Below are 57,671 nucleotides of genomic sequence, written 5' to 3'. Positions count from 1 at the left end.
TCCCGTGTCTTAGAAACTCATAATCAATATTTTTGAAACTTATTTTTGAGTAGAAATAGTAACTTTTAAGATTAAAGCCAACAGGCCAAATTGAATCATAACCAATAGAATATACTATACTTTGCATTAACAAGGTTTTACCCTTATTATTATCATCACTAAAGATTATATTTGTTTTATTCTGAAAACGCTTTTCAATGAAAGCTTCAGAACTATTTCCAATTGCAACTTCTTTAATTATCATTCTAAACCTTCTATTATTAAAGCTATTAAATATTTTATTGTTATTTCGTCAAGATATTTATATTTGGGGATATAAGTACTAAAAATTGATGTAAAAATTATATCTATATCAGTCACAGAGTTGCTTTCTAAATAGTTTATAATGGATTCGCAAATCTTCCAAAACTCTTTATTACTAATTTTATTAAAAAAACATCTGGAAAGATTAGAATTACAATTCAAAAGAATATCTTTCATATCCTCCTTATCCAATTTCTTAACTAACTCAAAAAAGTATAAGGGAATACTACTGTATTGAAAAATTTCACAACCAATAATTCTGCATATAAGTAATGTATCAATATCCAATATTTTAAGATGCCTTCTAAAATTAATTACATCCATTATTTCTTTGATACTTTCATTTTCTATATAAGAATTTTTTTTTGAAGATTGTATATCCCTAAGTTCCTTAAATACAGTAAGGTAAAAATCGTCGGTTTTTAAGTTTTTATTTTTGAACTTCGTTATGAATTTAAGATATTCGTGTTCTGTATAATTATCTTCAACAAATAGAACCTGAGATAAAAATGAGTTTATTTTACTGGAATAATCAGTAGTTGTTCCTTTAACTCTCTTTACTTCTTCTTCTAATCCTTTTTTTATTCTATCAAATGTACTTATAACAATATTTGATAAATTATAAGATAATAATCCTTTATCTCTTTTGTAATCATCTTTCAATTTAGGGCAAAAGAAAATCAACTCCTTAAAATTGAAAGATGAAAGATAATTATCAAATAAAGTAAATAAATACTTCCCTATCTTTTTGGGGCTTAAATTAGCTTCATTTTTAGATTGAATATCCCAAATATTCTTAAATCCTTTATCTATTCCGCTTACATCATTAAAACAATCAAATGTAATATATTCAATATGCTTTTTATCTGGGCTTTTGCCTATTAAATATAATAGAGATTTGGTTTCAAAAACCGAAGCCTTTTCATTGTTTATCTCTGTGTTTTTAAAAGTATAGCTCATTATTAGTTTTTAACCACTATCATAAATGAATATTTTATTCACCCATAAGAGATAGTATAAGTTTTCTAAATTAGTAAAAATCTGATATATACAAAAGTTTGTTGTTAATAATACAATATTGATTTACTTTAAATTTAATCTTAACTCAAAACCTTATCCGCTCTGAAAATCTATTGAAATTTAAGTTCCACTTAAGTTTAACACAATAATTAAAAGAATTTAGATATTTATTCCATATTCAGAAATTCTATAGAGATATTCACAGATGATAAAATACTAAGAATTTTTTCAAAAAAATTCCTCAACAACAAATGATATTTTTTTAAACTAACCTCATATTATTATTTTAACTACAAAAATAAAGGAGACGACAATACATTAAATACGGAAAACCGTAAACTTGCTACTCTCAATATCCTGACTTTGCAGCAAGTTTTAAGCAAATAATCTTATTTACCAGCTCAAAGTCGGGAGACTTTGCGCAGCAGAGATGTACCTGTTTTACCGGCAATAAAAAAACCTCTATCAATTTTGATAAAGGTTTTTTTATTAGAATTTCAATACTCTTTTTAGTTGAGATGATTAAAATTTCTGTCCATATTTTTCACATGGGTTATTTTTACTGATGTTTTAAAAGGCTCATCATAATTCATCTTAATATAATCAATTATTTTATTGTCTACATTATCATCGAACTTCCGGGCAAAAAGATGATTTCCTGTTTGGAGAAAGCTGATATCTGTTTTAGTGAATGTTTTAGGACGTAATTTGATGTCTCCGTCAGGAATCCAGATAATTGCTCTTTTGTCATCATTCACTAAAGTCCCTGTAAATGAAGTATTCATTAAAACAGTTTGAAAGAAAGATTCATCAGCAATTAAGGTATTTAAATAATAGTCTTCAAATTTTTTAACCTCAACATTGCTATTGATAAATTCACAGCAATCTCTCGTCAAAATCATCCATTGCCCTCCGATATAAGGTATGACATCTTTCATGAAGCCTCTCTTATGAGTTTTGTCAGAAATGCAATCTTCCAGTTCTTCAAAATAGTTCTCAATTCTGTTCATCGTTTCAGGTCTTATTTTTTCCTGATTATCAATTTTAATATAACTGTTCCCATTATTTTTCGATAAAAACTCTTTGATGATTTTTTGTGATTTTAACGGATAATCCTGCCCACTTAGGTTTATAAAATAATCCCATTTTGCATCCATACTCAACAGGTATTTTATACCATCCAACTCAGCCTGAACCATACTGTATCCTCCCCAAATAACATTTTCACTGTTTAGGATATGTACGTTCGGATATTGTTTTAAAAAATCCTTTACATCTTTACCAATTTCCTGATTGGCCTTTTTGTCAATATGAATAAGGTAGAAATTAGTAGAATCGTAGATGGCTTTAAAAAGCTTCTTAAATTGATTCGGTAAGCGATGTACTAAAATTAAGTATGCTATACTAATTGATTTCATTGGAGTTTCACCAATTCTATGTCCGTCGCTTTCGCTTACATAAACACTTTTCATTTTATTTAATTTAAAAATTACTAATGTTTACAACTTATTTCATAAAGTATTAATAGACATTTTTATAAATATACGAAATTTAAACTGTTTTTATTGGAAATAATAAAATAAAAAGATTTTCAACCCATTGAAGCTTTGAATTATGAAAGAACGGATTAATAAAATTTGAAGGACTGTTGATAAAAATATGACATCTTCGTAAGTAAGGAACGCGATGTGGCGGTTTACATTAGTTTTTACTGAAGTAATATCCCTATAATTTCCTCATACAATGCCCGTAACTGTTCCTCTTTTATAGCATCGATAAGCGTTCCCGCGTTTGTACACAGGACGACACTGGTATTTTTGGAAGGAAAATAAAAAGCATAGGCACCGGCTCCTACACCACTCCCCTCGTGGCCGATTGCCTGCAGGCCACCATTGGTTTTATAAAAATGGAGCCCTAAGCCATATGTAGGAGTACCCTGATGATTAACTGCAACTTTCATTTCTTCCAGCGATGCGGGTGATACTACCGTTTTGTCATGGAGCAGCTTGTAGTAAAATCCAGCGATATCCTGAACGGAAGCCACAATACCGTCATCACCAATGAGGGTAAGTACTGTACCCAGTTGCAACCCGCTCATATCGGTAAAAGTGCCGTCTATTTGCAGATAATTAGCCGTTGTTCCTACGGGAGCCGTAGTGCTTGCCGAGCCTGCTATATAATAGGTGTTGGAAAGTCCAATGGCGTTAATTATTTTGTCCGTAATATACTTTCGATGTCCGTTTGGAGTAACACGATCAATAATAAGAGCCAGCAGGTGATAATTTATATTGCAATACCCAAATGAGGTACCGGGTGCAAATTTTGCGGGTTGATTGTATACATAGCTCAATACCTGTTCGCTCGTCATAGGCAGTGGCCCTGCAACCACATCGTTTAAAAACTGATCGCTATCCAAATAATCAGGAAGCCCTGATGTCATCGTAAGCAGCTGCCTTACTGTAATGATATTTCCGTTGGGTAGATGATTACAAATGCTAGGAAGATAGGTGTTTACTTTGGCATCGAGATTAATTTTGCCCTCCTCCTTCAGTTTTAGGACAGCAACTGCGGTAAAGGTTTTTGAAATACTCTGCATATAGTGAAGAGCAGAAGCGGCCATCGGCTTTTCATTAATTACCGCGTCTCCTGCAACCAGAGTATAATTCCCGGAAGCTGTCTTTACACTAAGGCTTAAGCCTGGGAAGTTGGACAAAGCTGCATTAAGTTTTTGCTGTGCCTGCGCTTTTCTATCAGGTGAATCATCATGGCTACATGAGGTCATAAAAATAATAACAGCTAGTAATAAAAACTTTTTCATAACATGTAATTTGAATTATTTACATGCAAAATTCACCTAAGAAAAATGAGAAAAGGTTTCAAAAGCTTAAAAGTGCATAAATTGGTACTTATTTGCCGGTATTTTTATTTGTTTGATGTCTGGCCTGCAATTTTTTTAAAGCTTTACAAAAGGTTGTTCTTGAAGTAAAGCCCTATTCTCATCCCATCGCCAGCCCTCCGCTCTCCGAAGTCTCCAGACTTTGGAGCAAGTTTAAAGAAAATAATCTTATTACAAGTTCAACGTCAGAAGTCTTCGCACAGCAGAAACTAAAACAAAAAAAATCCCAGCTTTCATTGGGATTTTTTAAGCAAAACAGCCTACAATTCTCTATTATTGTAGGATTTATCTTATTTTTTCACCAGCTCTACTCTACGGTTTTGCGCCTTCCCTTCTTCAGAATTATTATCTGCAATCGGGTTTTTGCTGCCGAAGCCTTCTGCTGAAAGTCTTACTTTATCGATACCTGAAGTAGTTATCACATTCAATACTGCTGTAGCACGATCTTTTGAGAGTTGGATATTATGGGCATCATTTCCGCTGTTATCTGTATATCCGTTAATGGCTAGTTTTAGATGGGTGTCGTTTTTCAGGACTTTTGTGATTTCATCTACGGCTGTTTTGCCATCGGGTTGTAAGCTTGCTTTGTCTGTATCAAAATTAATATGCAATACAGCTTTGCCTTTTGCATCCAATTCTTTTTTTATTTCATCAGATTTTAATATCGAAATCGTTTGCTCAAACGGTGCTTTCTGTAGAATTTGTATGGCTCCGGTCGCCGTATTTCCATAGAGCTGAATATAAATATCATCGCCATTGGGCCTTCTTATGACATATACTTTTACGGGTTCATTCCAATAATCTATAGAACCTTCCTCTCCAAAGTATTTGGCCTCTGGTGTTATTCTGTCAAGCTCTTGCTGAGAAACTTTACCATCAAATATTTTTACACCACCCACTTTTGTAATCGCATCATCATAACTTTTCAAAAAATAGGGCAACGACCACTCTTCTGTATTACTTTTTCCGTTTACTACGTACGTTTTCCATACTTTTCCTTCTATTGGTGTCATTACGCCTTTAAGTGGAAAAAACAGCATATCATAGCTTCTTTGTACCGGTTTATTTTGGAAGTCCAGCCCTTTGGGAAAACTGAAAAAGGGCAATTCACCCACTTCAGCATTGGAAACCGGTACGGAATTGATATCAAATTGAGTAGTTCCTCCCGGAGATTTTTCTGCAGCTCTGCCATCTTCTATGGCAACAGTATCCTGTGCAGTATCTGTTTTTTGTTCAGCTTTTTTGTTACAGGCAGTAAATAAAGCGCCTATTGATAGAATAATCAGTGTCTTCTTCATTGTAATAAATTTAGGTTTTTGGTATTTAATTTTTTTCAAATAGTGAGCAATAAGACAGCTCTAATTCTTCTTCATCAAAATCGTTCTGTATATTTTCTATACTATTTTTTTTTGCGGCACTAACTTACAAATAAAATGCGAATGGGAAAGTACCTAGATTTAAGGATTTTAGCGATTAAAAGATAATGTACGGATATTTTTTTGACGCAAAGTTTTTATTTTTGAAACTGCTGATTTTAAGGGAGCAAAGATAGAATCAACTTTGTTGATTCGTCGGAGCGTATGGATAAATAGACCTCTTCCTGCTTCCTAGCTCTCCGAAGTCTCCTGACTTTGGAGCACTTTAAAAGAAAATGACCTTATTTACCAACTCAAAGTCGGGAGACTTTACATAGCAGACCAGCATCAGAATACTAACACTTTCTAATTTTTTTATTAAACCACAAAAGTCACAAAAGATTTTTTAAACACTTAAGCTATTTAAGTTATATACGTTGTGTATAACAAGTACACTAAAGTTTTTTTGAAAATCAAAGATTTTCATCTTATGTGAACTTAAATATGCAGTACCTCCTTAAGCTTTCTAAAGTGTACTAAAGTGTTTAAAAAAATAAAAACTTTAGTGACTTTTGTGGTTAACTGACTTTGGAGCACTTTAAAAAAAATGATGTTATTTTACCAGCTCAAAATGGGGAGACTTTGCATAGTAGACCAGCATCAGAATAATAACACTTTCTAATTTTTTTATTAAACCACAAAAGTCACAAAAGATTTTTTAAACACTTAAGCTATTTAAGTTATATACGTTGTGTATAACAAGTACACTAAAGTTTTTTTGAAAATCAAAGATTTTCATCTTATGTGAACTTAAATATGCAGTACCTCCTTAAGCTTTCTAAAGTGTACTAAAGTGTTTAAAAAAATAAAAACTTTAGTGACTTTTGTGGTTAAGTTTAAACACACCAAAAAATTCATTGCATAGCAGAAACATTCTTATCAACAAAATCTATTTTTCTTTATCACTTATATCCTATTTTTGTAAAAAAACTAATGGACAAATTAAGTTTTCTGGAAGTTATTGCTGCGATTGCCGTTTTTGTATCGCTGCTGCTTGCCGTATTTTTGTTAACGGTAAAAACAGAAAGAAAACTGGAAAGCAGGTTATTTGCAGCGTTCCTTATCATTAATGCCATTGATATCAGTGGGATTTTCATGCACCTTTTTGTGGAGAGTTATAATCTGAAAGCTTTCAAAATATCTGCTTACTTATTGGTAATGCCTCTTTTCTATCTGTATGTGAATGCCGTTTGTTATTCTGATTTTACCTTAAAAAGAAAGCATTTACTGCATCTTATTCCTTTCATTGTGGCCAACTTAATTTTAGTTCCAAGGCTTTATCTGGCAGAAGGTGCTGCTAAAGAAGCTTTCTTTACAACGATGTGGCACTCTCCTGAAATGTTTGTGTATCAACTCATCGGGGAACTGCAGTTTTTCTTTTATATCGTTGCCATATTCATTGTGCTTAAAAAATATAAGAAGATTTATCTTGAAAACTACACGAATCCCAACACTTTATTATACCAATGGCTGTTTCAGCTTACCTTGATTTTCTTATTCATCCATGTATGTATTATTTTTAAAAATATCATACGATATACGGCATACAACGATTTGTTTATCTGGATCCATATTGTAGCGGGAGCTTCCTTTTTACTGGCTGCCTGCTGGTTTATCTTAAAGGCATTAAATTATCCTGAGCTTTTTCGCAGAATTGATTCTACCTTACAACCGACAGAAGATTTTGCGGAAACATTAGAAACTGAACATACAACCGACGAAACAAAAAGTTCTCAGATCGAACAGCTTAGAAAATTCATGGTTGAAAAAGAACCTTTCCTGGAGCCTTCATTAACGATTCAGGAATTGGCAGATCAGGTGAATATTCCTGTTCGTGAGCTGTCTGTTTTAATTAACCATCACCTCAATCAGCACTTTTTTGATTTTGTGAATGAATACCGCGTTAAAAAAGCAATGACCCTACTGAAAGATCCCACAAAAAAAGAATATACGGTGCTGGAAATCTTGTATGAAGTAGGTTTCAATTCAAAATCTTCTTTTCATACCTCTTTTAAAAAATATACGAATCAAACGCCAACCGCATTCAGAAACAGTTGATAATTAATCAATTGTAAAAAATCGAACTTTGGATTGTAAATAATCGGACTCATTTCACTCTTGAAAATGAGTCCGACTTTTTTATACGGACTTTTTTCAGGATTCTCTACCGCATATTTGCATCAGATTATGAATGTCAAATTAAAATTCTGACCATGAAATATGTAACCCTTATTTTATTTTTTGCCTTACTTGGCTGTAAAAGTGTTCACCCAACCCATCAACAAAATGTTGAAGATGCCATTACAAAAAATGCGCTTCAGTTATTAAAGGACAAAAGATTTCATTCTGTTTCCATTGCCGTGCTTAAAGATGGAAAATCCACTATACAACATTTTGGAGAATTAACGATTGGTAAAGGAAACAAACCCGACGATTCTACTCTTTATGAATTAGCTTCTGTAACCAAAACCTTTACCGGTTATATAGCCGCTAAAGCCGTACTTGATCAAAAAATACATTTAGAGGATGATATCAGAGTCTATCTTAATGAACCTTATCCTAATTTAGCATTTAAAGGTGAACCTATAAGAATCAAACACCTCATCACCCATACCAGTGGATTTCCTAATTTCCCCATAAAAAGTGAAAATAAAAAGGCTTTTTTTGAAGGATTAAAACTCATCAAGATTGAAACGAAGCCCGGAGAAGTCTATTCCTATTCAAACACCGCTCCGGAGCTGACCGCCTATATCCTTGAAAAAGTATATCAAAAACCGTTTGAGGAATTGGTCACTGAATTTATTTTGAAGCCCAATAACATGAACCAAACTAAGTTCACACTCACTGAAAATGACAGAACAAGATTGGTAAAAGGCTATAACGATAAAAACGAGCTAATGCCCAACTTCAACAGAACTTTATGGGGCGGAATTTCAGGATTACACTCTACGACTACAGATTTGGTGAAATATATGAAACTGCAGCTTAACCCATCAAATCCTATTGTCAAAGAATCTCATAAAAAATTATATAAAGAAGGTTCTGATTTTTGGGAAGGCTATCATTGGTACATCATAGAAAATGATCATCAATTAATATATAGACATCACGGTGGTATCTACGGAATGCAGAACTGGTTGGTAATCTATCCTAAACAAAATATGGGGATATCCATACTGACCAACACCAGCTTTAATGAAACTGGAGAAATTTTAGAAAAAGTAGTGGATAACCTGTATGATGATATAATGAAAACAAAAAAATAAAAAGCACCTAACAAAGCCTTCGAAGTAGACACTGACTCTCCAAAGTCGGAGACTTTGTGCCGCTGAGTGAGATAAAACAGCACGAATCCTTCTTCATCAACATCAACATCACAATATTTTATAATGTATTATTTTCTGCAGCACTCACTTACAAATAAAACATTACGCCTTCTTAGTTTTAAGGATCTTATTGACTAAAAAGATAATGTGCTAATGAAGTATTTTTCTGACGCAAAGATTTCATTTTTGAAACCGCTGATTTTAAGAGAGTAAAGGTAGAATCAACAAAGTTGGTTCGTTGAAGCATATGGATAATCATACTGCTTCATCAGCGATGAAGTCGCATCACTTTGCCCACTTACAATAAAGCAGAATTATTTATAAACTTTGCGTTCATCTTTTTTAATTAAAAACATTTATCATCCAACGAGTTAATAAAAAAACAATCGATTGATTCACACTGATTTTACATTTAAAACAAACCTCAAAATACACCTCAAATCATTAGTATTGCTTCATCACAAAATCCATTTGTCTGTCAAATCCTGTCCTCAGATCATCTGATTCTGTTTGTATTTCAACATCCGGCTTAATTCCTTTCGGATCATTGATGAAATGGGGGGTTCTCATTCTGTATTGAAAAGTAGGGATCCAAACCAATGTTTTCGAATAAGGTAAAACAAAAGCCTGCCCGCCTGAGTTGCTGTAATTACTTCCTTGTGAATATTCTCCATAAAATTTCCCAATTTTATGCTCCTTCATCAAGGCTAACAAATGTCCTGTGGTTGAAAAACATCCGCCATTGATCAGAACGCTGATCTTGCCTTTGTAAAAATTGGGTTTGTTTTGTTGGAGTTCAAACCACCAGTTATCCGTACCGTCAGTTTCTGTGTAGCAGTTTAATCCATCCTTGAATTTTGTTTCATTCAGATTTATTTCTTCAATATTGTCCGGATATTGAGCGTAATGCTTCCATTCCTTTACGCTTTTATATTTTGCTCCCATATAATCAAAATAGTAATAAGGAGTACTGCTTATATATGAAAATAAGTAGTTGGCAATATCTGCCGAACCACCGCTGTTATCTCGTAAATCGATAATTAAATTTTTAGTTTTTAAACTGTCAAGTCGTGTGAAAAAGCGGTCTAACTGTTTCTCTGCAATTTTTCGGTCTGCTTCATTATACCCATTTTCAAATGAACGAAATCTTAAAACAGCTAAGTCGTTTGTTTTGAACTCTGTGGTTAAAGGTTCTGTTTTTTTTGAAATATAACTAGTATATTCCTTAAATGGCATTCCCTTAAATATTTCTTTCAATTTATGATTGCTACGGTCTGCATATTCAATTTCAAATTTTTCTGTTTGATTATACATAAAATAATAAAAAGGGAAATTACTGAATCGTACATTTAATCCGGTTTCATTTCTGCCTTCAAGATGTATGTATTGCTTCATTTCATTCACCACAGTATTGATGTCTTTTCCATTTATTGTTAGAATTCTCAATCCTGTATATTCTTTATTTTCCTGAGATGATTTATCCAGATAATAATGGCCCATAATTTTATAGATGCTGAAAGGAAAAACTAACCTTTCATTGAGTAAACCAATAATTCGTCCCCTATCAACGGCTGTATGCCCGTCTTTAATTTTTGCCATTAAGGTGGCTGTCAATTTATAATATTCTACAAGGGAAAGATCGGTTTTTATGGAGCTTTTTAAAGAGGAATACGTTTTATCAAATTCATTTTTTGAACAGAACATAAATTGCCCGGGATGAATGGTATTTGTTAAATGATAGAGTTCTGAAAACTCGGCAATAACGCTGTCTTTTTTTAGCGATTTGTCAAACAGTTCTGGATTTTTTAATGTTGTATTTTGCCCAGAAGCAACATTGATTGTCAACAATAAAAGGGGTAATACGATCTTTAAATTCATTTTAAATGTTTTTACTCTACAATTGTTTGAATAACCTAGCTCTCCGAAGTCTCCTGACTTTGGAGCAAGTTTAAAGAAAATAATATTATTTACTACCTCAAAGTCAGGAGACTTTGCGCAGCAGAGGTAGTTTTCATTTGATCAGTTTATTATTTAATAAGAATGTTTTAATGTCATTCACTACTTCATTCGGGCGTTCGTCTTTTACACCATGCCATGTATTTTCATATACCTTGTGAACAATAAAAGGCCTATGTTCTTCAGTAAGTTTATCATTTTCTTCTTTAAAATCGAACCAATCATTTTTACTGACAGGGTCGAAAATGAGCAAAGGTGTATTTAGATTTCGATAAATTATTTTAGGATTTAATTGATGTGTTGAAGCACCAAAAGCCGTTTTAGAAGTAAAAGGAGTGTAAATAATGGCAATATTTTCTTCTGCTGAATTCTCGCCGGTAAGTTCTTCTGCACCTGGATTTATTTCATATTTTCCGTTTGTATTTTTCTTTATTCGGGCATAAGAAGTGAAAATTTCTTTTTTCAGTTTCTCGTTTTCTTTTCCTTTTATCCCCCAATTATTATACATCAACCAATACGCATCAAAGTCATTATCAAAGACCAGTGTTTTTTTGTTGGCATAATACTGTTTCGTTTCTTCAATATCTTTTCCAATATTAGCCGACTTTGCCTGAAAATCCCAGGCCACAGAACCGCCATCTTCTAAAATAAGAGCCTGAACCATTTCCGGGTAAGCATCATAAAATGCCGAACTGATAGTTCCTCCTCTTGACCAGCCTCCGATAATTGCTTTTTTGATTTTCTTTGTATCTAAAAGAAATTTGATATCATCAGCAACGTGATAAATAGACAGGTTTTTTTGAGAAATAGGCGTAAATCCATGACCGTAGTAATCAATGGCAATGACATGCAAATTCATTTTTACTAATTGATCTATTATTTCGTACAGTTCATACCCATTGCTATACGTTCCGGGAATCCAGACAAGTGTTGGATTTTTTTTATCTCCCCACTCCAAATAATGCATTCTTACATTATTGGTTTGGATATAATTTCCGTGTTGTTTTTCGTATTTCTCAAATTCCGGTTTTAAACTTTGGAACAAATTCCGTTGTGTTATAGAATCTGCGGAAGCGTTTTTTTGAGCTGCTGCTGATAAATAGACTATGAAAGAAAGCAATAGAATGATCTTTTTTTTCATAATTCACATGTTTTACTTTGTTTTAATTGGTAGTATTTACGATGGTTATTTTCCGATACATAAACGATACGACTTGTATGGCAATCGTTTATGTTTCACAGTAACAATATAGTAAATTTATTAAGTATCATAACACTCATTTCATTGTTTATTCATTTTTTCTTGTCCTGTTTTCCGTATGAAAGAACTATATTTAAACCGTGATATACCACACCCATCTTTAAAATAACTTTGATAAAAATTGATTTATACAACACTTTTAAATATTGCAATTTTCCAGGGAATCGTCTTAGGAGTAGTTATTTTAAAATCTTCCTTATTCAGTAGTAAGTCAAATAAGTATTTAGCCTACTTACTATTTGCACTTTCCATGGTTTTACTGAATTATGTTTTTGAAATTGAAGGTACATTTAAGTCCTATCCCTTGCTACGTTTTCTGGACTATATTGAGTGGATATTTTTACTCCCCGTCTTCATCTTCCTTTTTATAATAAACCGAATTGATGATACCATAAAGAACAGACAAAGAGCTTATTTGTATTACATTCCGTTTATCTATTCCTCTACTTTTGTTATTATATACCATCTTAATGATATTTTAGGGATTTATAAAATCACAGATTCAGGCATTTTCATCATCAATATACTTACACTGATTCAGCTTTTATTTGCCTTTATCATCATTCTGTTTCCACCTTTTTACTCTTATTTTATGATAAGGCACTTAAAAGACCCACAAGAGAAAAAATGGGTGCTTATCTTATTAACTACTCTCTATTTATTGTTATCTACCTGGCTAATTACGTATATGACTGGCTTCTTTTTTGGAATAGACATTTCCTCTACCATGAGTGGGCTGGCTTTATCGGCAACCTTTATCATGCACTGGACAGCTTATATAGGTATTTACAAATATAAGCTTGCCAAAAACAAAGAGGCTGTCTACCATTTTATAAACAACGATTTGGTTATTATACATCCTAATCCGCAAGTTGCAGAAAACAGTATAACGCAAGAAAATAACACTGCCGAAGAATCCAGAGAATCTATAACGGCTGACAATCTTTATTTTCAAAAACTGGAACTTCTTTGTAAAGACGAGCACATTTATACGGACAGTACATTAAACAGAGAAAAAGTTGCTGAAAAACTAGGCATAAGTGCAGGATATGTTTCACAAATTGTAAATACGATCACAGGAGACAACTTTGCTCATTATATTAATCAATATCGGGTGGAAGCTGTCAAGGAAATGATATCAGATCCGGAATATGACAACTATAATCTACTGACAATGGGATTAGAAGCTGGGTTTACTTCAAAAACAACTTTTTTTAAAGCCTTTAAAAAAGTGACGGGTCAGACCCCCAATGAGTATAAAAACACTGTTAAATAAGTACCATTTTGTCCATTTTTAAGCTTTTGAAACCTGTTGTCATTTGAATTATTTGAGTTTTGCATTTAAATAATTCAAATTACTTTTTTATGAAAAAAACCTTTTCACTACTCATCATTTTGTTTGCTTTTTATTCCGTGTATGCTCAAAGTGAAACTGATGCCAACCCTTATCAGAAAAACAATGAAATTAAGTTAAATTTAATCGCGCCGTTATCCGGAGCTGTACAAGTAGATTACGAACGACATCTCAACAAACATTCATCAGTGGGGATCTCTGCCTATATGGTTTATGACCATACAAAAGAGGAGGATATGAATTACAACATCTCCCCTTATTACAGATATTATTTTGGAAAAAAATATGCTTCCGGTTTATTTGTCGAAGGATTTGGAATGTTCACTTCCATTGATGGGAAAAAAATATACGCACCAGACAACGTGACATTCACTGAAAATAAAGATGTTTATGATATTGCACTAGGTGCAGGTCTAGGCTGGAAATTGGTCACAAAAAAAGGACTTGTTTTTGAAGCCAACGTTGGCTATGGAAAACTTTTGTTCAATGCAGACAAAACAGATCATGACGTGGTGGCAAAATTTGGATTGAGTATTGGCTACCGATTTTAATATCTAAAAACGGCAGCATAAGAAGCCTTTTGTTCGCAGCGGATAAAGTACAAAATTAAAGAATGAATAAAATCCTGACAAAAGTTGGGATTTTATGCTTTTCTTTTAGCACTTTCTTCACAGTAGATAAATATTAAAATTTTCAAATTGTTTATAAATAGTTGTTTCTTCTAAGAAAGAGCATCCGAGAATTTTCTATATTATTCACCATAATATTGATAAAATGTTAAATAATTCGTACATTAGATTTATAAAAAACTAAATCCATTGTAAAAACATCAAAAACAAACATTATTAATTCCATTTTCGGAAACCATAACCCACATACTGAAATACCAGAGGAGGTATTCACTATATTTCAGTCTCTATCCTCAATACTTATCAAAGAACGTAGAATCAAACCAAAGATTTTACAATTTGTTATATCAAAGAAATTAAATTCGTTTTTAAGAAACTTATATTAATTATTGTAAAAAAACTGAATATCAATACGGTATATTTTTTTTCTCAGTAAATATTACATCTACTTTTTCTCAACCTGTATCTGGAAAGTAAAAATTTGCATAATCTATAAATCAAAATATTATGAAAAAATTCTATTTAATCATTTGGCTTTGTATTATATTATGCTCTTGCAGCGCAAATAATATTCCCACCAGTACAAACCCCAATATACAGATCCCTCCCAACACCTCTGTAGCATTCGTAGATCTCAATGGCAATTTCTATCCTGAAAACTGGAATACACAAATAGGTCCTTATAAAAAAACGTCCTCTTTGTATCTAACTGCCAAAAAAAACAATATAGCTTATATTCTCACCAATTTTGAAACTAAAAAACTTGCAGAATATCATCAAAATGTTTTAAACAAAAAAAGAGTATTTATTTTCGTTCATGGCTACAATAATGATGCAGCAAAAACTAAACGAAATTATGACCTTTTACGCACAAAAATCAATCTAGACCCTATTCAGGATGAGATTATTGAATTCTATTGGGATGGATTGGTTTCAAAAGATCCAATTGGTTCTGCTAAAATATGGTTTTATGCGACTGGATACAGCCAAATGGCAGGAGAATTTGGTTTACGTAAAATCCTAAATGAAATACACAATAAAGATATTTTTATTATTTCTCATAGCCGAGGAGCATCAGTCGTTTTAAGTTCTCTAAGTAACCCACCTTATAATGATGACTTTAGAAGAGACACGGAAAAACTTGGTATAGCTGTTGATAATAAGATTCCTCTTTCTGAAAATACCAATCGTATCGTATGTATCATGCTTGCCCCTGCTATTGGGGAAATTGATTTTACAAAACAATCCGATAACGAAGCCTACAGAACCTTCAGCTCCCAACTAAAAAACATTCATATTACTATTAATAAAGACGATATCGTTTTAAAAAAATTCGTAGGACTCCAAAGGAAATTGAATCCCACCACTTTAGGGTACGATAAAAAAGCGTACAATAATTTAAAATCTACCTATAATTTTTTTACCGTTGATAATTTTGATGGACAAAACAGTCATAGTTTTGACGTGTATATTAATAATCCAAAATTTCAACAAATGGTTGAAACCTACATAAAAAACAGGTAAACATAGCATTAGCCCTAATACAGTAGCAAAAATAATTTTCACTATCGCAAGAAATTGGGATAAATATACTCCTGTAAAAATCGCAAGACCGACATTTGAAGATTTCACTCTTCCATGTCGGTTTTTATTTTAAAACCACTGTTATACTGATAAATACATTAAATAATACGATTTATTGTGGGTTTTTGAGACCTCTTCCTGTATGATCCAAGTCGTTATAATACTATAAATCTTATCATAAATCATGTAAAATACAGCCAAAATATCTCACAAGAATACCATTCAACCCAAGGTCAGTCCGGGAAATAAATTACCTTTGTTACGGACAGAAATTTTATCAATCATGAAGTTAGAATTATATCAAATAGATGCGTTTACAGATGAGATTTTCCATGGAAATCCTGCATGTGTTGTTCCTTTACAGCATTGGCTACCCGATGAGACTCTCTTACAAATAGCCCGTGAAAATGCGGTGGCAGAAACCGCTTTTTTTATTGATAGTGGTGATACCATTCACCTGAGATGGTTTACTCCTGAAATAGAGATGGATTTATGCGGGCATGCTACCCTTGCTACGGCTCATTGTTTGGCTTCCATCTTAGACTATCAGAACAGCAGAATTGTTTTTGAAACCAAAAGCGGAGAATTAACCGTGGATGTAAAGGACGGATTTTATTATATGGATTTCCCGTCAAGAATGCCTGAAGCATCCACTCTTCCGGATGCTATAGCCCAATCTCTGAATATACAGCCTAAGGAAGTCTTCCAATCAAGAGACTATGTTCTGGTATACGAGTCTGAAGAAGACATCAAAAAAATAAAAATTGAAAGATCTGTTTTTGACCTCATCAATCTGGATCCGGGAGGTGTTGTGGTGACAGCGGCAGGTACTGACAGTGATTTTGTCTCAAGATATTTTACCCCACAGTCGTCAATTCTTGAAGATCCCGTAACGGGCTCTGCACACTGCTCCCTTATTCCGTTTTGGTCATCAAGATTGGGGAAAGACAAGCTTTTCGCCCGCCAGCTATCAGAAAGAGGCGGCCAGCTCTATTGTGAAAATAAAAATGAAAGAGTGATTGTGGCAGGTAAAGCCAGAACCTATTCTACAGGACATCTATGGATAGAATAGTATTGTTTTGATTAAGGTGAACAACTCAATTTTATAAAAAAGTAATCTGAAAATAATCCTTTCAGGTTCATCAACTACAATAGGCACTTATTTAGGAAAATAGGTGCCTATTATTGTAAGGGTATAAAAGTTTATTTTTATTCACGCTTTCCGTTAATATAGGCATACATAGCAGTAGCATGCCCATGCCCTAATTCGAAATCCTCTTTTAACCAATTGATTATTTCTGTTGCTTTTACTCCCTTTTTTAGTTTCCCTTCTTCGGTAAATCCTTTGTCAGCAGCTAAATTTTCAAAATCAGAACGGGACTTTCCGGTTTTTTCTTCAATGTTTTTAATGTAAGTTTGAAATGACATAATATTTTATTTTTTGGTTTACTCTTTATCTCTAATTATTAAGTGTCTATACTTTTGTTACATTCGGTAAATCTACCCCAGCTCCTTTGAGGGCCGCATAGGTTAATTTATCCATGATTGCCCCATCAAAATCAATACTTTTAAGGGTTTTATAATATCTGTTGGTAAGGGCAAATGTTGATCGGAAAGAAACACTTTTTAATGCAGCACCTTTAAAAGAAACCCCTTTTAAACAGGCATTATCGAATTTTACATTAATGAAAAGCTGTCTATCAAGACACAGCCCGCTCATATCTGAAGAACTAAAATCTACCCCGTCAAATTCGCAGTTTTCAAAAATGGTTTTTCTCAGATCACCGCTCACCATCTTTACATCAATTAAGTTGATATCGGTAAATCTTGCGTGAGTAAGATCAGATGAGGAAAACTCTGTTCGGACTAAAACAGCTTTGTTAAAGTTTGTTCCAGAGAGATTATTATTAGATAACACACAATCTGTAAGATCCGCACCTTCAAAATTACCATCACTCACATCACTGTTCTTAAAAGAACTGCCTGTTAAATCTGCTTCGGAAAAATCTACTCCTTTCAGATCACTTCCCCAAAATTTTCTCTCCGGAGCGTTTACTCCAGCAAAATCTGTCCCTACAAAAGCTCCTCCGCTAAAATTAGTGAGTAATGGTTCACTTACAGAAATTGAAGGGGCCATCTCTGCATTATTTTTTTGCCCAGTTTGGTCAGTGTTATTAGCCCTATTTTTAATGGCCAACTCTTCCTTTTGAGCGGGTGCATTCTCTGAAAAATAGTTAAGGTCTAAATTAAAAATTTCAGAGAGACGGTTAATGGTAATAAAATCAGGTACTGATTCTCCACGCTCCCATTTTCCAACCGCCTGCGGACTGATAAATAAAAGTTGTGCAAGCTGCGCCTGGGACATTCTGTTTTCCTTTCGTGCCTGAACGATTTTATCGCCTAGTTTCTTTATATCCATATTCTTGTATTTTTAGTCTTTTTGACAGGACAAAGATAGCTCCAGGTTTATCCATATCTATCAGGATTATAGATACTCTTAGTTGTAATTACACTACTTGCAGTTGTATTTGACAACGTACAGTAGTATTGAATAAGACAAGGTAGATATTCATCATTTACCATGATAAAATTGCTCCACCATACAATCTGAGGAATAATATTAATCCCTGTTTTATTAATGACAATTATTGTATCTAATTACTTCTTATCCTCATCAAAACGTCTCACAATTTTTATCGAAAATAGATAAAAAACATTAAAAAAATTTCATATCTATTTTTTTACAGCAATAATTTATTGAGCATTACAAAATAACCCCTAAATATCAATTTTCGAAGTCTTTAAATGATTAAATTAGCATTGAATTAAAATGCGTTAAGATTTCTATGAAAAATATATTCTGTGTATTGCTTATTTCACTAGTATCACCTGTACTGGCACAAAGGCAATTAGAAAAGGCAATTACCAATCTCGAGAATAATTACGAACAGGAAAAAGTTTATATACTGACGGACAAATCACAATATGCAGCTGGGGACAAGATCTGGTTCAAAAGTTTTGTATTTGAGGGCTATAACCGTTCTGCATTGTCTACTACTCTATTTGTGGAGCTGTACAATTCCGATAAGAAATTGATAGACTGGAAAACGGTACTTCTGACCAATGGCGAGGGCAGCGGAGATTTTCAACTGAAAGAGAACCTTCCGGAGCAAGTCTATTTTGTAAGAGCATACACCCCTTACATGACTAATTTTAGTGAAGATTTTCAGATTGTGAAAACGCTTCCGGTTTATAACCCAACCTCCACAGAATCATTAGTGATTGCCAAAGGTTCCGATTGGTCTGCTAAAGCCTTTCCGGAAGGAGGAACTTTCATTAATGGTATGCCTACGAAATTTGCCGTAAGGGTATCAAGTGATACTCCTCTACTGGGCACGTGGACCGGAAAAGTAATAGATACCCAAAGTCCCAATGCACCCATCACGACCTTTACCTCTTTTGATAAAAATGTTGCTTCTTTTAGCATAACTCCAGCGTTAGGAAAAAAATACCAGGTTATCGTTCAGGATCACACCGGAAAAAGTAAAACGGTAGATCTGCCACAAGTTACAGATATGGGTGTTCATCTGGAAGTTTACAACTCTAAAGAAGGAATTAAATACACCCTAAAAGGAGTTAATTTAAAACAGAAACTTCAAAACTATAAAATTGTAGGAACCATCAATAACCACCTTGCTTACAAAGCCAATATTAACCAATTGATCAATGAAGCTTCCAGTCTTATTCCCGCAAAAATCAATAATGAAGCCAACGGTATTTTACAGTTAGCCATTTTTGATGAGCAAGATCATCTGGTAGCCCAAAGACTTTGCTTTGTAAAGCCGAATAGTTTACATATTGAGAAAGCCGAAATTATAGCTCAGAATATAAAACAAACGCCAAGATCTTTCAACAGTATTGACCTTTCCCCGGAATCGTATTTTAAAAATTATACTGTTTTGGTAAGTGAGGATGACGGTACCCAGGCTCCGGAAGAAGAAAATATGCTGAGCAGGCTTTGGTTAACGGGAGATTTTACTTCAAAAATAGACAGTCCGGCCCAATATTTTTCTAAAAATGCCAATACTGAAGCTTTGGATGCACTACTTATTTCTGAAAACTGGAAAAGATTTGACTGGAATTCTGTACTGAGCGGATTTGTACCAGCCATTAAAACCAATTCCCAGCAATTTCTTTCTTACAGGATAAAACCTATTAAAAACAATGCCCTGCTCATCAACTCCAGTGTAATTTTAGCTTTGAAATTAGGTAAAAATGAACCCACGCTTACCCCGTCTAAAACAGACCAAAACGGATATATCTATTTAGATAATCTTAACTATTCTGAACCTTTGAATGTTTCTGTTCTTGCAACTTCAGAAAATAATCAGGAATCAAGCACTGACAATCTATTTGTCACCGTAGAACCACTGGTTACTCCCACACCGTTTAAAGGCAATTTTCCAGGTACAAAATATACCTTAGTAAAAACCAGCGGAAACAAAACTCTTCCTCCATCTATTACCAAGGCCATCAACAACCAGAAAAACAGCAGAAAAAACGGGAGTTCTGATGTACAGATTGAAGAAGTAAAATTAACAGGAAAAAAGAAAGATCCAACGGTAGAATTAAACAGTCAACTGTCTAGCGGAATGTTTAATTCCCTGAATTCTACGATATTCGACTTTGTCAACGAAGACCAACATGCCGCAGGATCAACCGATATATTATCTTGGCTACAAGGGAGGGCTGCCGGCCTGGTATTCCAAAGAAATAACTTAGGCGAGAATGTTCCCTACATCCGGGGCAGTAAAGCTCAGCTCTATTTAGATGAAATGGCTACTGAACCGGGCATGATTATGAATGTTCCTATAAGCAATATTGCCATGGTGAAAATAATCAAAGGATCCGGATTAGTGGGTAATGCAGTATTGATCTACACGATGAGAGGGAATATGAAACCGAAAAGCAATGAAAAAGAAGCGCAAAAAAACAACTCATCTGTCATAAAAGGCTATGATCGGCCTTCGGAATTTCTTATTGAAACCCTGGATACCGATGATCCTGAAAAGAAAATTGAAAATGACACCCGGGAAACACTCTACTGGAATCCTAATTTATTTGACAGCGAATATGTACCACCGAGAATTAAATTTTTCAATAACGACACTGCAAAACAATATAAGGTACTGATCATCAGTTTTGATGAAGACGACCATATTCTTTATCAGAATGAAGTTTTTAAATAATAGATTTCTTTACAAAAGCCTTTCAGTTCGTCTGAAAGGCTTTTGTATTTTTTAATCCAATCATGTCCGATGTTTTTCTCTGTAAACGGCATACTGAAGCTTTTTAAAACGCAAAGATGAGATGTAACCGGTTTATTGACTTACTTCCCGTTCTCCGAGATATTGCTGGAATCTCAAAAGATATCCGTCAGAATCCTGTATAAGGAGCTCCTTAACACCTTCTTCCATCGTATTTATTCTGTACCATATTTCTTTCGGTTCTCTAAAATAAGCCAACTTATTCGTTTCAATTTTATTAATAATATCATCCAGACAGCTCACTTCAATCTGAAAATTAATACCCCGACCTCTGGGAAAAACAAGCTGGTCAGTCAACCATGAATCGGAACTGTCCTGCTCAAGCATAAGCTGAGCGCCCTCATATGAAATCAGTGCAAAACAGTCTTCCTCCCTTTCATATTCCAATGTAAATCCCAATTGTTCCATATAAAACTTCTTAGAATTGCCAATATCGGTCACTAATAATTCAGGAATTAACCTGTTAAATTTTATAGTATCTGTATTCATAGCTAGTGAATAGTTTTTGAGCTGGTTTATCTCAAAATGTCCTGAATCAAAGATAAAAACTTTATGAGAAAGGGGTTAAAATAAAAGCTGCATGATACAATAATGCGGCAGCAACGGTAAAATGGAAAGCTGCTTTAAAAAAAACGCAAAGAAAAAATTCAAGCCTTTGAGTTATAAGGATGCAAAGAAGGCGACAATGCCGCTGATGAAGGTGTATGCTTATCCATAAGCTTCGACGAATCAACAAAGTTGATTCCAACCTTTGCTCCCTGAAAATATGCATAATGAAGCTAAAGCTTTGCGTTAGAAAAACACCTCATCAGTGCATTATTTTTTGATTAGAAAGATTAACGCAAAGTTGATGAATAATTCCGCTTTAGTTTAAGTGGGCAAAGTGATGCGACTCTGTCGCTGATGAAGCGATATGGCTATGCATACGCTTAGAAAGAATCAAGGAAGTTGATTCCACCTTTGCTCTCTGAAAATATGTATAATGAAGCTTTGCGTTAGAAAAACACCTCATCAGTGCATTATTTTTTGATTTGAAAGATTAACGCAAAGTTTATGGATAATTCCGCTTTAGTTTAAGTGAGCAAAGTGATGCGACTTTGTCGCTGATGAAGGTGTATGCTTCTCCATACGCTTCGACGAATCAACGAAGTTGATTCTATGCTTTGCTTTCTGAAACTCTGCATAATGAAGCTAAAGCTTTGCGTTATAAAAACACCTCATCAGTACATGATCTTTTTAATTAAAAAAATCCTTAAAGAATGTGATTTAGATAAAGATTTGTATAAGAAGTAGAATTGACATTTTTATAAAAATCTGTTTAAACTTTTACAGATTTCCAATTCTTCAAACACAATGAAATTCATACAATCTATTATTTGGAACACTTTAGATCACTTAAGAAAGGTGAGTCGCTTCCTGCATCAATAAGTACACTTTAGAAGAAAATCAAAGATTTTCATAAAACTTTAGTGTACTTGATATTCACAAAGCTGGAAACTTAAAAATAACTAAAGTGTTAAAAATATTCTGTGACTTTTAACTCCGTTGAAACAACATTCATCGACTGAAAGGAGATCATCTTCGATTTGTCATTAAAATAAAAAGTTTAAACTGAAATAAAAAACCGTACGAAAGGATTCGTTCGGCAGCGGTGATTTGTTTTTCTGTTCATTATAAATAAAAGCGCCACTTAAAAATAAGTGGCACTATTTTTAAAGATTTCAGGTCTAAAGAAATCTTAGTTTTTGTATTAAGGTTTTACTGCTTATCGCTTGATCACTTTCACCATTCTTACAAGGTCATGAGCAGCATTCACTTTAACCAGATAAACCCCTGATACGAGTCCGGAAACATCAATCGTTCCTTTCGTATCATTGATTACCTTCGTAAGCACCTGTTGTCCCGCAGCATTGTACACCGCTACCGACAGCATCTTCTGATCAAATGAAATGGTCAGGATATCCTGTACCGGATTTGGATAGACTTTCAGATGATCTGCCTTTGCTGAAACTTCATCTACCGCTAAACCAGCTTTAGCTAAAGTCGAAACTTTCTGAACAGTACCGCTACCTGTACCACAAGCAACAGGTATGAAGATTTTCTTTTGAACATAAGTACCATCTCCTAGCTGTCCCTTGAGATTATAGCCACTGATTGCCAGAGATCCTTTAGTATTTATCGCAAATGCATTATCAGCTCCGATGGCAATACTTTGCCAGTCAGTTGCAGTTCCTACTTGCATTGGTGTAGGTCTATCTATCTCTGTACCATCTCCTAACTGTCCCCAGCCATTATACCCCCAGCCCCACAATGTTCCATCTGTTTTTATGGCTATTGAAGAATTATATATACCAGTCTTCACACTTCGCCAGTTGGCTTCTGTTCCTACTTGGGTCGGAATATTCTTTCGGGTTGTAGTTCCATCACCTAATTGTCCCCTGTTATTATACCCCCAGCTCCATAATGTTCCATCTGTTTTTATGGCTATTGAATGATCATTTCCTGCAGTAACAGTTTTCCAATTCGTTGCAGTTCCTACTTGAATAGGGGAACTTACATCTATTCCGGTACCATCACCTAATTGTCCATAATAATTTTCTCCCCAGCTCCATAGCGTTCCGTTTGTTTTTATAGCAAGGGTATGAGATTGTCCGGAGGCGATACTTTGCCAGTCTGTTGCAGTTCCTATTTGCACAGGTATGTTTTTGCTAATGATTGTACCATCACCCAGCTGTCCCCTGTTATTATAGCCCCAGGCCCAAAGTGTCCCATCTGACTTTATAGCGAACGTCTGTTTTTCTCCCGTTGCAATATCCGCCCAGTCTGTGGCGGCTCCTACCTGCGTTGGAATATTTCTCGTGGTGGTAGTTCCATCACCTAACTGCCCTTTGTTATTCTCTCCCCAGGTCCATATTGTACCATTGGCTTTCATACCTATTGAAAAATTAGACCCGGCAACTATTTTTGTCCAATTATTTTCGGTCCCTATTTGTATTGGGGTTTTTCTAATGATCATAGTTCCGTCTCCCAGCTGTCCATCATAGTTATCTCCCCAGGCCCATAATGTTCCGTCTGTTTTGATCCCCATTGAGTAATCAACACCTCCACTTACACTTTGCCAACAGCCGGTTGCAGTGGTAGGAAGTGTCGTAAAGGAACCTCCCTGCATCCATGTAAAGGGGCTGAATCCACAATTAGATGCTACCCACCAATAGTAAGTGGTGTCAGGCAGTAAATTATTCAAATTTGCTGTTGTAGAAGTAGAAGGAACAGATCCTTGAATACCTCCCACTGTTGGGCTGGTACTATAAAGATACACATACCCTTGACCAGGAGTCACAGTAGCTGCTGTCCAGTTAAGAGTAGCCGTTTCAGCAGTAATATTGGTTGATGAAAATGGTGTTGGAGGAATACAATATCCAGGGCAAACCATAGAAATAAATGCATTTTTGTTAACTCTCGTACCGTCACCTAGCTGCCCACTATCATTTCGTCCACAAATTTTTAGAAAACCATCAAATTTTTGTACAAGAATATGACTTTCTCCGGCAAAAACCTGCATATTGTCTGAAGAGGAATCTACTTGTACAGGTGATGTACTATTTCCTCCAGTGGTACCATTACCCAACTGCCCAAAGTTATTGCTGCCCCAAGACCAAACTGTTCCGTCAGTCTTCGTTGCAAATGAAAAACCATTTCCAACTGCTACAGTTTGCCAGTTAGTTGCGGTTCCTATTTGTGTTTGGGTATATTTTGAAATTGTAGTTCCGTCTCCCAGCTGTCCATTATTGTTATTTCCCCAGGCCCATAACGTTCCGTCAGTTTTAAGCCCTACCGAATGTTGCATTCCTGTATCAATACTTTTCCAATTGGCAGCAGTTCCTATTTGTGTTGGGATATTTTTTGAAACCGAAGTTCCGTCTCCAAGTTGACCCGAGGTGTTAATTCCCCATCCCCAAAGCGTTCCATCGGTTTTTATCGCTAACGTCTGATGATTTCCAGCACGAATACTTTTCCAATTGGTGGCAGTTCCTATTTGTGTTGGGATATTTTTTGAAACTGTAGTTCCATCTCCCAGCTGCCCATTGTTGTTACGTCCCCAAGTCCAAAGTGTCCCATCAGTTTTGAGTCCTACTGAATGTTCAATTCCACCACCAAGACTTTGCCAGTTTGTTGCGGTTCCTATCTGAGTCGGAACTGTTTTGTCAATTACAGTTCCATCACCTAATTGCCCATATGCATTATCTCCCCATGCCCACATGGTACCATCTGTTTTAATGGCAAGGGTATGTCTATGGCCAACATAAATACTTTTCCAATCATTTGCGGTTCCTACTTTTACAGGAACAGATCTGGAAATTGTGGTTCCGTCCCCTATTTGTCCATCGCTATTAGCGCCCCATGCCCACAATGTTCCGTCTGTTTTGAGTCCTACCGAATAGTCTCCTCTTGTAATAAGGGTTTGCCAACAGCCTGTAAAAGCTGTGGTCTGTATATCAATAACATTTCTAAAAACAGGACCCCAAACACCCGTATTGTCTTTGACACGGACATTAAACACATGCAGGCCATTAGCAGGCAAAGCAATCCCGGCATCAGTCAGTTGCTCAAAAGAACCGTCAAAATTTGCATCGGCAGCCAATAAAGCGATTCCATTTCCCATGCCCGGATCAGTATCCCAAAAATACTCAGCCTGAGAAACAGCGATTATGGGAGAGGCTGAAGTTTGCTGAATATTAATGACATGGGTAAAAACAGGTCCCCAAAAGCCCATATTGTCCTTGATACGGACACTGAATGTATGCAATCCGCTACCCGGTGTGGCAACACCTGTTGTAGCGAGTTGTTCGATAACGCTGTCAAAAGTCCCATCGGCAGCCAATACGGGATTCCCATTTCCTGCTCCCGGATCTGTATCCCAAAAATACTCTGCCTGGGAAACAGCGATTATTGCCGAGGCCTGATTGGACTTAATATCAATAATGTTGGTAAAAACAGGTCCCCAAACTCCCGTATTGTCTTTGACACGGATATAAAATTTGTGTAAACCGGTCCCCGGCGTAGCAATGTCTGTTTTGGAAAGCTGTTCCACAACGTTGTCGAAAGTTCCGTCGGCAGCCCATACCGGAGTTCCGTTTCCTGTTCCCGGATCGATATCCCAAAAATATTCTGCCTGGTTGATCAATATTTGTGCCGGGCACAACATGACCATCAACAAAGCAATTATACTATAGATATAATTTTTCATATTGTTATATCATTAGAAATTATTTAGAAAAACCAGACCCACTCATATTAAAAGTTCCGCTGCTAATAGATCTTGGCGTTGACAGATAGTTTACCTGAGGTTTATTATCATTATTTGCAGGCCAGTAATTAGCCCAGCTGTTAGAACCTCCGTAATGCCCGGCATCGTTTCTTGTTAAGTCTAAATCGGTGTATTTTATACCAGGATTTCCGGCATTTACATTCATACCGGTTAGAGTATATGCTACATTGTCAATGTTCAGGTTCATTGATCCTGAATTGTCGCTTTGCGTCATATTACCTTCTGTTACAAAAGTATTGGTGAATACATTGTAGCTAGCTGTTATACTTACGCTAGTGCTTTTGTTTTGAATGCAAGCATTGGTGCCTCCTACCACAAAAGAAGCGGCATTGTTCATCATAAGAATATTCCCCAAATTGATATTATTACCTAAGTTAACGTACAACGGACCCATATCTGCGGGAGAAGGATTATAGATGGTGTTGTTGGTGATTTCGTTAGAGCTTCCCGGTTTAATATTATAGATATAAATACCGGCACAAAAATTATTGCTGAATTTAAAATTATAATTGGCCTGTGAGTTGGATATAAATGACTTAGATACATTACCATACACTTCAATATCAGATCCAATAGGACTGTTATCTTGTGTAGCTACCACAGCAATACTTTGTGCTTTGTTCGCTGTACATCTTCCGTGGGAAAACTTCAGGTTTCCACTAATCGTACAGCCGGAGATGTTTGTAGTGAAATTGACTTTGTCTGTCAAAACATTATGCAGATCACAGTTCACAATATTAATGAAAGTTCTTCCTGTACCTATTGGAAAAGTTGCCTCTACATTGTAAATGCCATAATAACCCGAACTCAGATTGCTGATGGTCACCGTTCTTCCTGTTGCCGGATTGATGCTGACATTTCCCTGAATTATATATTTGGCATAATTGGTTTCGGAAACAAGAGTCAGCGATTTGTTGATAATCAGATTTTCTACATAAGCCTCTCCATTCGCTTTAGGCTGAATGATGATACGATCTCCGTCTGAAGCCGCTGTGATTGCCGTACTTACGGTAGGATAAGCACCGCCTGCTCCCCCATTCCGAACATATAAATCAGCTGCAAAAGCCATAGTACACGATAAGCCTGTGAAGGCAATGATTAGTAGTTTCTTTGTCATAATAGTGTAAAAATTAATGAGTTTAATATTAAATTATATTGTTTGGTTTTTAAATCATTCGTTAGCTGCCATTTTCCCATCCATCCTATTGCTGAGCACAGGATTATAGTATAAGGATTTACATCCATGAATAACCATTGACTTTGAAAGGGGTCCGCAGACCAAACAGCAGCATCACTGGCACCGCATGAAACGTCCCCAGACTTCAATAAAAGCATTGCCCGCCCCAGATCGAAAGCGAAAGTACCGGTCATGCTATCCTTTATCTCTGGTTGGCAGAAATAATCAAATAAGCCCTATATGGTTTATGGCGCTAAAAAATTGTGATAACTTAGTATTGTTTTAAATTGATGGAAACAATGAGTTTTGACGTATCCGTAAAAATAGGCACAGCGTAGTTTTGTTCATTTTTCATGATGTAATTAGTTTTCTGGTTAGTTTTTAGTTTTTTAGAGGAAACAACACAATTTGTTACTTTATGTTGTTGATTACAAAAGTATATTTTTATTATGGATCATCAAAACTAAAAAAGTAAAAAGGAATTTTTATCTCCACTCCCCTGTTCTTTGAAGTCTCCTGATTTTAAAGTATGTTCAAAGATTTTTTTTATTTTGCAGGCTCAAAGTCAGGAGACTTTGTACAACGGTTTCATAAAAAAATAAAGACTTTCGATATTTTTTACAGGATCTTTTAAAAGAAACTCCTACATATTCCGTTTAATTCTTAAATTTAGCTCATGCAAAAGTATCTTTATCTCATCATTATATCATTCTCTCTGAGCAGTTGCTATACCTACCAGGTAAAAAAACAAGTGGATCCGGCCGCCGACAATAAGCAGGATTCTAAAAAGAATACCGCCAGTACTACTGCTCCGCAAATGAAAAATACACCCGCTGAAAGCCTGAACGCACCACAAGCCCCTGCTCCTGTGAATATTCAGGAGAAACTGGCATCTGGTAAAAATGTTAAAATTGACGTTGAAGGCAGATCCTATAAAATAATCGTTGACAAATGGGAAAGCGACAGCCTCGTAGCACACCCCGTTCATAATCCCAAGAAAATTCTGAAATTCCACAAGAACCAGATCAATGCCGAGAAAATCGCCGAAAAACGTTTTTCACAGCCCATAGCTGATATTATTACCGTTGTTGCATATGCCGCAGTTGGTGTTGGAATATATCTTATTGTTCGCTAGGTTTTTCTTGTTTTTGAGCATTTTATTTCATTTTAATATATTTATAGTCCATGGTCTTATTTATTTTATGTTTTCGATGATAGGAGCATTAATACTACATTTAGATAGAAATAACTTTTATTTAATTATTTAACCAAAAAAAATATTATGTTATGGAAGAAGATGAAGACCATTGGAAATGGGGCATTTTTTATTATAATAAAGATGACAAGAGACTTTTCCCTCCGAAAAGAAATAAATTTTTAGGTTGGACGGTTAACTTTGCTAATCCTTATTCTATTTTAGCAATGTTTTTAGTAATTACTGTATTTATATTCGTAGTAGAATCTATTAAAAAGATGTAATTGTTCTAAACAATTTATTCTCAGCTACCGCACGAATCTCGTGTGGTATTTAATACTATTAATCAAACATTCTAAAAACAACAATATCATCTAAAAGTCCTTTTTCATCAGCACAATCTATTGCATTACTGTATCTACAATCTTCTGCACGGAATACTAAACCTGCTTCTACGGGATTTTATGGATATAATTAATTTTCTGCCTAATCACTCTGTTACTCCACAACTCAATAGGTTAATTATCCCGGCCTACAACAGCAAAACTTATGAAATATAGCCCTTCAGAATTGTGGAATTTGTAATTACGGCTCATCAATTATGTTTTTATAAAGATAAAAACTTTATGAGAAAGTGATTGAAATAGAAACCACACGAAAGAATTCGTGCGGCAGCGATGGGGTCAAAGAATTGAAATTAAGATTTCCTATTTTTAATAATTAATTCCAAATTTTTAATTAAAAAATGAAGAAAAACTCCTATCCCAATACAATAGATTATAACATAATGGATTGTATATAATATATTAGCCATTGGTGTTAATGGAGACATATTTCCGGTAAATATTGAAGATATACTATATGGAAGTAGTGTTGTAAAAGTCCAAAAATTATTTCTGTCTAATTCAGCTTTTTTAACTTTGTAATATTTTAATTCATTTTTAAGATAATTAATGTCTTCTGTTATTACATTACCAAGTTTCATAGTCTCTAATTCAGTTTGGCCACCAGTTTTATCTAATTTCTTTTTTAAAGCACCCTTTTTATCAAATATATAAATAGTTGCTATAGAATTCCTTCCAGGAATATTCATACCAAAATCTGAATGTATTATACTATTTTCCGTAAAAATTAATTGCTTAAATTCTTTTAATTGTCTGTTTAAAACAGTATAGTTTGAAAGCTTAATATTTTCTAGGTATTTAATTTGATAAGGAATATTTTTCGAATCATCAATCCATTCATTAAGTACTAACTGTTTTCGACTATCATGAATAGCAGTTTTAAACTCAAAACTAGCAGGATTATTTTTTAGCATTAACGTATATAAAAAAGGAAAAACTACTAAATGCAAAGCCAACACGATTGAAAGCCATGATATTGCATATTTAGAATTTTTATATTTTTCATATTTGGAAATCCTGTAGAGACGGACACATATTGATAATATGAATAAAATTATAAATGTCGTTGAAAAAAATTCACCAATACCAAATGAGATATTAATTAAGGTTAGTATCATATACGTTTTTTACCTGCAAACATACAGGAGATAACAATGCATTAATTACGGAAAACCGTAATATTATTATCTAATATTCTCCCATCTTTTAAAGTTTTATTTCAAACAAACCATAAGCAAATCACTATTTAAACCCACGAGTCGACAACAAACAAAAGCATCATTGTTGTAATGATGCTTTTATAATTTTTTGAGATACAATTCTCAACTATTCATATTTCGAAAAATCCACTGCAAAAATACATCTATTGACCTGGCTGCCATTCTGGGCTCCGGCATTGGGTTCATATTCTGTGAGGCTCCACAGATAGTTATATTGAGATTCATAATATAGGGATTCCGCGCCATAGGGCCATCGGTAGCGTACGGTGTCATCAGCTCCATCGGTATACCGGGCGAGTCTTGCATTGGACCCGTAAGAGTTGCTTGGAGATCCGGTACAGGAAAGCCATGTACGGTTTCCTTTCCGGAATACGCCCTGGATGCCGTGGGCATGGCTATCGGCAAAAAGGCTGTTTTTAGGCGCTACGGCAACAATCCCCGAGTTTTGAAGTGTTCCACTGGCATCCACAGGAAAGCCAAAGACTTGTGGGACAATGGAAGCATCGGCACTGCCGGCATAATATTGTCCGGTCCAGAACTGAGTGCCTTTCTCATTGACCTGTATGGTGGAAAAAGGACTGGCGTTATTGATCTTCTGATACCCTGTCTGGGGCAATATATACCGGTAATTGAAGGCGAATAGGTTACCGTTGGCATCCTTACCACATTTTTCATTGGTCGTGTCTCCGGTACTGACTTCAATGATTTTATCCAGATCAAATACCCGAACCCCGAGATTCGTGCTGCTGAGATAAATCTTACCTTTCAAATAGGCAATCCCTCCGGCATGTACTTTCAGTGGGGCGTAAGAGCCATATTAGGTATGCGTGGTGGTACTGGCAGGAATATCAGGCTGCACCAGCAGGATATGCCGGTACGTGAGATAGGTACTTGAACTAGGGCTGATATCGATCAGGGTAATGCGGGAACCTTTATATTCGGCATCATCTTTTGCATACCAGCTCACCAACAGATAACGGACACCATCTCTGGTAAACCCGGCAATGCCCTGTGGCCGCCAGATGGAGGTCGTTTCATCATCGGTGTTCCAGCGGATTCCTCTTACCCTGTTTTCTTCCGGAATATTGAATCCATAGACTTCGGTATATGCATTTCCGCCAATCGCCTGGCGGTTTTTATTAACCTGGGATGGATTTAAAAAGCTAAAACCTGAACTGATATACGTACTGGTATCTACATAAGGATTGACACTGACTTCTGTAGCAGCTCTGCTGGCACTGGATTTTGACGGAAGCTCTTCCTCCATTGAAGCTGAAGCCATTTCGTTATTCTGGCATCCAACACTTGCCAGGGTAAGCATAAACATCCATCCAAGAAATTGTTTTTGAATCATGATTCGTTTTTTGGTGTGTGATAAGGGATAAAAACGTCTTAACAACCGTTTATAAATTGCGTACGAAACTAGCAGATTCCGTTTTTATTGGGGTAACCTCAGCATTAAATCTGTATTAATTTTATGATTCTGCCCCCCCTTTACAGCCCTTCATAGCCGCCTGTCTATTGAAAAGTTGTATCATTTTAAAAAAAAATGTCTCATATTTGAGACATTTGTCGTAATTTTGAGGCAATAAAAAACAGATGAGTACGCAGCAAAAAATTATTGATACCGCTATATCAGTTTTAAATGAGGATTTTTCGGCAACATTTGAAGATATTGCCGTGCGTTGTGGCATTAACCGGAGAACTCTTCACCGGTATTTTAAAAATCGACAGGAATTATTAGAAGCATGCCATAAGAATATGATGGAAGCATGGGAACTTTCAGCGATGAACGCCTGTAACCGTTCCACAGATCCCCTGATACAACTCGAATATTTATTATATGCAGGAATTGACAGCGGAACAAAGTATGCTTTTCTCATTAAACTCAATGACGACATAAAATCCTCTTCTATACCCTACGAAAGTGAACAAAGTGCAGCCTATTGTAAAACAAGAAATCAGCTATTCGGTGCCATCCGGGATTTACAAAAAGAACAGGTAATAGATGACCGGTTTCCATTACCCTGGATAAGAATTCTTTTCACCAGTGTGATTACCGCAACCATCACCGCATTCAGATCCGGAGATATTGCCCAGAATGAAGTAAAGAAGCTGGCCTGGCTTTCATTCAGCAGAAGTATAGGTATACCTTTAAACAGATAAAATGATACATTCCTTTTTAATGATTGGTCAGTCTAATATGGCTGGCCGTGGCTATAGCAAAGAAGTCCCTGCTATCTATGATGAACATATTAAGATGCAAAGAAACGGACTATGGCAAATCATGTCTGAACCTATTAATTTTGATCGTCCCAGTGCCGGTGTGGGGCTTGCCTCTTCATTTGCCGCTGCCTGGAGGTTCGACAATGAGCAGCATGAGATAGGATTAATTCCCTGTGCAGATGGAGGAACCAGCCTTGATGACTGGGCGGTGGGAGGTGCCTTATTTGAAAATGCGATATCACAGGCCAGACTTGCACAACGAACAAGCCAGCTTTCAGGCATCCTCTGGCATCAGGGCGAAAGTGACTGTTCTCCGGAAAAAGCTGAGCAATACGGTGAAAAGTTTTCTGTAATTATGGAGGCACTACGCCGGGAATTGCATATTCCTGAAGTTCCACTTATAATAGGCGGTTTAGGAGACTTCTTATCCCATGGAATCTTTGGGCAATATTTTGCGTCCTACCCTTTAATTAATCAAGCATTGGAAGATTTTGCCAGGACTCATACCAACTCTTATTTTGTTACCGCCAAAGAACTTACGGCCAATGCGGATGGCATTCACTTCAATGCTCTATCCCAAAGAATATTGGGCATCAGGTATTATAACGCTTTTCGGGATTTAAAACATCTTCCCGATCCTCTGCATGATGAAGAAGACAGACTGGCTGCAATATATAATCGCCCGTACACCCAAACGGAAAAAATAAAGCTGCTGGAACATGAGTTTGCCGTTGGGAATATTGACCCTAAGGATTATCTGACCGAATTGGCTATCCTAAGTGGGAGATAAAATAGGGTATTGATATACCGGTTTTATATTTGTTTTTTTATAAAGTTGTGTAAACTTTTATCTCATAAGAATGTTTTTAACCACAAAAGGCACAAAAGTTTTTATCCTAAACACTTTAGTTCACTTAAGTTAGCGTAAAATGACATCGGATAAAAGGACACTTCAGTTTTTAAAATCAAAGATTTTTTCTCTTAGGTGTACTTATTGTGCACAAAGCTTGTTATCTAAAATAACTTAAGCATTTAAAATAACACCACTCTCCTCTTCTACTCTATTTGAGCAGATATTTCCAGCATAACCTTTTTTACCTATTTTTACAGTAAATTATATATAACCTATGAAAAGAATCATATTGGCCGGAATGGTGACTTTGGGAGGATTTTTAACTGTAAAAGCACAGTGTAAAGCTGTATCCACGATCACAGAAAATTTTGATACATGGAAAGACATCAACAAATGCTGGACTGCCCAGGCAGGAGGAAAATCTATGCTGTATGCCAGTGACAAAAAAATTATATTTTATTCGATGTACAGCCCGGGAGAAAATATGTATTTAATTACTCCAAAAATTAAAGCAGGAGCCTATACGCTTAGTTTTGATATTTCAGACAATGGAGGAGAAACCACCCTGGAAATTCTCTCCGTCAACAATCCCTCCGATACCAAATCCTATGTTTCAATAGCGAAACCTTCCAAGATAACCGGCGATAAAAAGACGCTCACTATTTCTGTAAAAAAAGACACCCATCTAGCCCTGAAAGTCCTACTGAATGGAGTCCATCAGGCAGTTTATATGGATAATTTTTCATTGAAACAAAAGAAATAATTGAAGAAGCTCATATCGGGCTCACCTATACTCCGAAGTCTACCGACTTTGGAGATTTTGTTTCAGGCAAACGATCACAAAAACAAGATTTGTAAAACTTACCCGTCGGATTTTTTCCTCAACGGGATACTGCCTTTTTGTTGTGCAGGTCATCAATCCAGCTTAAAAAAGAAGTACACTACTGCTGCCCACTCTTTTTTAATTCCTACGGCATACCCTATAGTACTTCGGCTGCTGTTTTCTACCGTTCCATCATCTTTGATGTATCCAATAGTGGAACGGCTGCTGTTCTCTACAGTGCCGTCTTTTTTAACATAACCTATAGTAGAACGGCTGCTGTTTTCTATGGTACCGTCGCTTTTGATGTACCCGATGGTTGAGCGGTTTTTATTCTCGATGGTTCCGTCAGCACTGATATATCCCACTGTGGAACGGCTGCTGTTTTCAATGGTTCCATCCGGTTTGATGTAGCCCGTCGTACTGCGGCTCCCCGATTCTATTGTTTGTGCACTTGCAACGGAAAAGCTGAGCAGAAAGAAACTAATGATGCCTATTTTTTTCATGGTTTTAAAATATTAAGAGGTTATTATTGGGGTGAAGCCGATATATTAAAATTATTGATTAATTTCTAAAAAAGGACAGTCCTCGGCAAGATATTCATTGCCAGATGGGTAACGAAGATAGGATTTTGAAGTCTATAGCATTTTTACCTCCCATTTTTGATTTTATTCTCTATATTTTCTTATATTTACCTACCAACTAGTAGGTAGATGAAAACAAAAGATTTAATAATAGCCGTTAGCTCTGAATTATTAACTGAAAAGGGATATAACGCTTTCAGCTATGCAGACATTTCAGATCGTATTAAGATTAAAAAAGCTTCGATACATTATTATTTCCCAACAAAAACGGATTTAGGTATTGCGATCATTGAGAATCACAAAACGAAAATTGAAAGTCTGCACAGTAAACAGGCTGATTTAACCGCATTTGAAAGACTACATCAACTGGGGCAATACTACATTCATCTAATCAATGAAAACAAAATATGCCTGATGGGAACTTTAGCCAGTGACGGAAATACCATAGAACCTGCCCTGAAAGAAAAGAGTATGGAATTTTGTCAGACTATTCTGCAACATACCATTGAAATTCTGAATACCGGAATTGATGACAATCAATTTAAGTTCATCGAAAATACTGAAAATAAAGCAATTGAAATCTTAAGTTCATTGATGGGACTGGCCCAGATAGGCCGTATTTATCCCAAAGAAAAAGTAATAGAAGTGATACAAGGAATCGTGAACCAGCTAAAATAAATACTATGACATTTTATCAAACATTGTCTGTAATCGGAAAAAAATATGTGGGAATGAGCAGAATGTTCAAATGGGGATTTAATCTTTCTCCCATGTACAGCAGGACAACCGCAAAAATCAGCTACGCTTCCAAAGACCTGCATCATATAAAGATAAGGCTGCCTCTCAGCTATAAAAATAAAAATTATGTGGGAACTATTTTCGGAGGCAGTATGTCTTCGGCCACAGATCCTATATTTATGGTACAGCTCACCCATCTTCTCGGAAATAAATATGTGGTATGGGATAAAGCCGCAACCATCCGTTTCAAACGCCCCGGCAATGTAACACTTTATGCTGATTTTGATTTTTCAGAAGAAGAAATAACCGAAATTAAAAACCGTGTTGCCGCCGAAAATGAGATTGAAATTGTAAAGCAAACCTTTCTAACCAACGAAGATAAATCAACCATTTTTTGTGAAGTGGACAAAACCATTTACATCGCAGATAAAGCGTTTTACAAAAAGAAACTCGAGCTCAAAAGGAAAAATCAATAATAATCAATATCTATTCATCATCCTGTCAGGTATTATGAAAACTCCCATTATTAATTTTTGACCGACTGCTTGAACTCCAAGGGGAGAAATCTGGTTTTCGCTTCGTTCCTGAAAATCCACAGACGGATTCTACTCCTCCTTCTCTTCTCTATCCAACACAGATCATTCAACAGCTTCAATATTAGTCAATACTTAAGACAAATGAACTACTTTTTATTTTCTTTAATTCTTTTTGCCCAACTCTGGTAGATAGGATACCAGACCCGGTCTCCATTGGAGCCATTGCAGAGTATTACAATACCACTCTTTGTGGGAAGGTGCATAAACACGCCGGCACTCCAGCCTTCATTCTCTCCGGTATGTCCAATTGTTTCTAGCCCTTCATAATTCATAAACCGATAGCCTAGCCCACTTTTTCCCTGATCAGAAAAGGGTAAAACCGGTTTCTCCATTACCTGCAGGTTTGTGGATTTCAAAACTTTATTCAATTGACTTGGATCAGAGGTTATAGATAGCTCTGCAAAATGAGCCAGATCTAAAACTGTTGTTTGTAACCCTGCTGCTGCCTGTTCTGTAAATATCCTGTTCTTTATGGGTTTCCCTGAAGCGTCATAAGCCGTTGCAGAATTTGCCATCATATCTTCTGTCCATTCATAATGGGTATGATTCAATCCTAAAGGTTCAAAAACATTCTTTTTCATATAGACTGCGAACTTTTCTTTCGTTCTTTCTTCAAGCAGTAACTGCGCAAGTGTATAGCCACCCCCTGAATATTCCCATTTCGTTCCCGGCTCGCTGATCAGAAATACACTTTCCCCATTTCTTTTGGTCTTTCCTGAAAGCGACTCTTCTAAACTTAACAATGGAGTTCCCTGCTCTGAGCCTCCATATCCGTGCACCGAAAGTCCGGCTGTATGGCTGAGAATACGCCGCAAAGTAACTTTTGATATATCATATGGAGATGCGGGTAACTTCCAGCGTACCAGGAACTGATCAACCGGATCATCCAGTTTTACAAGCCCCTTTTCCGTCAGCTGCATCAATCCCCATGCAGATACCATTTTGGATACAGAACCCACATTAAAAATGGTTTCCGGAGTGACTGGTTTTTTACTTTCCACATCAGCAAACCCAATAGATTGTGTCCAGGCAACTTTTCCATGTTGGATAACCGCTATAGCTACCCCGGGAACATGATTATTTTTGGTAGCTTCCATACCTACACGCTGGATTTCCATATAGAGAGAATCTGTTTGGGAAACCATATTTTCTGTATTTCCAGGTTCATCCCCCTGTTTTGTGGCTGAACAGGAAAAAAGAAGTGCGGTAAAAGAAAAAGCAACGAGTCCTTGTATCCTGTCTTTGATCATTTTCTATGTATTTGTAATACCTGCCGTTTCAGCATACGGCAAACCATAATGAAACGTAAGGCCAATTTCTACTATTTTTCTACCCCCCAATCCTGGCTAATCTGACTGCGAGCTTCCCAGTATGTCTTTGTAAATATTTCCGGATTAGTTTTAGCTTCCAGGAGTAATAAAATTCTTTTGAATTGAGGTTCAAGGTAAAAACTTCTGTTTAATTTCAGCTGTCCGCCGGCATAATAAATCGTAGCTGTTGGTGTTTTATATTTTCCTAACCTCACCATGTCAACCTTCGTAATAGCATTCCAGGAAATAAAATACCTCTTAAAACCACCAATAAGACGTATTTCATCATTTGAAATAATCAATTTTTGACGGGTATACACAAACATGGAAACGGAAATGAAGAAAATCAGGGGAGCTAAAAAAAGCACCCATCCCGCTTCTTTTATCATGAGAACATTAATACCTAATGCAAATACCAAAATACTTAGTATACGATAGGTTATTTTCTGCCATTTTGGTGCTGAAAATACTTCCTCAGTTAATAGTTCTCCCATACTGTAAATATATGATTTTCTGCAACAAACAATCCTCCCCTTCACGGATTGGATCATACGTTACCATATAAACTGGTTTCATGGATCAGCTCTCTGCTATAATAAAGCAAAAAGACAGCCTTATAGGGCTGCCTTTTTATCTATTTCAATAGGATTCATCTCTTAAATACCAAAGTTGTTAGCTTTGTCTCACAAGTTTATTTTCTGCAAATGGAACCACGACCAACGGATATTGCTCCGCTTCGATATGGCTTTTATCCAATCCAAAATTAATATAGTCTTTTACGGATAAATACCGCAGATTATAATATCCCTTCATGATAAAGTTTTTCCAAAACGGCATTCTGTTATCATAAGAAAGGAAACTATCCATGATCATAAATTTAAAATCCCCAATTTTATTCTGCTGATAGGCCTGCTCTAAAGAATCTTCAACATCTACCTCGTTATTTCCGATCATATCATTCACTACCTGCTTGAAATAATACCCTATCCGGGGATCCTCGCGGAAGCCCAGATCGAATTGAATATAATACACGTCATTTCTGATAATGGTATCTACGGAATACCTCTGTGCATAAGGCTCATCCAAAATATTGACATGCACAAACCAGTAGATATCAGCACGCTTTGGAAGACCAAATTTTAGAATCGAATCCATGACAGTTTTTTCAATTTTCTTTTCTGAATCCGAAGTGGTGAGATAGACCAGGTTGGTTGCATATTTCGGAATTTTTTCATCCGTACTTAGTTTAGTCAATAATGAAAGATAATCGGAGAGTTTTACAAATGACTGAATCTCCGATTTGATCTGTCTGCCCCTCCACCAGATATACATCACGGCAAACAGCGAAAAACCAAGGATCAGGGTGATCCATCCTCCATCTTTAACTTTCTGTAGGTTAGCTCCTAAAAAGCTCAACTCAATAGCTAAAAACACACTTGTGATCAGAAGGTTAAAAACAAACGGAACTCTTTTAATACGAAGGTAAGCATTGATCAGAATAGTACTCATCAGCATTGTAAGCGTCACACTGAGTCCAAATGCGGCTTCCATTTTAGTACTTTCTTTAAAATACAAGACCATGCCCACACATCCGCACATCAGAAACCAGTTGATCGCAGGAATATAGAGCTGCCCCTTGACATTGCTGGGAAACAACACCAAATGTTTTGGCCATATATTAAGCCGTATGGCTTCGTTGATCAGCGTAAAACAACCACTGATCAATGCCTGGGAAGCGATAATCGTTGCCAAGGTTGCAATACATAAAGCCAGCCAGAAAATTGATTTCGGAACAATATGATAGAAAGGACTTAAGCTACCTACCTCCTCTCCTACATGATTGAGAAGCCAGGTGGTCTGCCCGGCATAGCAGAGTATCAATGCAATTTTTATAAAGATCCAGGTGAACCTGATATTATTTCTGCCACAGTGCCCCATATCGCTATATAAAGCTTCAGCCCCTGTTGTACACAGAAATATACTGCCCAACAGCCAAAATCCTTTTGGCTCATTCACCAGCATTTGATAGGCATAATAAGGATTTAAGGCTCTAAAGACCTCCCAGTTGCTGCCTATGGCCATCACTCCTATTATCCCGATGAATCCAAACCAGATAATCATCGCAGGGCCAAAAACCTTGCCTATTTTATCAGTCCCGAACTGCTGAAAAATAAACAGCAGTATCAAAATTCCGACAATAACCGGAACTGTATTAAAACCGGGAATTACAGCCTGAACACCTTCTACAGCGGAAGACACCGAAATGGGCGGAGTAATAATACCGTCAGCCATTAAAAATGCACCACCCGCCATGGCAATAAAAACGAGCCATTTGCCACTGTATCGCCGCACTAAGGCATAAAGAGAGAAAATTCCTCCCTCACCATTATTGTCAGCCTGCAAGGTAATGAGTACATATTTGATGGTTGTCTGGAAAACCAGCGTCCAGAAAATACAGCTTAAGCTGCCAAGGGCAATCGCTTCGGTAATTAGCTTATGATGAAAAACGGCATTGAGTGTATAGAGTGGAGATGTACCAATATCACCAAATACAATCCCTATAGCGATCAATGATCCTGCAAGGGTAATCCTCTTATGAAAATCTGAGGTGTACTGTCCGGACATAATTAGTTTTTACTGCAAATTAAACCAATTTTTGCAATGAAATGAGAATCGGGAATATTTTTTCAGAGACTTGCAGTCATTGTAACATAACCACCTCATAATGAATCCATTTAATACCAACTACTGCTTTTCAGCAGCCTACGGACCTACCAATTTATTATTAAATTAATATTTGGTTAAGGGCACTTTTAAAGCATCCTAAAATAAACTCTGTGTAATATAATTGGGCATCCAAACCCTGGGTTTTCTGATGAAGTTCTATGCGTTTGGAAAGTATAGTCTCCCCTTTATAACTAAATGAACAAAATGAAAAAACTTTAAATCCTGAATTCCTCACAGATGCGGCATATCCTGTAGATGCAATTCCCCAATCCGTTTCAAATAAGGCAGCTCCTTTTATAGCCATTATATCCGCCATGTTTTGAGTTTCAAAATCATTTTCCTGAGCTTCAATCCGATTAATATTTAAGAATTTGACTTTTTCAGGTAAGGTAAAGGTGGTGATCCCTCCTTTGTAAAATAAACTTGCATTGGGCATTTGAGAAAAAGCCAGCTGTATTAATCCTGAAGTTACACTTTCTACAATAGAAACGGTTTCATTCACTGTAATGAGCGAAGTACTGATATACTCAAGTAAGTTTTGCTGGAATTTCATGATACCTATTATTTAATGTTGATCTAAAAAACTTGTAAAATCTATTTATTCCTTTGAAATGCATTCTCAAAGAACATCATAATCATCCAATGCTGTAACAAAATAATGTTCAATAGTCTCTTTAGCATTTTTGCACATCTCTAAAAGATCACCTCTTGAGGTATCTTCAAAAACAAAGTCATCATGAATATCAATGATAAACTCAGTCACCTTTTCTGTATTGATCAGGTCATAGGTCATTAAATCATTTAAGCTATCCAGTCGGTGTTCTTCATTAAAAAATGGAATTTTACGGGAAATGGAATTTTTAAACTGAAAGAGATGTATTGTTTTCATGACTTAGGGTATTGGGATTAATGGAAACCGATTTTATATGTAAAACCGAGCCTTGCTATTTCTTATATGAATGATCTTTCAAATAGGAGTATTATTTGGATATTCTCTATGTGAAATTTATGGTCAATCAATCAGTTTTTTGTAGCTCCATTATGGATAAAAAGGACAGAGACCAATGGGTTTCTATCCTATAATTAAAACCTTCTGAAAACAGATCTACTATTTTTTCAGATTTTAATAAGCTCATTATGAAAATTGAATGTTTTTTAAGGATTTTAACCCCTTTTTCATGGTTTATATTGGGTCTTTTCTAATTTCCCGGTATATGTTTATTCAACTGTCAGACGTTATTATATTCTCAGACTGTTCTTCAAATCCTCACAGTCTTTGTTCTATCATATTAATCGATTATTATAGACACTGTCTTTAATATACAAGAATACTACGATACAAAGATGGGTATTTCAAAATAGGTTACGCTACATATATTTATAATAATCTTGCATATATCACACCTTTTTATAAATCTTCTAAATTTCCAAGACGTTTTTTCTTCAACTGTTTATAGAATGAAGGGGAAAGTCCGGTGATTTTCTTAAACTGGTTAGAAAGATGCGCAACACTGCTGTAGTTAAGCTTATAGGAAATCTCTGTAAGATTGAGCTCATCGTATAGTAGTAATTCTTTTACCTTTTCTACTTTATTGATAATGATAAAATGCTGCAGGGTCATTCCTTTCACTTCAGAAAATGTATTGGCAAGGTAGGTATAGTCGTACCCAAGCTTTTCACTCACATAGTCCGAGAAATTTTCTTTGGGAAGAGCATCAGAATAATGAATCATTTCCGTTACTACATTCTTTATTTTTTCTATCAGAATACTTTTTTTGTCATCCAATATTTCGAGCCCTGTTTTGAGCAGATTTTCTTTCAATACACGCCTTTGTTCGGCACTGATATCATTTAATAATTCTACTGTACCCAGATCTACGACAGCCCCTTTAATCCCCAGTCTTTCCAATTCCTGATGGACAACCATTTTGCAGCGTAGGCTTACCATATATTTTATGTATAACTTCATGATCCTTACTGTTTACAGCTTGTTAATCATCATCATCATCTTAACAGTCATTCACTCAAAGTTACTCCATTAAATCAGAATACCTATGATTTATATAACAAATTGAAAGACTATTACAACGCTTTCCTTCTTTAATGATTGAAATTTACATATACTCAAAAACAGGGACAATGTCAAAAGAAACGAAATCCAGCAAAACACGTCCTTCAAAATTAATAAAAGAGAAACGGGAATTAAAATAAACCCAATACAGATGCTTATTAAGGTACTACTGTAATGAAAAGGTAAATTAAAAATATAGCAATAAGCACCACTCCCTGCATAATATTGGTTCTGCCTGTTGCCAGTGAAACGGTAATAATAAAAAGAGATAGTCCCAAAAGTATCGTTGATTTAATGTCTATGCCTAATGTCATTCTTATACCGGTTATGACAGATATAATGGCAATGGCTGGAATACTTAACCCAATACTTGCTAAAGCAGACCCGAAAGCCAGGTTTAGTGAGGTTTGGATCTCGTCACTTTTTGCAGCTCTCAATGCAGCGAGACCCTCAGGAAGAAGAACTATACCGGCAATGATGATTCCTACCAGAGATCTGGGAGCTCCCGCTGAAACCACTATATTTTCAACATCTTTTGAAAGAAGCTTTGCCAGGAAAACGACCACTCCCAAGCTTAAGAGCAGCAGTACCCCACTGATATACAGCTCTTTTTTGGAAGATTTTTCCTGATGATCTTTTGCTGATATGTTTTCCTGCAGCTTATTTTGTGGGGAAATAAAAAAATTCCGGTGTCTCATCGTCTGAATCATGGTAAACCCCAGATATAACCCCAAACAAATCAAGGCTATAAAAAGTAACTGAAAGGAGGTATATTCGCCACCAAGATGACTTACCGTATAATTTGGCAAGATAAGAACAAAAATAATTACGGCAGTAAGAGTGATCAATGCTGTACTTACCCCCTGCAGAGTAAAACTTTGTTCTCTGTATCTTAATGAGCCTATCACAATACAGCTCCCGATAATGCCGTTCAGGATAATCATCACGGCTGCAAAAACCGTATCCCGGGCAAGGGTGATGGTCTCCAGCCCTTTGGCTCCCAGCATTATGGAAATAATCAACCCGACTTCTATTACCGTAATGGCAAATGCCAAAAGTAAAGTTCCAAAAGGTTCACCCAGACGATGGGCAATGACTTCAGAATGGTACACTGCCGCGAGGACACTTCCCATAAGAAATAAGGTAAGGAGTATAGAATAATAACCAGAGGAAAAAACAGCACTTCCAAAATAAAAGAGCCAGGCTAAAATGGGAACCAAAAATGTCCACATCCATAAATATTTTTTTTTCTTCATAAAAAACAGTACTAATTTTTTTTAATGGTTGACCCCTCCTTTGGAGAGACTCAGCAGGGTTATATCTTCTTTTTGAAAAGGGCTTGGGGATTATAGATTTGAAATGTGTGAGATGCCCAATTGAAAATTAAATGATATAAAAAAGTAATAGCCAGAACTTAAATTGGCAATTCAACGTAATATTGCACTAAGATACAAATTATCAAGCATTTATTAAGACAATACCCGTATCAATGCAATTCTAAAAAGCCACAGGACTTTCCTCTCATAACAGGTAATTTTTTCCTCAATTATGGAAAACAAAATAGAAGCATTGCAATATGTGTGATATATGCAACATTAAAACAACAATCTACAATACAATGAATTACAAAAAAACCAACTTTGTATAGTAACAATGATGTTATACCAAAATCCACATTATGGACACAAACCACAACAAAGACAACGAATTTTCTAAAACTCCGGGAGACTGGATTGCACAGTCTAAACAGCTGAAAGAAAAATTCTCTACATTAACAGACCATGATTTAAAGCTTGAAAAAGGGAAGGAAAAGGAAATGCTTGAAAGAATTGGTAACAGATTGAGAAAAAATCGTGAAGAGGTTATGAATATTTTAAAAGAACTAAATCTTTCATAATTCTTTCCAAATAGCAATTAAAACCTATGCATAGAGTTATATCTTTCAGAGAGTTTTGATTAAAAGGGGGATAGAAAGTTAGGAGGTTCTATCCCTTTTTATGTACAGTACACCATACATTTTACTTTCAAAACTAACCGTGATGAATCATAAAGAACTTGAGAAATCAAAAATACATGCGACCAGCCAGATTGTAGGCTACCTTTCCAGTTCTGTACTCAGCAGAACAATAATAGAAAAAATAACCGGCAATATCAGTGCTATATCATTTGATGACGGAGAAGGGCTGCCGGAAAAGACCTCCCCTTTTGATACTTTTATACAGATTATTGAAGGGAAAGCAGAAATAATAATTGACGGAAATCCTTATTTTTTGGAAGAAGGCGAATGCATTACCATTCCCGCTCATCAATCGAATGCTATCAAAGGAAATAAACGCTTTAAAATGATTCTAACAATAATAAAAAGCGGCTATGAATAAAATAGATAAGAGATCCAGCTTAACAAAAGAGATCTTTAAAACTACTGTGGAAATTCAGAAAAAATTTCCAGAACTGTATGAGCTTTTAGATGAGACCCCTCTATTTTTTTCTTTTACAGAAAAAAATATCAGCATTTCAGATTTGAGGCAATACCTCGTATCATTAATAATGCAACAAAAATCCTTTGAAAAAAGCATTGGTACAATAAGACATTAATGTATAATTTCCAAATAGGATTCTCATGAAAAAATTATTCAGGCATCCAAAAAATAAGTTGGGTCTAAGAAATAAAAAGAACCTTTCAGACAGAACGTACTATTCTCAGTTTGTTGCTTTATTTTATATCAGAAATATTAATAATACCCTAAGTAATGATATCACTGAAATTCTTCGGATGTTAGAAGAATTACAGCATCTGAATAACAAATCCAGGCTAGTATTCAGTACTCACTGTGCCTTAAGCAAGCATAATATGTGGCAATCTATTTTAGCCTATATAAGTGATAGTTTAGGCTATATCAGGTTTCAGTTTGAATATGTAAAAGAGAATATTACCCAAAAAAATAAATTTAATTCCCCTCTGTTCTGGCAACAAAACAAAATCTATATTGAAGACTTAACTGAAAATCATGAAAAAATGGTACAGCTTGGCATTCAAATTTTGCCGGAAGAAGAAAGGTTATCCTGGAAAACAACCGTATGTAATTTTTATGACAAAATCTTTTCTTTAATCGTTCCTCTTATCAACATATGTAGACTTGAATCAGACTTTGTTGAAAAATTTACCCCTAAAATTCTCAATACAATCACACTGGATATTATTAAAAATATTCCTAAAAACTATACTTTAAAAGAGGCTACAGATTACCAGCAAGAGTATTTAAAGGCATTAACAAACTATAACAATGAACTGAATGGAAAAAATAATCTTTGGGACACTTTATTAAACCTGCTTTCAGGTGGTGTACATCAATCCCCCTCCGAGCGGGTCATGCTTAAAAGATGGATCAATGGAAAGGATGAGAGATAGCTTCCATCATGGAATCATCCGTAATTTCGGATTGCTACTGCTGTACTCTAAGAAAAATAAGAAATCTATCAGGAAAAGTGGTAAAGGAAAATAACATCACCTGTATAGGCCGGTTTTCGCTGGTCTCTGATTAATAACTTAGCTTCAACCAATACTTTTACAGTTCCTTTAAGATTGGTTACTGATTTTACCGTAGCTTGCAACTGAACGTCGCTGTTGACCGGAACTGCCTGTCCAAATCTAAAATTCTCAATCCCGTAATTGATTTCCATGGTTACATTTCTCACATAGGCAATTTGCTTCCAGAGATAGGGAATCAAGGATAAAGTTAGGTAGCCATGAGCGATGGTCGATTTAAAAGGGCCTTCATTTTCTGCCTTTTCTTTATCAACATGAATCCATTGATAATCTAAGGTGGCCTCTGCAAATTTGTCGATCTGGTCCTGGTCTATCGTATGCCAGCCGGAAACTCCAATCATCTGACCTTCATACGCCTTATATTCATTATAACTGTTGATCGTAACCATATTCTTCTGTTGACCCGATGAGGTCTGTCTATTGGGTGAGCATTTGCATTTTTTATTTCCATTGGTATAATAACTTTGTTTCAAACCAATGTATATACATTAAGTATTCAAATATCAGTCCGAATTTGTGACGACCATATTAAATCTACTTATTCTCATTCCATCAAATCTTTAAAAAACCTCTTACATGAAGTAAGAGGTTAATGAACATAATGTAACTTACATTAACGTTCTTTCAAACAATATTCCAGATACTAAAAGTGAATGGATTTTGCATCTGTAAAAAATCAGACTGCTGGTATGCAGCACAGAATTTTCACATCTGCAAACAGGATTTAATTATGCTAATTTTACATTAACAGCGTTTAAACCTTTATCACTTTTTTGTACTTCAAAAACTACTTTATCATTTTCACGGATCATTTTTGTGTTTAATCCTGAAGAATGTACGAATATGTCTTTACTCCCGTCTGCTGGAGAAATAAACCCGAAGCCTTTTGCTTCATTGAAAAATTTTACGGTGCCTTCTTGCATTGTAATTATTATTAAAAATTGTATGTATTTTGATCTGTAAACTCTACAGATTTATTTATAAAATAGTGGTGATCCATCAGCAAATCATTTTTTTTTTACTCTCTTTCTCTAGAAAGAAAACTGAAGGATCCATAGTTTGTGATAGCGGATATGTAGCGTTTCCTGTAACTTCTACAGGGTTATTCAGGATGGTTTCCGCAAATTTCCGTACGTTTAGCGGTAGGGTTGCCGAAAAGAACAGGGTCTGCTTCTTCGGAGAAACCAGCTTCAGAATCTTTTTTAAATCACTGACCAACCCCATGTCAAGCATTCTGTCTGTTTCATCCAACACAAGAATCTCAATTTTAGAGAGATCAATATGTCTTTGATTCACTAAATCCAAAAGCCTTCCGGGTGTAGCAACCAGAATATCCACTCTTTTTCTGAGTGCTGCGAGTTGGCTTCCGGCTAAAACACCGCCATAAATAGAAAGTTGGGATAATGGTAAATACTTGCTGTATACCCCAAAATTTTCTTCTATCTCTAATGCCAGTTCGCGGGTCGGGGTAAGTATTAAAGCCCGTATTTCTTTATGTTCAGGGGTATACTTTTTTAGTAACTGCAGAATGGGCATAGCAAAGGTAGCCGTTTTTTCGGCACTCGTTTCTGCACATCCTATAATGTCCCTCCCTGCTAAAATCTGTGGAATGGCAGTATACTGTATTTCAGTAGGCTTTGAGTAGCCAGCTTCTGTAGCAGCGCGGATAATGGGATTGATTAAGTTTAAATTTTTAAAATTCATTATAAATTCCGGATTTCCGGCAGTTTGTAAGCAAATCTGTTTATCAGAATTTGTGTTGATATATTAGGATAAACAAATAAGGAATACTCTTTTTCAGCTTATCATTTTGCTTGCTCAGGCTGTACCAATATTATTAAATAGTACTGATTAACCTGCAATAACGTATCGCTCCTATTTACAATAGGACTTTTATAATCTCTATTTTCCGCAATTGAATGAAGACTATAAATGGTAGCTGAAAAAGCAAAACTGACAGAAAAAATTGTGATTTTAAACTATTACAGAGTAGCAAAGGCAGTGACCTGTTTTATAAACGTTCTGCAAACCTACAATAAAGAAAACAAACAAAATCATATTTAATTAGTTGATTATCAAAAATATATTCGTAATTTATGCACATCAAATGAATTGTTTGCAGGCGCGGATGATTTTAATCTTCCGAAATATGCAAACCCCCTCTCCCATAACAGATCCCCAACGAAAAACTTTACCATTACAAGCTGCACCGCACGTAAGAATTGCTTATTTTATTATGGTACATCACAAGCCTGAAGTATTTAAGGCCATGTTTCAGAAGATTTATACCCGGGATCAGTTTTATCTTATTCATATTGACCGGAAATCTACTCCAAGGTTCACAGAAGAGATCCAGCAGTATGCCGTTCAGTTTCCCAACGTCTATATTTTAGATAGCATGAATATTGTATCAGGAGGTTTCAGCATGATTCAGGCCGAACTCAATGCTATGGAGTTTCTCCTGAATGTCAACCGGGAATGGGATTATTTCATTAACCTAAGCGGTGAAGATTATCCGCTTAAATCTCAAAAAATCATACGTAAGTTTCTGACAGCCAATAAAGGCCGAAATTATCTCTTTTATTATGATCAAAAGTTTTACAGACCGGATACCCTGCAGAGAATACAGAATCATTTTACAGAACTGGCCTACGTCATCTCTTCATTCATTTATAAAAGAGAATTTATGAAAGGGGTCACTCCTTATATTGGTGGAAAATGGTTTATGTTTACAAGAGAAACCTGCATATTCCTTACTAACAATAAAAGGGTAATGGACTTTGAGGATTACTATCTTTATACCTTCTTACCTGCTGAATCATTTTTTCAGACCGTTCTTATGAACACAACATTCAATGATATTATTGTTAATGATGATAAGAGAGCCGTATTTGAGAAATCTATTTTCAAAAACAACCAGGACATCCTGACTTATATTAAAAAGCTGGAATCCAGTAACCAGCTTTTCATCAGAAAAATAAATAATAAAACTGATGAAAACCTCCTGACTTATATTGAAAACTCTTTTCTTCTTCCTTTACCGGAAATTGATGAAATTGAAAAAGAATTAAAAAGGGATGGTTATCAAAATAACTGATTTCTAACGCATCAGCTTCTGCTCATAGCCGTCCGATAGTTCTTCGGTGTCATTCCTGTTTGTGATCTGAAAAAGTAAGAGAAATGGGAGAGATTTCGAAATCCAAGTTCATAAGCAATCTCTTTGATCGATTTTCCGGAGCTGTGCAATAATTTCTTTGCTTCTAATAAGACTCTTTCCCTGATAAATTCAAGGGGTGAAATTTTATATTGTTTCCGGCTGATAACCCCAAGATAATTAGGCGTGATACATAGCTCCTGTGCATAGAAAGACACATTTTTCTGTGTTTTATAATACTTCTGAACCAATGAATGAAACCTGAAGGCAAGATTGTCATGGTGATTCAGAACAGATTTACCATATATTTCTTCTACCCATAAATTGATCATGAGCGCTAAAAGCCTGACCCTGGCATTGATAAGTTCCGGAAATATTACCTCAGAATAAATCTCCTTCCGGATAGCACTGAATTCTGCACTCAGTTTATCATACGCTTCATCATTCGGTTCTATCATTTCATATTTGCTATGCAGTGAAAAGGTATGCTTTAAGGTAGGAGAGAATGTTTCAAGAATAGAATCCTGAACAATCAGCCTTCTGCCCGATACATCAGCAGGCAATTTCCAGATATATTCTTTTTGAGGAAGGTGTATAAACAATTGTCTGGAATTCAGATCATAGGTATTGATATCTGTAATGCATTCACCATCCCGGCATTCATCTAAAATAACAATGGTAAAGGAGTTTTCCGGAAAATTATTGAGCTCGGAAGAACTTATTTCATCCTGATAAATTACATCGACTTTTGGGGTGCTTTCATGGGGTAATTGGTTTGAAATCCTTTCCTTTTCCATTGCTCATTATTATACCAGCTAAATTATAAAATACTCTATCATATTTTTTCATCAAAGCATAAATTCTTTAGAATTAAATGCCTGAAGCAGACAAAACTATCAGAAACAGTGATAAAAGTATTGTTGTTTACTCCTAAACTCAGAATCAGTCCGCTTCATGGAAAACAATCAGTATATTTGTCATAAGACATTTCTATCCCCATGCTGAAAGATAAATTTGGAAGAACAATTAATTACCTCAGACTGGCTGTTGTGGACCGGTGTAATCTACGCTGTACCTACTGTATGCCGGAAAATGGGCTTTCATGGATTAAACAGGAAGAATTGATGACGGATGAAGAAATGCTCAGGATATGTTCTGTTTTTACAGAACTCGGAATCAATAAAATCCGCATCACCGGAGGAGAGCCTTTTGTGAGAAAAAACAGTATTGATCTCATCGAAAAAATATCGCGTTTGGAAGGTCTTAGCGACCTTAGCCTAACCACTAACGGCCTTCTGACCGAACCGTACATTCCACAGCTCAGGGAGTTTGGAATAAAATCAGTCAATCTTAGTCTGGATACCCTGGATGAAGAACGTTTTTTCAAAATTACCCGCAGAAAGGGCTATCATAAAGTCATCAAAACATTGGAAAGCCTTATCGAACATGATATCAAGGTAAAAATCAATACCGTAGTGATGGAAAATCAAAATATTGAAGATATCATTCCTTTGGTTATGCTTACAAAATCCCTTCCCGTAGATGTCCGTTTTATTGAAGAAATGCCATTTAACGGGAATGATAAAGACATCCTTTTGAACTGGAATCACTCAAAGATCTACCAGCATATCAGGGAGCATTTTCCTGATATTCAAAAACTAGCAGATCCTAAAAGCTCCACATCCTATAATTATAAGATTCCGGGCTTTATGGGTGAAGTTGGAATCATTGCAGCATATACCCGTTCATTTTGTGGAGACTGCAACAGAATACGTATCACCCCAACGGGTATGCTCAGAAGCTGTTTGTATGAAAGTGGCGGGGTTAATTTAAAAGACGAAATACGTGCTGGAAAAACGAATGAGGAACTAAAAAATACAATCATCAATACTATACATCACAAACCCAAAGACGGATGGGAAGCTCAACAATCAGGTTTGAATGCTGCACAGATCCATCAGTCTATGGCAACAATCGGAGGATAAGATGGAAATGATTACCGTACAACAGGCAGAAAATATCATCCTTTCCCAGGCACAGGATTTTGGAAAGGAATTCATTCATTACGACTCAGCATTAGGAAGAGTCCTGGCAGAAGATCTCAAAGCAGACCGGGATCTCCCTCCTTTTGATAGGCCCACTGTGGATGGAATTGCCATCAGCTATCATGCCTACGAAAAAGGAATCCGTTCATTTAAAATTAAAGCGGTACAATCTGCCGGAGAACCTTCTGTTTCTATCCATTCGGCAGAGGATTGTATTGAAATTATGACGGGTGCTGCACTGGACAATTCTGCAGATACGGTAATCCGTTACGAAGATATTTCAATTGATCATGGAACAGCACATATCAATATTGATATAAAACAAGGGCAAAACATACACCTTAAAGCAAAAGATAAAAAAGCGGGAGAAATACTGGTCAAAGCCGGCCAGATTATCAGTCCTGCCATCATTGGTATCGCTTCTTCTATTGGAAAAACGACTTTATTTGTTAAAAAGCTTCCCAAGATTGCCATCATTTCTACAGGAGATGAAATGGTAAATGCAGAGTCAGTTCCTACCCCATTTCAATTGAGACGCTCCAATGGAGTTTCCATACAGTCTGTATTGAAAAAATATGGGATTCAGGCAGATACCCTTCATGTCAATGATCATTATGAAGAGATCAAAAAAGAACTAGCCCGCTGTATTGAGGAGTATGATGTACTTCTTTTGAGCGGCGGCGTTTCTATGGGGAAATTTGATTATTTACCTGAAGTATGCAGGGAACTGGGAATAGAAAAACGCTTTCACAAAATAAAGCAGAGACCCGGAAAGCCTTTTTGGTTTGGAAGCAAAGATCAGAAACTTGTTTTTGCGTTTCCCGGCAATCCTGTTTCAGTATTTATGTGTTTGCATCGCTATTTCATTCCCTGGCTGGAAAAATCGTTGGAAACACCTCCAACTTCACCTTTATTTGCGGTATTGCAGGATGATATTGACTTCCCATTCGGGCTTCAGTATTTTGCACAGGTAAAGCTCAATATTAACTCCTCAGGACAGCTTACCGCTGAATCCGTTCATACAAACGGCTCCGGTGATTTTTCACACCTCGCCGAAACTGATGCTTTTATAGAACTGCCTTTGGAGCAGAATCATTTTAAAAAAGGAGAGGTATATCCCATATGGAAATATAATTTTTAAAGATTATGACTGATTTTTCACATCTCAATAAAAAACTGCAGCCTTCTATTGTTGACGTCAGCAGAAAACAAATAACCCGCCGTAAAGCCGTTGCAAAAGCAATAGTGGAAATTCCTGAGAATATTTTACAAAAGCTTAGTGAAGGAGGCTTCAATACCCCAAAAGGTTCAGTCTTTCAAACCGCAATCATTGCCGGAATTATGGCTGCTAAAAAAACGGGCGAACTCATTCCGCTCTGCCATCCGATAGGACTTGAGAACTGTAAGGTTGATATAGAACTTACCGACCGCAATGAAATTGAAATATACTGTACTGCAGAGGTAGAAGCCAAAACAGGTATAGAAATGGAAGCCCTCACAGGAGCTTCTGTAGCTGCACTGACTATCTATGACATGTGTAAGGCCCTAAGTCACAATATCACTATCAAGGAAATTAAATTAATAGAAAAAACAGGCGGAAAAAATGATTTCAAAAGAACAGAATAAAATTCCATCCATCAACGGCCTGGTGCTGGCAGGTGGAAAAAGCCAAAGAATGGGAACTCCTAAAGATCTGATGAACTGGCATGGAAAAGAACAGCGTTATTTTGCAGCAGATCTGCTGGCCGAATTTTGTGATGAGGTTTATATTTCCTGCCGCCAGGATCAGCTAGAAAATTTTGACAGGCAGTATCATCCATTAACGGACACCTTTCTGAACATGGGACCTTTTGGTGGTATTCTTTCTGCACTGCGTTCCCAGCGGGATAAAGCATGGCTCGTGGTCGCCTGTGATCTGCCCCTGCTGGATAAAAAATCGTTGGAATTTTTACTGCATTCACGAAATCCTGAAAAAGCAGCCACTACCTATAAAAGCCCTTTTGATGGGTTACCGGAACCTTTAATTACCATCTGGGAGCCTAAGAGCTATCCGCTGCTCCTGAATTTCCTGGGTATAGGAAATACCTGTCCCAGAAAGGTTTTGATCAATAGTGATACACTTATTTTAGAACCTCATGATCCTGATGCTCTGATGAATGTGAACACACCTGAGGAAGCAGCAATAGCAGAACGAGCACTGAACCGACAAAAATAATAAAGATGGAAGGGAATCTAGAACGCTACCAGTGTCAGATGGCTTTACCCGGATTTGGCAGCTCTGCACAGCATCTTCTTACAAACGCCAGGGTGCTCATCGTAGGAATGGGAGGTCTTGGCTGTCCGTGTGCACAATACCTCACCTCTTCCGGTATAGGAACAATAGGTATTGCGGACGATGATACGGTTTCTCTAAGCAATCTGCACCGGCAGATTTTATATACTCCGGATGATATCGGATTGTTTAAAGTGGATGTGGCAGCAGAACGGTTACAGCAACAAAATCCATCTGTACAAATCATTCCGTTCAGACTTCGGGTGACTTCTGAAAACGTAATGGATCTGATTTCAGAATTTGACCTGATTATTGAAGGTACAGATAATTTTGAAACAAAATATATATTGAATGATGCCTGTGTACTGGCAGGAAAAGCATTGGTATACGGTGCAATTTATCAATATGAGGGCCAGGTCAGCCTATGGAATGTTTTACAGAAAGACGGAAGCTATTCCACCCATTATCGTGATGTATTTCCCAATGTTGAAGAATCTCAGATTCCTAACTGTCAGGAAGGTGGCGTAACACCTCCACTGGCGGGAATCGTTGGCTGCATGCAGGCCAATGAAGCTATTAAATATCTTACAGGTTCCGAAGATATATTAGCCGGCAAATTGTGGATGATCAATATGATGAGTGGAAAAACACAAATTATAAAGCTGAGAAAATCCTCTGTTCAAATTACAGATCTTCCCCAGACTGTTCCCACACTTACCTTCGAAGAATTTAAAGAAAATCAAGAACATTTTGAACTTATCGATGTACGTGATGATCATGAACATCAGAATTTCAATATTGGCGGAAAGAACATTCCTCTGGATGAATTAGAAAATCATTTTGATGAAATTTCCGGTTTTTCCCACCAGGTATTAGTCTACTGCATGTCCGGAAAACGCAGCAAGGAAGCAGCCCGGAAAATTAAAAAGGCTTTTCCCGCAAAAGAGGTGTTTTCTTTACAGGATGGTATTTATAAAATGTATCCCTAAAATCCTTGAGGTGGGTTTTAAAATGTCCGAAAATATTTAATCGATAATATTCTGTGAAGATTTCTGCACCACAGGAATGGTTTCTCCGGCCATTTCATGAATGGTAGCATTGATCATTTCGCACATACTATTCAATGCCAGATCATTAGCCTCTGTACCAAAAGGTTCTTCAATTTCATCTGCTATGGCTTCAAATGCGACAAATGTATACGCTACGAATACAACGATCAGGGGCATAAACCAGCCTAAAGTATCTACTAATCCAAAAGGCAGCAGAGAACAATAGATATACACTGTACGATGAAGCAGAACACGGTAACTGTAGGGTATCGGCGTGGAAACAATCCGTTCACAACCTCCTACAATATCTGAAAGTTTATCCAGATTCTCATCAAAACGCGCCTGCTGAATAGAGTCGATCCGACCGCCCTCTTTTGCTTCCCGGACCCAGTCTGCCATTAATTTCATAATAACTGCAGGTTTATATTTCGAAGCAAGTACAGTTTCCCGTTTTTTTCCGTCCAGTCTGTCCTTTAAATCTTCATAAGGATCTGTTCCCCTGAGTTGATGTTTTAGGGCAAAAACAAAAGAACTGAGCAGGTCGATAAATTCGGTGACTGATGTATCATTTTTTGTATTCCCAAGAGTCAGTACCTGGCGTGTCAGTGACCGTGAAGTGTTCAGTAAAGCTCCCCACAATTTGCGTCCTTCCCAGAACCTTTCATAGCTTACGTTATTACGGAATCCCAAAAAAAGAGCAAGTACAAAACCAAATAAAGTAAGCGGTGCGGGATTAAGCGGAATCTTAAAGGAAAAAACAATTCCACGAAAGTAAACCACTCCCAAAGAAAATACAAAAAGAAGCAACAAACGCGGCAACAGAGCCGGTAATACAGATCCATGCCAAACAAAAAGCATTTTAAACCAGTGCTCTTTTTTCCTAATAATCATATTTTCTTTGTCATTATTTGTTACAATTACTTTTTAATATGCCCCACAATCAAGGCTTCTACCTGATAAGAACTCCGGGCCGGTTTTTTTTCACCTTCGGCAATAATACGGAGCGGACCTTTTTCCTTCAATAATGGGTTACCGTCTATGGTATCTGCTACAATCACATTTTTATCTGCAATCGACGGATCCAGCTCTGCCAAAGAGAATAAAACCTGATATCCGTCGGTACATTGTACCAGCAGGTATTTGGAAAGGTTTTCACCGTGTAATTCTTTACCGGAAGGAACCCCGGCTTTGGCAAGAATATCCAGAACAGAAACTCCTGTATACACATGAACATTTCCTTCTTTATCTTTTAATTTAGCTTCCTTTCTGGGCATTTTTACAAGATCAGATAAGGAAAGCTCCAGCGGCTGTGATACCTCCCCGCTTACTTTTAGTTTAAATTGCGACTGGGCAGATACCATGCCCGCAATCAAAAACAGGGCGAATATCCATATTTTGCCTAAATATAGAGATTTCTGATTTATACTCATCGTTTATTTTTTATTACGGTCTTTGAATAGCCCCCTGATAAAGCATCTGATCTACTTTTTTGTATACTTCGGGGTCATGTTTCATAATTTTGATTTTCACATATTTTGATGCGGGCATATTACTTTCCTTGACAACATTATTGACGGATACCAGGACATTCGTTTCCGGAAAATACGTAACGGTATTTTTTTCCGGAATCTGATAAGAAACAATGATAAACAGTGGTGCTACACGCTCTATCCCGTCATCATAATTGTAAAGGTCTACCCGATCTCCGGCTTTAAAACCTGCTTTATCAATATCATTCTGATTCATAAATATTACCCTGCGCTCATTTTTAATCCCGCGGTAGCGATCATCCAATCCATAGATTGTTGTATTGAACTGGTCATGAGTTCTGGTGGTTGCCATCATATATTCATCTGCAGCAAGCGTATTATCCGGTACTTCTGTCAAGGTAAAAGGGGCACGCCCTCCCAGTTCTTTCGAGAATTCCTGTTTATCCCGTGCAGCATTCGGAAGATAAAAGCCTCCTTTCTGGCGGACACGGACATTATAATTTTCAAAACCCGGGATACACTGCTCGATATCATCCCGTACGGCATCGTAGCTGTCATGATAACGCTGCCAGCTGACCACAGATCTTTCTCCTAAAGTAGCCATTGCCATACGGCAGACAATCTGAGTTTCATTGATCAGATTATTGGATACGGCATCCAGTATTCCCTTTGAATCCTGAACTACCCCCATAGAGTTTTCGGTTGTTACGATCTGTAGTTTACCATTCACAATATCTTTATCACTACGGCCATAGGTCGGCAGGATAAGTGCTTCTTTTCCATGAACCAGATGTCCCCGGTTAAGTTTGGTAGAAACAGAGACCAGAAGGTTAAGTTTTCTGAGGGCATGGGCTGTATAAGTGGTATCAGGTGTTGCCGAAAGGAAGTTTCCTCCCATGCAGAACATGACCTTTATTTTTTCTTCATGTATGGCTTTAATTGCTCTTACGACATCATAGCCGTGCTTGCGTGGCATTTTGAAACCATAAAACTTTTCGAGACGGTCAAGTTGTTCATCTGTAGGTTTTTCGTCAATCATCATGGTCCTGTTTCCCTGAACATTACTGTGCCCCCGAACAGGACAGACCCCAGCTCCAGGTATGCCTATACTCCCTTTTAGCAAAAGAATATTGAGAATTTCACGGATCATATCCACTCCATTGGGCTGTTGGGTAAGCCCCATTCCCCAGCTGAAAATAATTCTTTTTTTAGATGCTATTGTTACTGCAGCCTCATAGATTAATTCTTTCGAAACTCCCGAAAGGGAAGCCAGCTCATCTAGTTTATAATGATCAAACTGTCTGATAAAATCCTCATATCCTACTGTTTTTTCTGTAATAAAATTTTCATCAAACACAGAGCCCGGATTTTCCTTTTCAAATTCGATCAACAAAAGTTCCAGCGCCTTTAAAAGAGCCATATCACCGTTGATCTTAACGGGCAGATAGAGATCAGCCAGCTGTACTCCGCCATTAAGAATATCTTTAACACTCTGTGGATTGGTAAAGCCCATAAGACCTGCTTCCGGCAATGGATTTATGGCTATAATCTTAGCTCCATTCTTTTTTCCTTTTGAAAGAGCACTCATCATTCTGGGAGCATTGGTTCCCGGATTCTGTCCGATAATAACAATGACTTCGGCCTCGTAAAAATCCTCCAAAGTCACTGTACCTTTACCAATTCCAATGGTAGGACGCAGTGCTGATCCCGAAGTTTCATGGCACATATTGGAGCAGTCGGGCATATTATTGGTTCCGAATTCCTTTGCAAACAGCTGATAAACAAAAGATGCT

Annotated in this window: 54 protein-coding genes (2 of these 54 running past the window's edge); 24 read left to right on the top strand and 30 right to left on the bottom strand. The window is 36.3% G+C overall.

The window, feature by feature from the left end:
* The 5 genes from B8967_RS19775 to B8967_RS19755 form a co-directional block, all read right to left on the bottom strand.
* Positions 1 to 244, bottom strand: the 5' end (the start) of a protein-coding gene (locus B8967_RS19775; RefSeq protein WP_084087433.1) for a hypothetical protein. It extends 1,367 nt beyond the left edge of the window; 244 of the gene's 1,611 nt are visible here — the first part of the coding sequence; the start codon lies at positions 242 to 244; the stop codon falls past the left edge of the window.
* Complete coding sequence (locus B8967_RS19770; RefSeq protein ID WP_084087431.1) at positions 241 to 1,263, bottom strand: hypothetical protein; 1,023 nt, start codon at positions 1,261 to 1,263, stop codon at positions 241 to 243. The genes B8967_RS19775 and B8967_RS19770 overlap by 4 nt, the downstream gene beginning before the upstream one ends.
* Before the next feature lie 569 nt (positions 1,264 to 1,832).
* Entirely contained in the window at positions 1,833 to 2,795 is a 963-nt protein-coding gene (locus tag B8967_RS19765; protein ID WP_228406265.1) for a beta-1,6-N-acetylglucosaminyltransferase, read from the bottom strand.
* A 236-nt stretch (positions 2,796 to 3,031) separates the two neighbouring features.
* Entirely contained in the window at positions 3,032 to 4,141 is a 1,110-nt protein-coding gene (locus B8967_RS19760) for a serine hydrolase domain-containing protein (RefSeq protein WP_084087429.1), read from the bottom strand.
* A gap of 368 nt (positions 4,142 to 4,509) precedes the next feature.
* Positions 4,510 to 5,517 carry an OmpA family protein gene (locus B8967_RS19755; RefSeq protein ID WP_084087427.1) on the bottom strand — a complete coding sequence of 336 codons (1,008 nt, stop codon included), beginning with the start codon at positions 5,515 to 5,517 and terminating at the stop codon, positions 4,510 to 4,512.
* Positions 5,518 to 6,567: 1,050 nt separating this feature from the next.
* Here B8967_RS19755 and B8967_RS19750 point away from each other — a divergent pair.
* Both B8967_RS19750 and B8967_RS19745 read left to right on the top strand, forming a co-directional pair.
* Complete coding sequence (locus B8967_RS19750; RefSeq protein ID WP_084087425.1) at positions 6,568 to 7,692, top strand: helix-turn-helix domain-containing protein; 1,125 nt, start codon at positions 6,568 to 6,570, stop codon at positions 7,690 to 7,692.
* Positions 7,693 to 7,847: 155 nt separating this feature from the next.
* Positions 7,848 to 8,900 (top strand): serine hydrolase domain-containing protein, encoded by a 1,053-nt coding sequence (locus tag B8967_RS19745; protein ID WP_084087423.1) that lies wholly within the window; start codon positions 7,848 to 7,850, stop codon positions 8,898 to 8,900.
* Positions 8,901 to 9,404: 504 nt separating this feature from the next.
* On the opposite strand, the gene B8967_RS19740 is transcribed toward B8967_RS19745, so the two are convergent.
* Both B8967_RS19740 and B8967_RS19735 read right to left on the bottom strand, forming a co-directional pair.
* Entirely contained in the window at positions 9,405 to 10,838 is a 1,434-nt protein-coding gene (locus B8967_RS19740) for a S41 family peptidase (protein WP_084087421.1), read from the bottom strand.
* A 133-nt stretch (positions 10,839 to 10,971) separates the two neighbouring features.
* Positions 10,972 to 12,057, bottom strand: coding sequence for an alpha/beta fold hydrolase (locus tag B8967_RS19735; protein ID WP_084087420.1), 1,086 nt, complete (start codon positions 12,055 to 12,057; stop codon positions 10,972 to 10,974).
* A 241-nt stretch (positions 12,058 to 12,298) separates the two neighbouring features.
* On the opposite strand from B8967_RS19735, the gene B8967_RS19730 reads away from it, so the two are divergent.
* The 4 genes from B8967_RS19730 (at position 12,299) to B8967_RS19715 (ending at position 16,816) form a co-directional block, all read left to right on the top strand.
* On the top strand, positions 12,299 to 13,453 hold the full coding sequence (locus B8967_RS19730; protein WP_084087418.1) for a helix-turn-helix domain-containing protein: 1,155 nt from the start codon (positions 12,299 to 12,301) through the stop codon (positions 13,451 to 13,453).
* A gap of 89 nt (positions 13,454 to 13,542) precedes the next feature.
* Positions 13,543 to 14,082 carry a DUF3575 domain-containing protein gene (locus tag B8967_RS19725; protein WP_084087416.1) on the top strand — a complete coding sequence of 180 codons (540 nt, stop codon included), beginning with the start codon at positions 13,543 to 13,545 and terminating at the stop codon, positions 14,080 to 14,082.
* A gap of 585 nt (positions 14,083 to 14,667) precedes the next feature.
* A complete protein-coding gene (locus tag B8967_RS19720; protein ID WP_084087414.1) occupies positions 14,668 to 15,684 on the top strand; it encodes an alpha/beta hydrolase in 1,017 nt (338 codons plus the stop codon).
* A 343-nt stretch (positions 15,685 to 16,027) separates the two neighbouring features.
* Positions 16,028 to 16,816 carry a PhzF family phenazine biosynthesis protein gene (locus tag B8967_RS19715; protein ID WP_084087412.1) on the top strand — a complete coding sequence of 263 codons (789 nt, stop codon included), beginning with the start codon at positions 16,028 to 16,030 and terminating at the stop codon, positions 16,814 to 16,816.
* A 137-nt stretch (positions 16,817 to 16,953) separates the two neighbouring features.
* Here the strand turns inward: B8967_RS19715 and B8967_RS19710 are convergent, their stop codons facing one another.
* Both B8967_RS19710 and B8967_RS19705 read right to left on the bottom strand, forming a co-directional pair.
* On the bottom strand, positions 16,954 to 17,172 hold the full coding sequence (locus B8967_RS19710) for a DUF4287 domain-containing protein (RefSeq protein ID WP_047486426.1): 219 nt from the start codon (positions 17,170 to 17,172) through the stop codon (positions 16,954 to 16,956).
* 46 nt (positions 17,173 to 17,218) lie between these two features.
* Entirely contained in the window at positions 17,219 to 18,163 is a 945-nt protein-coding gene (locus B8967_RS19705) for a pentapeptide repeat-containing protein (RefSeq protein WP_084087411.1), read from the bottom strand.
* A gap of 427 nt (positions 18,164 to 18,590) precedes the next feature.
* On the opposite strand from B8967_RS19705, the gene B8967_RS19700 reads away from it, so the two are divergent.
* Positions 18,591 to 20,993, top strand: a complete 2,403-nt coding sequence (locus B8967_RS19700) for a hypothetical protein (protein ID WP_084087409.1) — start codon at positions 18,591 to 18,593, stop codon at positions 20,991 to 20,993.
* A gap of 132 nt (positions 20,994 to 21,125) precedes the next feature.
* On the opposite strand, the gene B8967_RS19695 is transcribed toward B8967_RS19700, so the two are convergent.
* The 3 genes from B8967_RS19695 to B8967_RS19685 form a co-directional block, all read right to left on the bottom strand.
* The gene (locus B8967_RS19695; protein WP_084087407.1) at positions 21,126 to 21,560 is read right to left on the bottom strand and encodes a bleomycin resistance protein; all 435 of its coding nucleotides are present in this window, start codon (positions 21,558 to 21,560) and stop codon (positions 21,126 to 21,128) included.
* Positions 21,561 to 22,836: 1,276 nt separating this feature from the next.
* Positions 22,837 to 26,319: an RCC1 domain-containing protein gene (locus tag B8967_RS19690; protein WP_084087406.1), complete on the bottom strand. Its 3,483-nt coding sequence runs from the start codon at positions 26,317 to 26,319 to the stop codon at positions 22,837 to 22,839.
* A gap of 19 nt (positions 26,320 to 26,338) precedes the next feature.
* Positions 26,339 to 27,517 (bottom strand): right-handed parallel beta-helix repeat-containing protein, encoded by a 1,179-nt coding sequence (locus tag B8967_RS19685; protein ID WP_143330560.1) that lies wholly within the window; start codon positions 27,515 to 27,517, stop codon positions 26,339 to 26,341.
* 736 nt (positions 27,518 to 28,253) lie between these two features.
* Between B8967_RS19685 and B8967_RS19675 the strand changes: the two genes are divergently transcribed.
* Both B8967_RS19675 and B8967_RS19670 read left to right on the top strand, forming a co-directional pair.
* Positions 28,254 to 28,712, top strand: coding sequence for a hypothetical protein (locus tag B8967_RS19675; protein ID WP_084087400.1), 459 nt, complete (start codon positions 28,254 to 28,256; stop codon positions 28,710 to 28,712).
* A 152-nt stretch (positions 28,713 to 28,864) separates the two neighbouring features.
* Positions 28,865 to 29,056: a DUF5808 domain-containing protein gene (locus B8967_RS19670; protein WP_047486438.1), complete on the top strand. Its 192-nt coding sequence runs from the start codon at positions 28,865 to 28,867 to the stop codon at positions 29,054 to 29,056.
* A gap of 413 nt (positions 29,057 to 29,469) precedes the next feature.
* Here B8967_RS19670 and B8967_RS19665 read toward each other — a convergent pair whose 3' ends face one another.
* The 3 genes from B8967_RS19665 to B8967_RS19655 form a co-directional block, all read right to left on the bottom strand.
* Positions 29,470 to 30,294 (bottom strand): hypothetical protein, encoded by an 825-nt coding sequence (locus B8967_RS19665; RefSeq protein ID WP_143330559.1) that lies wholly within the window; start codon positions 30,292 to 30,294, stop codon positions 29,470 to 29,472.
* 208 nt (positions 30,295 to 30,502) lie between these two features.
* Complete coding sequence (locus tag B8967_RS19660; protein WP_084087398.1) at positions 30,503 to 31,165, bottom strand: hypothetical protein; 663 nt, start codon at positions 31,163 to 31,165, stop codon at positions 30,503 to 30,505.
* A 48-nt stretch (positions 31,166 to 31,213) separates the two neighbouring features.
* Positions 31,214 to 31,750: a hypothetical protein gene (locus B8967_RS19655; RefSeq protein WP_084087396.1), complete on the bottom strand. Its 537-nt coding sequence runs from the start codon at positions 31,748 to 31,750 to the stop codon at positions 31,214 to 31,216.
* A 245-nt stretch (positions 31,751 to 31,995) separates the two neighbouring features.
* On the opposite strand from B8967_RS19655, the gene B8967_RS19650 reads away from it, so the two are divergent.
* The 3 genes from B8967_RS19650 (at position 31,996) to B8967_RS19640 (ending at position 34,238) form a co-directional block, all read left to right on the top strand.
* Entirely contained in the window at positions 31,996 to 32,562 is a 567-nt protein-coding gene (locus tag B8967_RS19650) for a TetR/AcrR family transcriptional regulator (protein ID WP_084087394.1), read from the top strand.
* Between the two features lies 1 nt (position 32,563).
* Positions 32,564 to 33,412: a sialate O-acetylesterase gene (locus B8967_RS19645; protein ID WP_084087392.1), complete on the top strand. Its 849-nt coding sequence runs from the start codon at positions 32,564 to 32,566 to the stop codon at positions 33,410 to 33,412.
* A gap of 337 nt (positions 33,413 to 33,749) precedes the next feature.
* On the top strand, positions 33,750 to 34,238 hold the full coding sequence (locus B8967_RS19640) for a hypothetical protein (protein ID WP_047486446.1): 489 nt from the start codon (positions 33,750 to 33,752) through the stop codon (positions 34,236 to 34,238).
* Between the two features lie 152 nt (positions 34,239 to 34,390).
* On the opposite strand, the gene B8967_RS19635 is transcribed toward B8967_RS19640, so the two are convergent.
* A complete protein-coding gene (locus tag B8967_RS19635; protein WP_084087390.1) occupies positions 34,391 to 34,801 on the bottom strand; it encodes a 5-fold beta-flower protein in 411 nt (136 codons plus the stop codon).
* A gap of 207 nt (positions 34,802 to 35,008) precedes the next feature.
* Between B8967_RS19635 and B8967_RS19630 the strand changes: the two genes are divergently transcribed.
* Together B8967_RS19630 and B8967_RS19625 are read left to right on the top strand one after the other, a co-directional pair.
* Positions 35,009 to 35,557, top strand: a complete 549-nt coding sequence (locus B8967_RS19630) for a TetR/AcrR family transcriptional regulator (protein ID WP_084087388.1) — start codon at positions 35,009 to 35,011, stop codon at positions 35,555 to 35,557.
* A gap of 5 nt (positions 35,558 to 35,562) precedes the next feature.
* Positions 35,563 to 36,093: a DUF4442 domain-containing protein gene (locus tag B8967_RS19625; protein ID WP_084087386.1), complete on the top strand. Its 531-nt coding sequence runs from the start codon at positions 35,563 to 35,565 to the stop codon at positions 36,091 to 36,093.
* A gap of 206 nt (positions 36,094 to 36,299) precedes the next feature.
* Here the strand turns inward: B8967_RS19625 and B8967_RS19620 are convergent, their stop codons facing one another.
* The 7 genes from B8967_RS19620 to B8967_RS19590 all read right to left on the bottom strand — a co-directional run bounded on the left by B8967_RS19620 (position 36,300) and on the right by B8967_RS19590 (position 43,577).
* Positions 36,300 to 37,463 (bottom strand): serine hydrolase domain-containing protein, encoded by a 1,164-nt coding sequence (locus B8967_RS19620; RefSeq protein ID WP_084087384.1) that lies wholly within the window; start codon positions 37,461 to 37,463, stop codon positions 36,300 to 36,302.
* A 71-nt stretch (positions 37,464 to 37,534) separates the two neighbouring features.
* On the bottom strand, positions 37,535 to 38,017 hold the full coding sequence (locus tag B8967_RS19615; protein ID WP_084087383.1) for a hypothetical protein: 483 nt from the start codon (positions 38,015 to 38,017) through the stop codon (positions 37,535 to 37,537).
* A gap of 178 nt (positions 38,018 to 38,195) precedes the next feature.
* Positions 38,196 to 40,148 carry a KUP/HAK/KT family potassium transporter gene (locus B8967_RS19610; RefSeq protein WP_084087381.1) on the bottom strand — a complete coding sequence of 651 codons (1,953 nt, stop codon included), beginning with the start codon at positions 40,146 to 40,148 and terminating at the stop codon, positions 38,196 to 38,198.
* A gap of 160 nt (positions 40,149 to 40,308) precedes the next feature.
* A complete protein-coding gene (locus B8967_RS19605) occupies positions 40,309 to 40,803 on the bottom strand; it encodes a CinA family protein (protein WP_084087380.1) in 495 nt (164 codons plus the stop codon).
* Between the two features lie 66 nt (positions 40,804 to 40,869).
* Positions 40,870 to 41,139, bottom strand: coding sequence for a hypothetical protein (locus tag B8967_RS19600; protein ID WP_052188562.1), 270 nt, complete (start codon positions 41,137 to 41,139; stop codon positions 40,870 to 40,872).
* Positions 41,140 to 41,658: 519 nt separating this feature from the next.
* On the bottom strand, positions 41,659 to 42,219 hold the full coding sequence (locus tag B8967_RS19595) for a helix-turn-helix domain-containing protein (protein ID WP_228406264.1): 561 nt from the start codon (positions 42,217 to 42,219) through the stop codon (positions 41,659 to 41,661).
* A 260-nt stretch (positions 42,220 to 42,479) separates the two neighbouring features.
* Positions 42,480 to 43,577 (bottom strand): calcium:cation antiporter, encoded by a 1,098-nt coding sequence (locus B8967_RS19590; protein WP_084087378.1) that lies wholly within the window; start codon positions 43,575 to 43,577, stop codon positions 42,480 to 42,482.
* A gap of 422 nt (positions 43,578 to 43,999) precedes the next feature.
* Between B8967_RS19590 and B8967_RS19585 the strand changes: the two genes are divergently transcribed.
* The 4 genes from B8967_RS19585 to B8967_RS19570 all read left to right on the top strand — a co-directional run bounded on the left by B8967_RS19585 (position 44,000) and on the right by B8967_RS19570 (position 45,730).
* Positions 44,000 to 44,218 carry a hypothetical protein gene (locus B8967_RS19585; RefSeq protein WP_047486465.1) on the top strand — a complete coding sequence of 73 codons (219 nt, stop codon included), beginning with the start codon at positions 44,000 to 44,002 and terminating at the stop codon, positions 44,216 to 44,218.
* A 142-nt stretch (positions 44,219 to 44,360) separates the two neighbouring features.
* A complete protein-coding gene (locus B8967_RS19580) occupies positions 44,361 to 44,699 on the top strand; it encodes a cupin domain-containing protein (protein WP_084087376.1) in 339 nt (112 codons plus the stop codon).
* Positions 44,692 to 44,916: a hypothetical protein gene (locus B8967_RS19575; protein WP_047486468.1), complete on the top strand. Its 225-nt coding sequence runs from the start codon at positions 44,692 to 44,694 to the stop codon at positions 44,914 to 44,916. The genes B8967_RS19580 and B8967_RS19575 overlap by 8 nt, the downstream gene beginning before the upstream one ends.
* 25 nt (positions 44,917 to 44,941) lie before the next feature.
* Positions 44,942 to 45,730 carry a hypothetical protein gene (locus B8967_RS19570; protein WP_084087374.1) on the top strand — a complete coding sequence of 263 codons (789 nt, stop codon included), beginning with the start codon at positions 44,942 to 44,944 and terminating at the stop codon, positions 45,728 to 45,730.
* Positions 45,731 to 45,798: 68 nt separating this feature from the next.
* Here the strand turns inward: B8967_RS19570 and B8967_RS19565 are convergent, their stop codons facing one another.
* From B8967_RS19565 to B8967_RS19555, 3 genes are all read right to left on the bottom strand, one after another.
* On the bottom strand, positions 45,799 to 46,341 hold the full coding sequence (locus B8967_RS19565) for a MaoC family dehydratase (protein WP_228406263.1): 543 nt from the start codon (positions 46,339 to 46,341) through the stop codon (positions 45,799 to 45,801).
* 255 nt (positions 46,342 to 46,596) lie between these two features.
* Positions 46,597 to 46,791: a cold-shock protein gene (locus B8967_RS19560; protein ID WP_047486471.1), complete on the bottom strand. Its 195-nt coding sequence runs from the start codon at positions 46,789 to 46,791 to the stop codon at positions 46,597 to 46,599.
* 76 nt (positions 46,792 to 46,867) lie between these two features.
* Positions 46,868 to 47,572: a DEAD/DEAH box helicase gene (locus tag B8967_RS19555; RefSeq protein WP_228406262.1), complete on the bottom strand. Its 705-nt coding sequence runs from the start codon at positions 47,570 to 47,572 to the stop codon at positions 46,868 to 46,870.
* A 445-nt stretch (positions 47,573 to 48,017) separates the two neighbouring features.
* On the opposite strand from B8967_RS19555, the gene B8967_RS19550 reads away from it, so the two are divergent.
* Complete coding sequence (locus tag B8967_RS19550; protein ID WP_084087371.1) at positions 48,018 to 48,965, top strand: beta-1,6-N-acetylglucosaminyltransferase; 948 nt, start codon at positions 48,018 to 48,020, stop codon at positions 48,963 to 48,965.
* Between the two features lie 11 nt (positions 48,966 to 48,976).
* Here B8967_RS19550 and B8967_RS19545 read toward each other — a convergent pair whose 3' ends face one another.
* Positions 48,977 to 49,819, bottom strand: a complete 843-nt coding sequence (locus B8967_RS19545; RefSeq protein ID WP_084087369.1) for a helix-turn-helix domain-containing protein — start codon at positions 49,817 to 49,819, stop codon at positions 48,977 to 48,979.
* A gap of 201 nt (positions 49,820 to 50,020) precedes the next feature.
* Between B8967_RS19545 and moaA the strand changes: the two genes are divergently transcribed.
* Genes moaA through B8967_RS19520 form a run of 5 tightly spaced genes read left to right on the top strand, consistent with a single transcriptional unit; the run spans position 50,021 to position 54,328 of the window.
* Positions 50,021 to 51,007, top strand: a complete 987-nt coding sequence (gene moaA, locus B8967_RS19540) for a GTP 3',8-cyclase MoaA (protein WP_084087367.1) — start codon at positions 50,021 to 50,023, stop codon at positions 51,005 to 51,007.
* The gene (locus B8967_RS19535) at positions 50,964 to 52,208 is read left to right on the top strand and encodes a molybdopterin molybdotransferase MoeA (protein ID WP_228406261.1); all 1,245 of its coding nucleotides are present in this window, start codon (positions 50,964 to 50,966) and stop codon (positions 52,206 to 52,208) included. The genes moaA and B8967_RS19535 overlap by 44 nt, the downstream gene beginning before the upstream one ends.
* 5 nt (positions 52,209 to 52,213) lie before the next feature.
* Positions 52,214 to 52,693, top strand: coding sequence for a cyclic pyranopterin monophosphate synthase MoaC (gene moaC, locus B8967_RS19530; RefSeq protein WP_084087363.1), 480 nt, complete (start codon positions 52,214 to 52,216; stop codon positions 52,691 to 52,693).
* Positions 52,671 to 53,282, top strand: coding sequence for an NTP transferase domain-containing protein (locus B8967_RS19525; protein ID WP_084087361.1), 612 nt, complete (start codon positions 52,671 to 52,673; stop codon positions 53,280 to 53,282). The genes moaC and B8967_RS19525 overlap by 23 nt, the downstream gene beginning before the upstream one ends.
* A 5-nt stretch (positions 53,283 to 53,287) precedes the next feature.
* Positions 53,288 to 54,328: a HesA/MoeB/ThiF family protein gene (locus tag B8967_RS19520; RefSeq protein ID WP_084087360.1), complete on the top strand. Its 1,041-nt coding sequence runs from the start codon at positions 53,288 to 53,290 to the stop codon at positions 54,326 to 54,328.
* Positions 54,329 to 54,364: 36 nt separating this feature from the next.
* On the opposite strand, the gene B8967_RS19515 is transcribed toward B8967_RS19520, so the two are convergent.
* The 3 genes in view from B8967_RS19515 to B8967_RS19505 are tightly spaced (at most 26 nt apart) and all read right to left on the bottom strand, a layout consistent with a single transcriptional unit that may run on beyond the window.
* Positions 54,365 to 55,279 (bottom strand): bestrophin family protein, encoded by a 915-nt coding sequence (locus B8967_RS19515; RefSeq protein ID WP_084087358.1) that lies wholly within the window; start codon positions 55,277 to 55,279, stop codon positions 54,365 to 54,367.
* A gap of 26 nt (positions 55,280 to 55,305) precedes the next feature.
* Entirely contained in the window at positions 55,306 to 55,818 is a 513-nt protein-coding gene (locus B8967_RS19510; RefSeq protein ID WP_228406260.1) for a molybdopterin-dependent oxidoreductase, read from the bottom strand.
* A 13-nt stretch (positions 55,819 to 55,831) separates the two neighbouring features.
* Positions 55,832 to 57,671 carry the 3' portion of an FdhF/YdeP family oxidoreductase gene (locus B8967_RS19505; RefSeq protein ID WP_084087355.1) on the bottom strand. The gene runs 554 nt beyond the window's last position, so the window shows 1,840 of its 2,394 coding nt (coding positions 555–2,394); its start codon lies off the right edge, out of view — the gene reads right to left on this strand; its stop codon occupies positions 55,832 to 55,834.

This window comes from Chryseobacterium sp. YR221 (genome assembly GCF_900176315.1).
Classification (GTDB): domain Bacteria; phylum Bacteroidota; class Bacteroidia; order Flavobacteriales; family Weeksellaceae; genus Chryseobacterium; species Chryseobacterium rhizosphaerae.
This window is presented reverse-complemented; position numbering and strand designations above follow the sequence as displayed.

Bases quoted from the DNA above. Each gene is read 5' to 3' on its own strand.
- B8967_RS19670 (WP_047486438.1), top strand. From the start codon at position 28,865: ATGGAAGAAGATGAAGACCATTGGAAATGGGGCATTTTTTATTATAAT.
- B8967_RS19690 (WP_084087406.1), bottom strand. From the start codon at position 26,319: ATGAAAAATTATATCTATAGTATAATTGCTTTGTTGATGGTCATGTTG.
- B8967_RS19580 (WP_084087376.1), top strand. From the start codon at position 44,361: ATGAATCATAAAGAACTTGAGAAATCAAAAATACATGCGACCAGCCAG.
- B8967_RS19525 (WP_084087361.1), top strand. From the start codon at position 52,671: ATGATTTCAAAAGAACAGAATAAAATTCCATCCATCAACGGCCTGGTG.
- B8967_RS19750 (WP_084087425.1), top strand. From the start codon at position 6,568: ATGGACAAATTAAGTTTTCTGGAAGTTATTGCTGCGATTGCCGTTTTT.
- B8967_RS19510 (WP_228406260.1), bottom strand. From the start codon at position 55,818: ATGAGTATAAATCAGAAATCTCTATATTTAGGCAAAATATGGATATTC.
- B8967_RS19710 (WP_047486426.1), bottom strand. From the start codon at position 17,172: ATGTCATTTCAAACTTACATTAAAAACATTGAAGAAAAAACCGGAAAG.
- B8967_RS19635 (WP_084087390.1), bottom strand. From the start codon at position 34,801: ATGAAAAAAATAGGCATCATTAGTTTCTTTCTGCTCAGCTTTTCCGTT.
- B8967_RS19745 (WP_084087423.1), top strand. From the start codon at position 7,848: ATGAAATATGTAACCCTTATTTTATTTTTTGCCTTACTTGGCTGTAAA.
- B8967_RS19515 (WP_084087358.1), bottom strand. From the start codon at position 55,279: ATGATTATTAGGAAAAAAGAGCACTGGTTTAAAATGCTTTTTGTTTGG.
- B8967_RS19755 (WP_084087427.1), bottom strand. From the start codon at position 5,517: ATGAAGAAGACACTGATTATTCTATCAATAGGCGCTTTATTTACTGCC.
- B8967_RS19675 (WP_084087400.1), top strand. From the start codon at position 28,254: ATGCAAAAGTATCTTTATCTCATCATTATATCATTCTCTCTGAGCAGT.
- B8967_RS19765 (WP_228406265.1), bottom strand. From the start codon at position 2,795: ATGAAAAGTGTTTATGTAAGCGAAAGCGACGGACATAGAATTGGTGAA.
- B8967_RS19645 (WP_084087392.1), top strand. From the start codon at position 32,564: ATGATACATTCCTTTTTAATGATTGGTCAGTCTAATATGGCTGGCCGT.
- B8967_RS19600 (WP_052188562.1), bottom strand. From the start codon at position 41,139: ATGAAAACAATACATCTCTTTCAGTTTAAAAATTCCATTTCCCGTAAA.
- moaC (WP_084087363.1), top strand. From the start codon at position 52,214: ATGACTGATTTTTCACATCTCAATAAAAAACTGCAGCCTTCTATTGTT.
- B8967_RS19685 (WP_143330560.1), bottom strand. From the start codon at position 27,517: ATGACAAAGAAACTACTAATCATTGCCTTCACAGGCTTATCGTGTACT.
- B8967_RS19560 (WP_047486471.1), bottom strand. From the start codon at position 46,791: ATGCAAGAAGGCACCGTAAAATTTTTCAATGAAGCAAAAGGCTTCGGG.
- B8967_RS19715 (WP_084087412.1), top strand. From the start codon at position 16,028: ATGAAGTTAGAATTATATCAAATAGATGCGTTTACAGATGAGATTTTC.
- B8967_RS19545 (WP_084087369.1), bottom strand. From the start codon at position 49,819: ATGGAAAAGGAAAGGATTTCAAACCAATTACCCCATGAAAGCACCCCA.
- B8967_RS19740 (WP_084087421.1), bottom strand. From the start codon at position 10,838: ATGAATTTAAAGATCGTATTACCCCTTTTATTGTTGACAATCAATGTT.
- B8967_RS19555 (WP_228406262.1), bottom strand. From the start codon at position 47,572: ATGAATTTTAAAAATTTAAACTTAATCAATCCCATTATCCGCGCTGCT.
- B8967_RS19590 (WP_084087378.1), bottom strand. From the start codon at position 43,577: ATGAAGAAAAAAAAATATTTATGGATGTGGACATTTTTGGTTCCCATT.
- B8967_RS19665 (WP_143330559.1), bottom strand. From the start codon at position 30,294: ATGATACTAACCTTAATTAATATCTCATTTGGTATTGGTGAATTTTTT.
- B8967_RS19735 (WP_084087420.1), bottom strand. From the start codon at position 12,057: ATGAAAAAAAAGATCATTCTATTGCTTTCTTTCATAGTCTATTTATCA.
- B8967_RS19705 (WP_084087411.1), bottom strand. From the start codon at position 18,163: ATGGATATAAAGAAACTAGGCGATAAAATCGTTCAGGCACGAAAGGAA.
- B8967_RS19725 (WP_084087416.1), top strand. From the start codon at position 13,543: ATGAAAAAAACCTTTTCACTACTCATCATTTTGTTTGCTTTTTATTCC.
- moaA (WP_084087367.1), top strand. From the start codon at position 50,021: ATGCTGAAAGATAAATTTGGAAGAACAATTAATTACCTCAGACTGGCT.
- B8967_RS19575 (WP_047486468.1), top strand. From the start codon at position 44,692: ATGAATAAAATAGATAAGAGATCCAGCTTAACAAAAGAGATCTTTAAA.
- B8967_RS19570 (WP_084087374.1), top strand. From the start codon at position 44,942: ATGAAAAAATTATTCAGGCATCCAAAAAATAAGTTGGGTCTAAGAAAT.
- B8967_RS19695 (WP_084087407.1), bottom strand. From the start codon at position 21,560: ATGAATACAGATACTATAAAATTTAACAGGTTAATTCCTGAATTATTA.
- B8967_RS19640 (WP_047486446.1), top strand. From the start codon at position 33,750: ATGAAAAGAATCATATTGGCCGGAATGGTGACTTTGGGAGGATTTTTA.
- B8967_RS19595 (WP_228406264.1), bottom strand. From the start codon at position 42,219: ATGAAGTTATACATAAAATATATGGTAAGCCTACGCTGCAAAATGGTT.
- B8967_RS19520 (WP_084087360.1), top strand. From the start codon at position 53,288: ATGGAAGGGAATCTAGAACGCTACCAGTGTCAGATGGCTTTACCCGGA.
- B8967_RS19625 (WP_084087386.1), top strand. From the start codon at position 35,563: ATGACATTTTATCAAACATTGTCTGTAATCGGAAAAAAATATGTGGGA.
- B8967_RS19650 (WP_084087394.1), top strand. From the start codon at position 31,996: ATGAGTACGCAGCAAAAAATTATTGATACCGCTATATCAGTTTTAAAT.
- B8967_RS19770 (WP_084087431.1), bottom strand. From the start codon at position 1,263: ATGAGCTATACTTTTAAAAACACAGAGATAAACAATGAAAAGGCTTCG.
- B8967_RS19620 (WP_084087384.1), bottom strand. From the start codon at position 37,463: ATGATCAAAGACAGGATACAAGGACTCGTTGCTTTTTCTTTTACCGCA.
- B8967_RS19760 (WP_084087429.1), bottom strand. From the start codon at position 4,141: ATGAAAAAGTTTTTATTACTAGCTGTTATTATTTTTATGACCTCATGT.
- B8967_RS19585 (WP_047486465.1), top strand. From the start codon at position 44,000: ATGGACACAAACCACAACAAAGACAACGAATTTTCTAAAACTCCGGGA.
- B8967_RS19550 (WP_084087371.1), top strand. From the start codon at position 48,018: ATGCAAACCCCCTCTCCCATAACAGATCCCCAACGAAAAACTTTACCA.
- B8967_RS19535 (WP_228406261.1), top strand. From the start codon at position 50,964: ATGCTGCACAGATCCATCAGTCTATGGCAACAATCGGAGGATAAGATG.
- B8967_RS19615 (WP_084087383.1), bottom strand. From the start codon at position 38,017: ATGGGAGAACTATTAACTGAGGAAGTATTTTCAGCACCAAAATGGCAG.
- B8967_RS19630 (WP_084087388.1), top strand. From the start codon at position 35,009: ATGAAAACAAAAGATTTAATAATAGCCGTTAGCTCTGAATTATTAACT.
- B8967_RS19700 (WP_084087409.1), top strand. From the start codon at position 18,591: ATGAAAAATATATTCTGTGTATTGCTTATTTCACTAGTATCACCTGTA.
- B8967_RS19655 (WP_084087396.1), bottom strand. From the start codon at position 31,750: ATGATTCAAAAACAATTTCTTGGATGGATGTTTATGCTTACCCTGGCA.
- B8967_RS19605 (WP_084087380.1), bottom strand. From the start codon at position 40,803: ATGAAATTCCAGCAAAACTTACTTGAGTATATCAGTACTTCGCTCATT.
- B8967_RS19720 (WP_084087414.1), top strand. From the start codon at position 14,668: ATGAAAAAATTCTATTTAATCATTTGGCTTTGTATTATATTATGCTCT.
- B8967_RS19610 (WP_084087381.1), bottom strand. From the start codon at position 40,148: ATGTCCGGACAGTACACCTCAGATTTTCATAAGAGGATTACCCTTGCA.